At 68.1% G+C, this 57,671-nt stretch carries 49 protein-coding genes and 5 pseudogenes (2 of these 54 only partly in view); 35 read left to right on the top strand and 19 right to left on the bottom strand.

The genetic code is table 11. The features are described from left to right. From rsmG to K1X59_RS20415, 14 genes and pseudogenes are all read left to right on the top strand, one after another. A pseudogene (gene rsmG, locus K1X59_RS20475) lies at positions 1-457 on the top strand (16S rRNA (guanine(527)-N(7))-methyltransferase RsmG); it begins 247 nt to the left of the window's first position. A 1,634-nt stretch (positions 458-2,091) separates the two neighbouring features. Continuing rightward, on the top strand, positions 2,092-3,018 hold the full coding sequence (locus K1X59_RS20470) for a ParA family protein (RefSeq protein ID WP_244632268.1): 927 nt from the start codon (positions 2,092-2,094) through the stop codon (positions 3,016-3,018). Continuing rightward, positions 3,018-3,989 carry a ParB/RepB/Spo0J family partition protein gene (locus K1X59_RS20465; RefSeq protein WP_183151379.1) on the top strand — a complete coding sequence of 324 codons (972 nt, stop codon included), beginning with the start codon at positions 3,018-3,020 and terminating at the stop codon, positions 3,987-3,989. The genes K1X59_RS20470 and K1X59_RS20465 overlap by 1 nt, the downstream gene beginning before the upstream one ends. A 59-nt stretch (positions 3,990-4,048) precedes the next feature. Next, a complete protein-coding gene (locus tag K1X59_RS20460) occupies positions 4,049-5,497 on the top strand; it encodes a sugar porter family MFS transporter (protein WP_202045453.1) in 1,449 nt (482 codons plus the stop codon). Between the two features lie 9 nt (positions 5,498-5,506). Then, positions 5,507-5,842, top strand: coding sequence for a tryptophan synthase subunit alpha (locus K1X59_RS20455; RefSeq protein ID WP_183151378.1), 336 nt, complete (start codon positions 5,507-5,509; stop codon positions 5,840-5,842). 151 nt (positions 5,843-5,993) lie between these two features. Further along, the gene (locus tag K1X59_RS20450; RefSeq protein ID WP_183151377.1) at positions 5,994-7,181 is read left to right on the top strand and encodes an exo-beta-N-acetylmuramidase NamZ domain-containing protein; all 1,188 of its coding nucleotides are present in this window, start codon (positions 5,994-5,996) and stop codon (positions 7,179-7,181) included. Between the two features lie 111 nt (positions 7,182-7,292). Further along, positions 7,293-8,249: a GNAT family N-acetyltransferase gene (locus K1X59_RS20445; protein ID WP_183151376.1), complete on the top strand. Its 957-nt coding sequence runs from the start codon at positions 7,293-7,295 to the stop codon at positions 8,247-8,249. 25 nt (positions 8,250-8,274) lie between these two features. Further along, positions 8,275-9,576, top strand: coding sequence for an ABC transporter substrate-binding protein (locus tag K1X59_RS20440; RefSeq protein WP_202045451.1), 1,302 nt, complete (start codon positions 8,275-8,277; stop codon positions 9,574-9,576). Between the two features lie 67 nt (positions 9,577-9,643). After that, positions 9,644-10,618 (top strand): carbohydrate ABC transporter permease, encoded by a 975-nt coding sequence (locus K1X59_RS20435; protein ID WP_202045441.1) that lies wholly within the window; start codon positions 9,644-9,646, stop codon positions 10,616-10,618. Beyond that, complete coding sequence (locus K1X59_RS20430; RefSeq protein ID WP_183151375.1) at positions 10,618-11,505, top strand: carbohydrate ABC transporter permease; 888 nt, start codon at positions 10,618-10,620, stop codon at positions 11,503-11,505. Before K1X59_RS20435 ends, K1X59_RS20430 begins: the two co-directional genes overlap by 1 nt. A gap of 36 nt (positions 11,506-11,541) precedes the next feature. Continuing rightward, on the top strand, positions 11,542-12,228 hold the full coding sequence (locus K1X59_RS20425; RefSeq protein WP_183151374.1) for a PIG-L deacetylase family protein: 687 nt from the start codon (positions 11,542-11,544) through the stop codon (positions 12,226-12,228). Next, positions 12,225-12,695 carry a hypothetical protein gene (locus K1X59_RS20420; RefSeq protein WP_258566974.1) on the top strand — a complete coding sequence of 157 codons (471 nt, stop codon included), beginning with the start codon at positions 12,225-12,227 and terminating at the stop codon, positions 12,693-12,695. Before K1X59_RS20425 ends, K1X59_RS20420 begins: the two co-directional genes overlap by 4 nt. After that, positions 12,611-12,865, top strand: a complete 255-nt coding sequence (locus K1X59_RS22245) for an N-acetyltransferase (RefSeq protein ID WP_244632267.1) — start codon at positions 12,611-12,613, stop codon at positions 12,863-12,865. Before K1X59_RS20420 ends, K1X59_RS22245 begins: the two co-directional genes overlap by 85 nt. A gap of 61 nt (positions 12,866-12,926) precedes the next feature. After that, positions 12,927-13,196 carry a hypothetical protein gene (locus tag K1X59_RS20415; protein ID WP_183151373.1) on the top strand — a complete coding sequence of 90 codons (270 nt, stop codon included), beginning with the start codon at positions 12,927-12,929 and terminating at the stop codon, positions 13,194-13,196. Between the two features lie 430 nt (positions 13,197-13,626). On the opposite strand, the gene trxA is transcribed toward K1X59_RS20415, so the two are convergent. The 4 genes from trxA to K1X59_RS20395 all read right to left on the bottom strand — a co-directional run bounded on the left by trxA (position 13,627) and on the right by K1X59_RS20395 (position 18,904). Further along, the gene (gene trxA / locus K1X59_RS20410; RefSeq protein WP_046014687.1) at positions 13,627-13,950 is read right to left on the bottom strand and encodes a thioredoxin; all 324 of its coding nucleotides are present in this window, start codon (positions 13,948-13,950) and stop codon (positions 13,627-13,629) included. A gap of 68 nt (positions 13,951-14,018) precedes the next feature. Next, positions 14,019-14,993, bottom strand: a complete 975-nt coding sequence (gene trxB / locus K1X59_RS20405) for a thioredoxin-disulfide reductase (protein ID WP_183151372.1) — start codon at positions 14,991-14,993, stop codon at positions 14,019-14,021. A gap of 181 nt (positions 14,994-15,174) precedes the next feature. After that, positions 15,175-16,746 (bottom strand): murein biosynthesis integral membrane protein MurJ, encoded by a 1,572-nt coding sequence (gene murJ, locus K1X59_RS20400; protein ID WP_258566973.1) that lies wholly within the window; start codon positions 16,744-16,746, stop codon positions 15,175-15,177. Further along, positions 16,739-18,904 (bottom strand): DUF6049 family protein, encoded by a 2,166-nt coding sequence (locus K1X59_RS20395; protein WP_220173804.1) that lies wholly within the window; start codon positions 18,902-18,904, stop codon positions 16,739-16,741. Before K1X59_RS20395 ends, murJ begins: the two co-directional genes overlap by 8 nt. A 97-nt stretch (positions 18,905-19,001) precedes the next feature. On the opposite strand from K1X59_RS20395, the pseudogene K1X59_RS23010 reads away from it, so the two are divergent. The 5 genes and pseudogenes from K1X59_RS23010 to K1X59_RS20370 form a co-directional block, all read left to right on the top strand. Continuing rightward, positions 19,002-20,509 (top strand): annotated as a pseudogene (locus tag K1X59_RS23010) (class I SAM-dependent methyltransferase). Positions 20,510-20,537: 28 nt separating this feature from the next. Continuing rightward, positions 20,538-21,593 (top strand): LLM class flavin-dependent oxidoreductase, encoded by a 1,056-nt coding sequence (locus K1X59_RS20385; RefSeq protein ID WP_183151371.1) that lies wholly within the window; start codon positions 20,538-20,540, stop codon positions 21,591-21,593. 84 nt (positions 21,594-21,677) lie between these two features. Continuing rightward, positions 21,678-22,328: a dihydrofolate reductase family protein gene (locus tag K1X59_RS20380; protein ID WP_183151370.1), complete on the top strand. Its 651-nt coding sequence runs from the start codon at positions 21,678-21,680 to the stop codon at positions 22,326-22,328. 66 nt (positions 22,329-22,394) lie between these two features. Further along, a complete protein-coding gene (locus tag K1X59_RS20375) occupies positions 22,395-23,789 on the top strand; it encodes a carboxypeptidase-like regulatory domain-containing protein (RefSeq protein WP_220173803.1) in 1,395 nt (464 codons plus the stop codon). Continuing rightward, positions 23,774-24,274 (top strand): annotated as a pseudogene (locus K1X59_RS20370) (carboxypeptidase regulatory-like domain-containing protein); the annotation flags it as partial. The gene K1X59_RS20375 and the pseudogene K1X59_RS20370, both read left to right, overlap by 16 nt. Positions 24,275-24,416: 142 nt before the next feature. On the opposite strand, the gene K1X59_RS20365 reads toward K1X59_RS20370, so the two are convergent. The 10 genes from K1X59_RS20365 to K1X59_RS20320 form a co-directional block, all read right to left on the bottom strand. Beyond that, positions 24,417-26,174: an alkaline phosphatase family protein gene (locus K1X59_RS20365; protein WP_183151366.1), complete on the bottom strand. Its 1,758-nt coding sequence runs from the start codon at positions 26,172-26,174 to the stop codon at positions 24,417-24,419. 99 nt (positions 26,175-26,273) lie between these two features. Beyond that, positions 26,274-27,317 (bottom strand): ABC transporter ATP-binding protein, encoded by a 1,044-nt coding sequence (locus tag K1X59_RS20360; protein WP_183151365.1) that lies wholly within the window; start codon positions 27,315-27,317, stop codon positions 26,274-26,276. Next, a complete protein-coding gene (locus tag K1X59_RS20355; RefSeq protein ID WP_258566972.1) occupies positions 27,317-28,117 on the bottom strand; it encodes an ABC transporter permease in 801 nt (266 codons plus the stop codon). Before K1X59_RS20355 ends, K1X59_RS20360 begins: the two co-directional genes overlap by 1 nt. 2 nt (positions 28,118-28,119) lie before the next feature. Next, positions 28,120-28,947 (bottom strand): ABC transporter permease, encoded by an 828-nt coding sequence (locus K1X59_RS20350; protein ID WP_183151364.1) that lies wholly within the window; start codon positions 28,945-28,947, stop codon positions 28,120-28,122. Then, positions 28,944-30,023, bottom strand: coding sequence for a polyamine ABC transporter substrate-binding protein (locus K1X59_RS20345; protein WP_183151363.1), 1,080 nt, complete (start codon positions 30,021-30,023; stop codon positions 28,944-28,946). Before K1X59_RS20345 ends, K1X59_RS20350 begins: the two co-directional genes overlap by 4 nt. A gap of 41 nt (positions 30,024-30,064) precedes the next feature. Then, positions 30,065-30,535 (bottom strand): DUF3830 family protein, encoded by a 471-nt coding sequence (locus K1X59_RS20340; protein WP_183151362.1) that lies wholly within the window; start codon positions 30,533-30,535, stop codon positions 30,065-30,067. Next, positions 30,532-31,290 carry a gamma-glutamyl-gamma-aminobutyrate hydrolase family protein gene (locus K1X59_RS20335; protein ID WP_183151361.1) on the bottom strand — a complete coding sequence of 253 codons (759 nt, stop codon included), beginning with the start codon at positions 31,288-31,290 and terminating at the stop codon, positions 30,532-30,534. The genes K1X59_RS20340 and K1X59_RS20335 overlap by 4 nt, the downstream gene beginning before the upstream one ends. Beyond that, positions 31,287-32,777 carry an aldehyde dehydrogenase family protein gene (locus K1X59_RS20330; protein WP_183151360.1) on the bottom strand — a complete coding sequence of 497 codons (1,491 nt, stop codon included), beginning with the start codon at positions 32,775-32,777 and terminating at the stop codon, positions 31,287-31,289. The genes K1X59_RS20335 and K1X59_RS20330 overlap by 4 nt, the downstream gene beginning before the upstream one ends. Positions 32,778-32,892: 115 nt before the next feature. Further along, the gene (locus tag K1X59_RS20325; protein ID WP_183151359.1) at positions 32,893-33,918 is read right to left on the bottom strand and encodes an Lrp/AsnC family transcriptional regulator; all 1,026 of its coding nucleotides are present in this window, start codon (positions 33,916-33,918) and stop codon (positions 32,893-32,895) included. 145 nt (positions 33,919-34,063) lie between these two features. Beyond that, a complete protein-coding gene (locus K1X59_RS20320) occupies positions 34,064-36,622 on the bottom strand; it encodes a metallophosphoesterase family protein (RefSeq protein ID WP_183151358.1) in 2,559 nt (852 codons plus the stop codon). Between the two features lie 316 nt (positions 36,623-36,938). On the opposite strand from K1X59_RS20320, the gene K1X59_RS20315 reads away from it, so the two are divergent. From K1X59_RS20315 to K1X59_RS20295, 5 genes and pseudogenes are all read left to right on the top strand, one after another. After that, positions 36,939-38,234, top strand: coding sequence for a hypothetical protein (locus K1X59_RS20315; protein WP_220173800.1), 1,296 nt, complete (start codon positions 36,939-36,941; stop codon positions 38,232-38,234). Between the two features lie 48 nt (positions 38,235-38,282). Beyond that, positions 38,283-39,709: pseudogene (locus K1X59_RS20310) on the top strand (CCA tRNA nucleotidyltransferase). Positions 39,710-39,901: 192 nt separating this feature from the next. Then, positions 39,902-41,230 carry a GAF domain-containing protein gene (locus K1X59_RS20305; protein ID WP_220173799.1) on the top strand — a complete coding sequence of 443 codons (1,329 nt, stop codon included), beginning with the start codon at positions 39,902-39,904 and terminating at the stop codon, positions 41,228-41,230. A 109-nt stretch (positions 41,231-41,339) separates the two neighbouring features. Then, positions 41,340-42,890, top strand: a complete 1,551-nt coding sequence (locus tag K1X59_RS20300; RefSeq protein ID WP_183151356.1) for an aldehyde dehydrogenase family protein — start codon at positions 41,340-41,342, stop codon at positions 42,888-42,890. A 59-nt stretch (positions 42,891-42,949) separates the two neighbouring features. After that, a complete protein-coding gene (locus K1X59_RS20295; RefSeq protein ID WP_183151355.1) occupies positions 42,950-43,342 on the top strand; it encodes a DUF779 domain-containing protein in 393 nt (130 codons plus the stop codon). Positions 43,343-43,363: 21 nt separating this feature from the next. On the opposite strand, the gene K1X59_RS20290 is transcribed toward K1X59_RS20295, so the two are convergent. Then, the gene (locus tag K1X59_RS20290; RefSeq protein WP_183151354.1) at positions 43,364-44,278 is read right to left on the bottom strand and encodes a LysR family transcriptional regulator; all 915 of its coding nucleotides are present in this window, start codon (positions 44,276-44,278) and stop codon (positions 43,364-43,366) included. A 103-nt stretch (positions 44,279-44,381) separates the two neighbouring features. On the opposite strand from K1X59_RS20290, the gene K1X59_RS20285 reads away from it, so the two are divergent. Both K1X59_RS20285 and K1X59_RS20280 read left to right on the top strand, forming a co-directional pair. After that, positions 44,382-45,743, top strand: coding sequence for an MFS transporter (locus K1X59_RS20285; RefSeq protein ID WP_183151353.1), 1,362 nt, complete (start codon positions 44,382-44,384; stop codon positions 45,741-45,743). 20 nt (positions 45,744-45,763) lie between these two features. Then, complete coding sequence (locus tag K1X59_RS20280) at positions 45,764-46,510, top strand: 3-hydroxybutyrate dehydrogenase (protein ID WP_183151352.1); 747 nt, start codon at positions 45,764-45,766, stop codon at positions 46,508-46,510. Positions 46,511-47,077: 567 nt separating this feature from the next. Here the strand turns inward: K1X59_RS20280 and K1X59_RS22240 are convergent. Continuing rightward, positions 47,078-47,203: pseudogene (locus tag K1X59_RS22240) on the bottom strand (TetR family transcriptional regulator); the annotation flags it as partial. Positions 47,204-47,267: 64 nt separating this feature from the next. On the opposite strand from K1X59_RS22240, the gene K1X59_RS22235 reads away from it, so the two are divergent. Continuing rightward, the gene (locus tag K1X59_RS22235; protein WP_258566971.1) at positions 47,268-47,966 is read left to right on the top strand and encodes a hypothetical protein; all 699 of its coding nucleotides are present in this window, start codon (positions 47,268-47,270) and stop codon (positions 47,964-47,966) included. Continuing rightward, positions 47,876-48,580, top strand: coding sequence for a glycosyltransferase (locus K1X59_RS22230; RefSeq protein ID WP_258566970.1), 705 nt, complete (start codon positions 47,876-47,878; stop codon positions 48,578-48,580). Before K1X59_RS22235 ends, K1X59_RS22230 begins: the two co-directional genes overlap by 91 nt. Positions 48,581-48,802: 222 nt before the next feature. Here the strand turns inward: K1X59_RS22230 and K1X59_RS20265 are convergent, their stop codons facing one another. Together K1X59_RS20265 and K1X59_RS22225 are read right to left on the bottom strand one after the other, a co-directional pair. After that, positions 48,803-49,906 (bottom strand): hypothetical protein, encoded by a 1,104-nt coding sequence (locus K1X59_RS20265; RefSeq protein ID WP_183151351.1) that lies wholly within the window; start codon positions 49,904-49,906, stop codon positions 48,803-48,805. Next, positions 49,903-50,475 (bottom strand): hypothetical protein, encoded by a 573-nt coding sequence (locus tag K1X59_RS22225; protein WP_258566969.1) that lies wholly within the window; start codon positions 50,473-50,475, stop codon positions 49,903-49,905. Before K1X59_RS22225 ends, K1X59_RS20265 begins: the two co-directional genes overlap by 4 nt. Before the next feature lie 487 nt (positions 50,476-50,962). On the opposite strand from K1X59_RS22225, the gene K1X59_RS20255 reads away from it, so the two are divergent. From K1X59_RS20255 to K1X59_RS20245, 3 genes are read left to right on the top strand one after another with little or no spacing between them, the layout of a single operon-like run. Next, the gene (locus K1X59_RS20255; RefSeq protein WP_220173798.1) at positions 50,963-51,106 is read left to right on the top strand and encodes a hypothetical protein; all 144 of its coding nucleotides are present in this window, start codon (positions 50,963-50,965) and stop codon (positions 51,104-51,106) included. Next, entirely contained in the window at positions 51,103-51,972 is an 870-nt protein-coding gene (locus tag K1X59_RS20250) for a hypothetical protein (protein WP_220173797.1), read from the top strand. The genes K1X59_RS20255 and K1X59_RS20250 overlap by 4 nt, the downstream gene beginning before the upstream one ends. Beyond that, positions 51,969-52,958 carry a GNAT family N-acetyltransferase gene (locus K1X59_RS20245; RefSeq protein ID WP_220173796.1) on the top strand — a complete coding sequence of 330 codons (990 nt, stop codon included), beginning with the start codon at positions 51,969-51,971 and terminating at the stop codon, positions 52,956-52,958. The genes K1X59_RS20250 and K1X59_RS20245 overlap by 4 nt, the downstream gene beginning before the upstream one ends. A gap of 7 nt (positions 52,959-52,965) precedes the next feature. Here the strand turns inward: K1X59_RS20245 and K1X59_RS20240 are convergent, their stop codons facing one another. After that, positions 52,966-53,553 carry an Lrp/AsnC family transcriptional regulator gene (locus K1X59_RS20240; RefSeq protein ID WP_244632256.1) on the bottom strand — a complete coding sequence of 196 codons (588 nt, stop codon included), beginning with the start codon at positions 53,551-53,553 and terminating at the stop codon, positions 52,966-52,968. 150 nt (positions 53,554-53,703) lie between these two features. Between K1X59_RS20240 and K1X59_RS20235 the strand changes: the two genes are divergently transcribed. From K1X59_RS20235 to K1X59_RS20220, 4 genes are all read left to right on the top strand, one after another. Next, positions 53,704-55,065 carry an ABC transporter substrate-binding protein gene (locus K1X59_RS20235; RefSeq protein WP_258566968.1) on the top strand — a complete coding sequence of 454 codons (1,362 nt, stop codon included), beginning with the start codon at positions 53,704-53,706 and terminating at the stop codon, positions 55,063-55,065. A 237-nt stretch (positions 55,066-55,302) separates the two neighbouring features. After that, positions 55,303-56,364 (top strand): ABC transporter permease, encoded by a 1,062-nt coding sequence (locus tag K1X59_RS20230; RefSeq protein ID WP_220173795.1) that lies wholly within the window; start codon positions 55,303-55,305, stop codon positions 56,362-56,364. 105 nt (positions 56,365-56,469) lie between these two features. Further along, positions 56,470-57,273 (top strand): ABC transporter permease, encoded by an 804-nt coding sequence (locus tag K1X59_RS20225; RefSeq protein ID WP_244632252.1) that lies wholly within the window; start codon positions 56,470-56,472, stop codon positions 57,271-57,273. Continuing rightward, positions 57,270-57,671: the 5' end (the start) of an ABC transporter ATP-binding protein gene (locus K1X59_RS20220; protein ID WP_220173794.1), read on the top strand. It continues 417 nt past the right edge of the window; the window shows 402 of its 819 coding nt (coding positions 1-402); it begins with the start codon at positions 57,270-57,272; the stop codon falls past the right edge of the window. The genes K1X59_RS20225 and K1X59_RS20220 overlap by 4 nt, the downstream gene beginning before the upstream one ends.

The following is a 57,671-nucleotide window of genomic DNA, read 5'->3' as shown; positions in this document are numbered from 1 at the left end:
GATCGCGGCACCGCTCTTTGATGGTTCTGTGGCGGACATCGGATCCGGAGCCGGCTTGCCGGGTCTCGTTCTTGCGATCGCGCGACCGGACGTGACGTGGACATTGATCGAGCCGATGGAACGTCGTATCACCTGGCTCAATGAGCAGGTCGAGGCGCTAGGACTGAAGAACGTGACGGTGCTTCGTGCCCGCGCGGAGGAGGTCCGTCCGGTAGACGGATTCGATGTCGTGACGGCTCGCGCCGTGAGCGCGTTGCGCACCCTGATTCCTCTGACCGCACCGTTGGTTAGAGATGGAGGGGAGTTGACTCTCCTCAAGGGAATGAACGCGGGCAACGAGATCGAAGCGGCGCAGAAGCAGATTAGGAAGTTCCGTGTCTCGGACGTGCGCGTCGAAGTGCTGGGCGAGGGCGTTCTTCCGGAGATCACGAGAGTGGTTCGCGCACGCGTTCGGTAGCGTCGTCAGCGTGACCAGCGGGGTGTTTCACGTGAAACACCCCGCCTTTTCGTTGGAGTGCGGTGGGGGGGCTCATGTAGTGAGTGCCGTGCCATGTGATGGTGTCGTGGGACAGGGGCCTCGACACGTGCGTGTGGTGAGAATCCGTTTCGGGTGCACGTCGTTGACGCGCGATACGCAGGATGCACACGGTCATGCTCTCGATGTTTCACGTGAAACAACGGAGCCGGTCGACCAATATACGGCTCCGGTCGTGGTGCCGGGCGGATGACATGCGTTGTCGTCGTGAGTGCAAGAGGAGGCGACGACACCTGTCGCGAGCGCAGTGTCTCCACTGGTCGTACCGGCCCTTCTTGAGTTCGTCGGTTTCTACGCGTCTTGAGTCAGCGTCGGGCTGATCTGGCGTCGTGTAGGCCGCAGTCCGTGGGTGGGCGGCTGGCGCACGGATATCGCAGGGAGGATCTGTGTCTGTGTTTCACGTGAAACGGGGGACTGGTGTGTGCCGACTTCTCGCATCACGGTGGATCAGGTGCTCGAGGGGAACCTCCTCGGACTGATACGCGAATCTCGCACCCGTAGGGGCGGCGCCGTGATTGACGTAGCGGTGGGTGCGCTCCGGGGCGCGGCGTCCAGAAGTCGCAATATCGAGCATCGGGATGAGATCGGTGTTTCCGGCGGCGAGTGTGAAGGTGCGCGGGATAGGGCTGACGGATACCTACAGGGCGTGATGGTCGCGTGCGAGGGGGCGATCGGTGTTCCTGGCGTGGAGCGAAGGTGTGTGCAGGGAGGAGCTCGCGGGTACACACAAGGGGTGGCGCTCGTGCGTGAGGATGCGCTCGGGTAGAGCTCGTCGATACCCACAAGGCGGGATGCTCGCCCGTGAGGTGCGCGCGGGTAGAGCACTTCGGTACCCACAGCCCGGGATGCTCGCGTGGGTGGTGGCGAGATGGAGCGTGGGTGTCGGTATGGTGCAGGTGCAGGTGCAGGTGCAGGTGCAGGTGCAGGTGCAGGTGCAGGTGCAGTTGCAGGTGCAGGCGCAGGCGCAGGCGCGATGTGCGGTGCGCGATGTGCGGTGTGCGGTGTGCGCTAATGCGGTGTGCAATGGCGCGGTAGCGCGACGGGACGGAACCCGGTGGCAGCGGGGCGGGGGCGTGGCTGGTGTCGCCCGTCGGTGTCGCAGGTCGGTTGGTGCCGCTTGTGGTGAGTGGTGCCGTGTCACGGCCGACGTCGGGTGTTTCCCCGGTAGTGGGGATCGGGCCTCGAGAGGGAGGAATCGAGACCTTTGTCGTCGACAGGCTGAGGAGATGGAGGGTGTCGTCGTGGGTCGACGTGATCTCGTCGCATCGCGGCGTCGTCGACACGTGGCTGGCTGTACTCTCGCGAGGGGTTGGGCGCTGCCGGTGGTCTCAGTGAGGAAGGGTGACGGGGGAGTCCGCTGGGCTGTGTTCGTCGGACGAGCGAATGTTTCACGTGAAACAGCGGATGTCCCCCGGGTGGAGTGGACATGGAGCGCTGAGGGAGCCATACACATCATCCTTCGCGTGCCGGCCGCTCGCGGTGCTCCGGGAAGCGTTGTCCCGTAAGGCAACGTCGCTGCCAGCGATTAGAGTGGAACGCGGCCCCGAAAGGAGTGGATGTTTCACGTGAAACAGCCCGAGAAGACATCGACGAACGAATCGTTCGGGATGGATACGCCGCTTGCGCGGGAGCTTGCCGATCTTTCCGCGCGACGACGCGTGCTCGAAACCGCGAAAGTGGAGTTCTCCGGAGAGACCCGAGTTTTGACGGTCTCCAACCAGAAGGGCGGCGTCGGGAAGACCACGACGGCCGTGAACATCGCCTCAGCCCTCGCCGGTCTGGGCGCGAAGGTGCTGGTCATCGACCTCGACCCGCAAGGCAATGCCTCCACGGCACTGGGTGTTCCCCATAGTGCGGACGTCCCCAGCGTGTACGACGTTCTGATTGAGGAGTTCCCCCTCGCTGACATCGTGCAGCCGAGTCCGGAAGATCCTAATCTCTTCTGCGCACCGAGCACGATCCACCTTGCGGGAGCAGAGATCGAACTGGTCGCCCAGGTCGCTCGGGAGCACCGTCTCCGTCGCGCACTCGAGGACTACCTCGCCCAGACGCCGATGGATTTCGTGATCATCGATTGCCCACCTTCGCTCGGCCTTCTGACGATCAACGCCTTCACCGCGGCGTCCGAGGTCTTCATCCCGATCCAGTGCGAGTACTACGCGCTCGAGGGACTGAGCCAGCTCCTCGGAAGCATCCAGATGATCCAGAAGCACCTGAATCCCGCGTTGCATCTCTCGACCATCCTGCTGACCATGTTCGACGGCCGAACGCGACTCGCTCAGCAGGTGGCCGAAGAGGTACGAACGCACTTCCCGACCCAGGTGCTGGACACGGTGATCCCGCGCTCCGTCCGCGTGTCGGAGGCCCCGAGTTTCGGACAGACCGTGATCGCCTACGATGGGCAATCCGCCGGCGCGATCGCCTATCGCGAGGCTGCCGTCGAGATCGCGTCGCGGACAGCGACGCAGAGCAAGGAGAAATGATGGCAAAGCGCACTGGACTGGGTCGCGGCATCGGGGCCCTGATCCCCACCGCCGATCAGACGGAGCGTCCCGTCGATGTCTTCTTCCCGGGGGCGAGTCTGAGTAAAGCGGCTGCCGAGGCGGCGGCCGAAGCGCCGGTCGAGGAACCCGACCTGGAGCAAGTCCCGGGAATCCACCTGATTCAAGTGGACCCGAACGCGATCGTGGCGAACCCTCGGCAGCCACGTACGCATTTCGACCCCGATGACCTCGCCGAGTTGGTGCACAGCGTGCGGGAGTTCGGAGTCCTGCAGCCCGTCGTCGTGCGCAAGAACGCCGACGACGAGTACGAACTCATCATGGGGGAGCGGCGCACACGCGCCGCACGCGAAGCGGGCCTCGACGTCATCCCCGCGATCGTCCGCGATACCGCCGACGAGGATCTGCTGCGCGACGCCCTCCTCGAAAACCTCCATCGCTCCGAGCTCAACCCGCTGGAGGAGGCCTCGGCCTATCAGCAGCTCCTCGAGGATTTCGGGATCACGCAGGAGGAACTCGCCACCCGCATCGGACGCTCGCGTCCGCAGATCAGCAACACCATCCGGTTGCTCAAACTCCCGGTGCCGGTGCAGCAGCGCGTCGCGGCCGGCGTGCTCACGGCCGGCCATGCTCGCGCGATCCTCAGCCTCGAGAACCCCGAATCGATGCAGCGCCTCGCCGACAAGGTCGTCAACGAAGACCTCTCGGTGCGCGCCACGGAGCAGGCGGCGAAGTCGCAGCCCTCGGCCTCCACGTCTGCCAAAGCGACGCCCGGTGCACGTCGCGCCTATCTGGATGAAGTCGCGGGGAAGCTCGGCGACCGGTTGAACACGCGCGTGAAGATCAGTCTCGGCGCGCGCAAAGGCCAGGTCACAATCGATTTCGCATCCATTCAGGACCTCAACCGCATCCTGGAAGAGCTCGGCGAAGGCGGCTACGGTTCGACAAGATGAACCGCCGCGGGAAGAACCGGTCGCCTAGACTCGCGACATCTCGACGTTGAGGGGGAATCATGTCACGAGCAGCGGGTCCAGCTGCCATCAAGCGCCGCGTGATCGCAGTGAGCATCGCCGCGGCACTGGGTGGCTTCCTCTTCGGGTTCGACACCGCGGTGATCAACGGGGCCGTCGATGCACTCGCCGGTGACGTCTCGGGGTTCGACCTCGGGACGGCGCTGAAGGGCTTCGCCGTCTCGTCGGCTCTGATCGGATGCGCGGTGGGCGCGTGGTTCGCAGGCCCGGTGTCGAACAAATACGGTCGTATCCCCGTCATGGTCGTCGCGGCGGCGATGTTCTTCGTCTCGGCCATCGGGTCAGGGCTGGCCTTCAGCGTGGTCGACCTGATCATCTGGCGAGTGATCGGCGGACTCGGAGTCGGCGCCGCATCCGTCATCGCTCCCGCATACATCGCCGAGGTATCTCCCGCGGCTATCCGAGGACGTCTCGGTTCTCTGCAGCAACTCGCGATCGTCACCGGTATCTTCGCCGCACTGCTCTCGGACGCGCTCCTGGCCAACATCGCCGGCGCCGCGGATCAGCCGCTGTGGGGTCTCACGGCGTGGCGGTGGATGTTCATGGTCGCGGCGATCCCCGCCCTGGTGTACGGGCTCATGTCGCTGCGGCTCCCGGAGTCGCCGCGATACCTGGTGCGCAAGGGCGAGCTGAAACGGGCTGCCGATGTGCTCGAGACCGTGACCGGGACGATCGACGTCGAAGGGAAGATCAAGGAGATCACGGGGACGATCAACACGGAGCGCTCGGAGTCGTTGCGCGATCTGCGCGGCAACCGTCTCGGGCTCAAGCCGATCGTGTGGATCGGCATCCTGCTGTCGGTCTTCCAGCAGTTCGTCGGCATCAACGTGATCTTCTACTACTCCACGACGCTGTGGCAGTCGGTCGGCTTCGATGAATCCAGTGCGCTCCTGACCTCGGTGATCACCTCGGTGACGAACATCGTCGTGACCATCGTCGCGATCCTGCTGGTCGACAAGATCGGGCGGCGGATCATGCTGCTGGTGGGCTCGGTGGGCATGACCGTGACGCTCGGACTCATGGCTGTCGCGTTCTCGTTCGGAACCCTCGACGCGGAGGGTACCGCGACGCTCCCCGACCCGTGGGCGACCATCGCCTTGATCTGCGCGAACGGGTTCGTGGTGTTCTTCGGCGCGAGCTGGGGGCCGCTCGTCTGGGTGCTTCTCGGCGAGATCTTCCCGAACTCGATCCGCGCGGGTGCACTCGCCGTGGCGGCGGCAGCGCAGTGGGTCGCGAACTTCTTCATCTCGACGACGTTCCCGGCGTTCGCCGAGATCGGCCTCACGTTCGCCTACGGTTTCTACGCTTTCTTCGCCCTCCTGTCGTTCTTCTTCGTCTTCTTCAAAGTCCCGGAGACGAAGGGGAAAGAGCTCGAGGAGATGAGCGAGAACATGACCGTGGAGCGACGGAGAGGCCCCCAGCCGACGTAGGCTTGAAGCATGAGCGAGTCCGTGCAGCGCCGAGCCAGCCTGGAAGTGCTGCGCGCCGAGGCCGCAGACGAACTCGCCGTCCTCATTCAGGAGCGCCTGCTCGGGGGCGAGGACCCGTGGGAGTTCATGGAGGAGCTTCCGAGCGTCGATGAGTTGGTCGTCTACCTCCTGCGCGCGGACAACATCACCGCAAACGACGGCGTGCGCCCCAACGCGGCACGGCACTACCGCGTGCTGCGGCAGATCGCCCTGGAGTACCCCGAGCTGACCCCTGCGGTCTGGGGCCTGCTGGACGAGAAGCAGCGTCACCGCCGCTGGGATCCCACGGTCGCAGACGCCTCCTGATCGGACGACCGCAGAGTCGTGGCCGTCTCGTGCGCCCCTCGGTGAACATGATTTTCATAAATCATGGAACACTGGTAAAAAGGTGACAGCAACGCGGCTGGTGGACTCGAGGTAGAGACCCTCCCGCGTTCACGACACAAGGGAGTTCGTCATGGCACCACGTACCCGCACCGGAGTGGAATGCGCAGCCGCGCGTCCGGACCTCCTGGTGGGTGAGCGCATCGGCCTGCTGACCAACTTCACCGGCACGATGCCCGATCTGTCGAGGAACATCGATGCCCTGGTGTCGGCGGGCGTTCCGCTGCACCATCTCTTCGGACCCGAGCACGGGCTGGATGGTGCGGTCCAGGCGGGCGAGAGCACCTCGATGGACCGCGACGAGCGCTCCGGCCTGCCCTTCAGCGACACCTATCTGACCGAAGGTGCGCTCCTCGACGAGATGATCGAAGCATCCGGGGTCGATGCGCTCGCCTTCGACATGCAGGACATCGGAGTCCGCTTCTACACATATATCTGGACGATGTACGACGCCATGCGCAGCGCGGCACGGCTGGGTCTGCCCTTCACCGTCTTCGACCGCCCGAACCCGCTCGGCGGCGCCGTGCTCAGTGGACCGGGCGTCAGCGAGAGCCGATTCACGAGCTTCGTGGGGCGCAGCGACATCTCGCAGCGTCACGGGCTGACCGCGGGAGAGCTGGCACGGCTGTTCGCCGCACGCGACCTGACGAACGAGGGGCTGAGCCTCGACCTGCACGTCGTCACGATGGAGGGCTGGGATGCCGCGAACGACTGGTCGTCGACCGGTCTCGCCTGGGTGCCGCCGTCTCCGAACATCCCGACCCTCGACTCCGTGTATGCCTTCGCCGGCACCGGGTTGGTCGAAGGAACGACCCTCAGTGAAGGGCGCGGCACCACACGGCCCTTCGAGATGATCGGCGCCCCGTTCCTCCCTGTGGAGTTCGCGGAGACTCTTCGCGGACGCGACCTTCCGGGGGTGCTCGTGAGAGAGATCGCGTTCCAACCGACGTTCCACAAGCATGCGGGGGAGACCGCCAGAGGCGTGCAGCTGCACATCGTCGACCACCGGGCGTTCGACCCCGTCGGCACGGCGCTGGCGATCCTCGAGACCGCGCGGGATCAGGCTCCGGATGACGTTCGCAGCCTGAACGCGGGCGAGCGACTGGATCCGGGGGACACCGGATACGCCCTGGATCGTCTGTGGGGATCCACATCGCTCCGCGAGGCCATCAACGGCACCGGAGAGTTCGCACCGCTGTACCGCGCACCACAGCGTGTCGGCGACGTGTACGACGACACAGTCCTGCTGTACCCGCGCTGAAAAATATTTCCAGAGTGTTAAAGATATTCAAAACTTATTGACATCCCGGCGCCGGTGAATGTAATTTCAATCCATCGTGCCGACGCCGACACCCACCCCCAGGAGCACCCAATGAAGAGCAACATCAGGACCTTCCGTGCCGGCGACGGCCCGGAGATCGCGCAGGCCTGGACCGAGGCGGCGCCCGGAGACGGAATCAGCTACGACCGCTTCCGCGACCTGATCCTGCTCGACCGCAACTTCGACGCGAACGGACTGTTCCTGGCGGAGGAGGACGGATCGATCCTCGGAGCGGTGTACGCCGTCCGCCGCAGGATCGCGGTCGACGCCGACGACCTCGAACCCGAGTCCGGCTGGATCCCCTTCTTCTTCGTCGTCCCGTCCGCCCGCCGCGCCGGGATTGCGACGGCGCTCATGACCGCCGCCAAGAAGTGGCTGCGCAGCCACGGCGTCGAGAAGGTCTACTTCTCGTCGTACACCCCGAACTACTTCCTGCCGGGCCTGGATGCGGAGCGCTACCCCGAAGCCGACGCCTTCCTGCGGTCCATGGGCTTCGAGACGCAGTACACCTCGGTCGCGATGGACCGCACGCTCAACGACTACTCGATGCCGGACGACATCCGTGCGCGTATCGCCGAGCTGCGCGCCCAGGGCTGGACCTTCTTCTCGCCGACCGGCGATGACCTGGTCGATCTCATCGAGGTCGCCGGGACGTTCAACGCCGACTGGTCACGCGGGATCCGCGAGGGGGTGCTCGGGGGACAGTCGCTCGAGCGGATCATGGCGTGCCGCAACCCCGACGGCGTCATGCTCGGCTGGGCCATGCACGGAACCTACGAGAACGTGCTCGAGCGCTTCGGCCCGTTCGGTGTGCTGCCGGAGAGCCGGGGCACGGGCCTCGGAAAGATCCTGCTCCATCTCACGCTCGAACGCATGCGGGCACTCGGCGCCCACAGCGCATGGTTCCTCTGGACCGAGGAGACCTCCGCCGCCGGGCACCTCTACCTCAACACCGGGTTCGAGATCACACGGACCTTCACGATCATGCACGCCCCCACCGCCGCCTAGCGCGGACACACCCGAGAGGAATCACATGAAGTCTGCAGCACAGCGTCGTAGCCGACGCATGGTGACCGCGATCGCGCTCAGCAGCGTGGCCGCGCTCGCACTGGCCGGATGCACGACCGGCGAAGGCGGAGGGGAGGACGGCGTCGTCGAACTCACCTTCCTCAGCCACTACGGCAGCGACCCCTTCAAGACCGGCGTCGGTGCACTGATCGACCAGTGGAACGAGGAGAACCCGGACATCCAGGTCACCTCTCAGGCCGTCAACTTCGACGAGCTGCTCACCACACTCAACGTTCGACAGACCGGTGGGCGCGGCGCGGACATCGTCAGCTCCTACTCGCTGTGGGGCGGACAGCTGCAGGCCAACGGCGTGCTCTCCGCACCGCCGGAGGACGTCGCGAAGGACATCACCGAGAACTACAGCCAGGCCGCGTTGGACTCGGTGACCACCGGTGAGGGAGATCTGCTCGGATACCCGACGGAGTTCAACACGTACGCGCTCTTCTACAACAAGCAGATCCTCGCCGACGCCGGCTACGACGGTCCGCCGAAGACCTGGGATGAGCTGACGGAGATCGCCAACGCGACGACGAAGAAGGACGGCTCGGGCAACACCATCGTCCAGGGCATCTCACTGATCCAGGATGGCGACAACCACACGGTGCACCCGTTCCTGTCGCTGCTGGACTCGGCAGGCGGAGAGTTCCTCGCGCCGGACGGGAAGTCGGCGATGGACGACACCGCCGAAGACGTCATGCAGCTCGAGGCCGATCTCGCCGAGACCGGTGCGACGTCGACGTCGATCATGCCCACCAAGGCGTTCCCGACCGGCGGGGTGGCCATGGCCGTCCAGGCCGGATGGTGGATCGGCAGCCTCAAGGCCTCGATGGGCGACGACTACGCGAACGTCGGTGTCGCGCCCGTGCCGGGGCCGAAGGACGGCGACGTGGGCTCGCTCGCCTACACGTTCTTCACGGGTGTGAACTCCGGCAGCCAGCACCAGGAGGAGGCGTGGAAGTTCCTCAGCTGGTTGAACTCCCACGAGAACGAGGACGGCGTGACCGCGCTCGGTGACTTCCTCGCGACGCAGGGCCTGATCCCGCCGCGCACCACCGACGCGGAGATCCTCGGTCCGAAGTACCTCGCCGAAGAGCCGAACCTCGAGCCGATCTACGCCGCGGCGGAGTACGCCATGGCGGAGTCGAACGCCTCCAACGCCTACGAGGCGAAGACGTCGACGAACACGGCGCTGAACGACATCATCGTCAACGGCGCCGACGTGAAGACCACCTTCTCGAAGCTGGTCAAGGAGATCGACGCCCAGTAGCACCACCGGAGGGCGGGGACACCCGAGTCCCCGCCCTCCGCCAAGACCACTCACTCTCGGAGGGCCGATGGCCAATCCCACACTCATGACGGCGGCGCAAGAAGCCGCCGAGGACACGATGGCGGTCACCGTCGGCACGACGAAGACCAAGCCGAGGGCCCGCAGATTCCGCCGCGAGGCGCGCGCCGGGTACCTGTTCCTGGCGCCCTCCCTGCTGTTCTTCACCGTGTTCCTCATCCTCCCCACGTTCTTCGCGATCTTCCTGTCGCTGTCGACCTGGGGCGGATTCGATCTCACGAAGATCGAGTTCACCGGCTTCCAGAACTACGCCGAGATCCTGCAGCTGGACAGCACGTTCGTCTCGCCGATCCTGGTGAACACGTTCCTGTTCGCGATCATCGCCGTGATCCTGGCGGTGGGCGGATCGGTCGTGGTCGCCCAGCTGATCGAACGGCTGAAGTTCCAGGGGTTCTGGCGATTCCTGTACTTCCTTCCCGTGGTCGCGACCGTGGTCGCCATCGGCAACGTCTGGAAGATGCTCTACCAGCCCGCTGGGCTCATCAACGCTGTGCTGAACGCGGTCGGTGTGAACTCGATCGGATTCCTCTCCGACCCGAATCTCGCACTGCCCTCTGTTGCCGTGGTGCAGGCGTGGGCTTCCATCGGCGCCGCCGTGCTCATCCTCACCGCCGGCATCAAGGGCATCGACAAGACCATGTACGAGGCAGCGGAGATCGACGGCGCGGGGCCGTGGCGCACGTTCTGGAGCATCACGCTGCCGCTGCTGCGCCCGTCGCTCGTGTTCGTCTTCATCACCCAGTGCATCGCGGGGCTCCAGTCCTTCGCGCTGATCATCGTGATGACGAAGGACGGCGGGCCTGCGAACGCCACGAACGTCGCGGCGTTCGAGATGTACCAGCAGGCGTTCAAGTTCGGCGCCTGGGGCACGGCGAGCGCCATGGCGATGGTGCTGTTCCTCATCATCTTCATCATCACGCTGCTCCAGCTGTGGATCAGCCGTCGCACCGGAGGAGACGACTGATGGGCGTCCGCAAGAGCAAGCGTCACCCGTTCCCCTGGATCTCCTACCTCGTGGTCGCGATCGGCGGGGTCATGATGATCGTGCCGTTCTTCGACACGGTATTCAGCTCCCTCAAGGGACCCGGCGAGTACGGCATCTTCCCCTACCGCTTCTTCCCCGAGACGTGGACGTGGGATAACTACACCGCCGCGTTCGAGCAGCTGCAGCTCGACAAGCTGTTCTTCAACAGCGTCGTGGTGACCCTGGTCGTGACGGCATCCGTGCTGATCACCTCGGCCATGGCCGGCTATGCGCTGGCGAAGCTGCGATTCCGAGGGCGGGACGTCATCTTCCGCTTCGTTCTCGCGACCATGATGCTGCCGCCGTTCCTGCTGCTGATCCCCGACTTCCTGATCATGCTGAACTGGCCGCTGGTCGGCGGGAACAACATCCTCGGTCAGGGCGGCTTCGGCGGCATGACGAACAACATCGTCTCGTTGATGCTCCCGTTCCTCGTGAGCGGCTTCGGCATCTTCCTGATGCGGCAGTTCATGGTCGGCGTTCCCGACGAGATGCTCGAGGCCGCCCGCATCGACGGTGCGGGCGAATGGCGACTGTTCTTCAACATCGTGCTCCCGCAGGCGACGCCCGTCGCGATCACGCTGGGTGTCATCACCTTCGTCGGTCAGTGGAACGAGTACATCTGGTCGTCGCTGATCGCCTCGGCCAACCCCGATCTGATGACCCTGCCGGTCGGCATCCAGATGCTGCAGAGCTTCATCGACCCGAACCGCACGATGCCGATCGTGATGGCCGGCATCGTGATCAGCACGCTCCCCGTCCTGATCATCTTCCTCTTCCTGCAGAAGTACTACGTCCGCGGCGTGATGCTCAGCGGGATGAAGTGACCTCGCAGTCCGACGCACCACGAATGGAGCAACACAATGGGTAGGACAGTCCTCGCCATCGGCGGGCACATCGGCGACATGGACCTGACCGCGGGTCCCACTCTCGCCAAGATGGTGCAGGAGGGCGATCGCGCGATCATCCTCGCCTGCACGTACGGGGAGCGCGGACACCCCACGATCAGCCCGGAGGAGTACCGCGTGCAGAAGGTCGCCGAGGGCGAGGCTTTCGCGGCTGCCATCGGCGCGGAGTTCCGTGTGCTCGACTACTCCGACGGCTTCCTGCCCGACGATGATTCGGCGGCGGAGCAGATCGCCGACATCATCCGTCAGGAGAAGCCCGAGATCCTCATCACGCACTGGACCAAGAGCATCCATCGCGACCACGAACGTGCGGCGATCCTCGCCGAGCGCGGCCGCTTCCTCGCGTCGCTCCCGGTGGGCAGCCCGTACGGTCGCCACGGGATCACGCAGTTCCTGCACGCGGACAACTGGGAGGACGCCGAGGGCTTCGCACCCGACATGTACGTCGAGATCCCGGATGCCGCGTATGAGACGTGGCGTGCGGCGATCCAGGGTCAGGCGTTCGCGCGGGGCGAGACCTACGGCTTCCGCTACATCGACTACTACAGCGCCAACATGCTGGCGAAGGGCTGCCTGGCAGGGACCACCCGTGCCTGCGGTTTCGTGGTCGCGGACAAGGGCGCCAAGCTCGCAGGACCGTGAGCTCGATCGCGTCTGCGGAAGGGCCGGAGGGGCGAGCGCTCCTCCGGCCCTTCCGGCGCGGAGACGAGGCGGACCTCGCCGACATCTGCCTGCGCACGGGTGACGGCGGTGCCGACGCCACCGGGCTCTATCGATCCTCGGGGCTTCTCGCCGACATCTTCGTGCTGCCCTACGTCGCGAAGCACCCGGACGCCGCCTTCGTGATCGACGACGGACAGCGCGTCGTCGGCTACGTCGTGTGCGCGCCCGACACGGCAGCGTTCGAACGCTGGTTCCGCTACGAGTGGTGGCCGCCGCGCGAGGAGGGGCACCGCCGCGCGGCGGGAGACTCCGCGAAGGACGCCGCGATGCTCCGATACGCCGCGGCGATCGGGGGCGGCCGGTGCCGTTCGTCGACGAGCATCCCGCGCATCTGCACATCGACCTGCTGCCCGAAGCGCAGGGGAGCGGGTGGGGGCGCGCTCTGATCGACGCCCTCGTCCAGGATCTCGGCCGGCGCGGCATTCCGGGGCTGCAACTGACGGCCGGCGGGACGAACACCGGGGCGATCGCCTTCTACCGCCGTATCGGATTCACAGAACTGCGCAGGACACCGGGGGGCGTGACGTTCGGGAGGCCGATCGCCGCTGTGCGCTGAGACCGGGGACGGCAGCAACGTATAATGTTACACCCATGCTATCTCCAGTGGGTACCCAAGGATGACACCGGGGGAGGCGTCTACGCCGTCGAAGCTGGACAGAGGGCGCGATATCGGCGTCGCCGCGCTGATCCTGGTCGGAATGCTGACCATCTTCCTGGCTCCGCCGATCGGATGGACACTCGTCCTGATCGCCGCCGTCTTCGCGGTCGTCGGTCCGTTCGGGCTGAGTCGCACGAATCGTGCCGCCCTGGTGGTGTTCTCCGGTACCGGCATCCTCGAGATCGCGCTCCTGGCGCTGTTCCTTCTGCCCGCAGGCGTCAGGCCGTAGCGGCATGAAGCGATCTCTCGTCGAGCGGACGAAGAGGGCGACATCGTCGACCTCTTAGAGAAGATCACTCTGGAGCGGTCAGCGCTTCTCTGACCCCAACCCCTTATCCCTTCTCCGATTCACGCCCCCACGAAGCGCACGAAGGTCTGCGTAGACGTTGTCTCGAAATCGCACCACGATGACGAGGAGCAGTACAAGGAGGATCGCTGGGCAAGCGACGAGGAGAACCCCCATGAGGACGAGAAGTGTATTCATCGCATTTTCCTGCCTGTTACCGATTGAACCCGGGCAAATTCAACAACGCTCCAGAGGTGATAGAAGGTAACACTATACAACAGGAGGAAGGTCGCGCTCAGTGCTAGTCTCCCCTGCACCGGGACGCAGAAGGGCCGCACCTCCCCGGGAGGTGCGGCCCTTGCGAGTCGGAGGATCAGCCGATGAAGGCGGCGAGGTCCTTCTCGAGCGCGAACTTGGGCTTGGCGCCGATGATGGTCGTCTTGACCTCACCGCCGTCGAAGACCTTCATCGCCGGGATCGACGTGATCTGGTACTTCATCGCGAGTTCAGGGTTCTCGTCGACGTTCAGCTTGAGGATCGTGATCTTGTCGGGGTTGTCGGCCTGGATCTCGTCCAGAACCGGCGCGACCATACGACACGGACCACACCACTCGGCCCAGAAGTCCACCAGCACGGGACCGTCGGCCTGCAGAACGTCCTGCTCCCAGGTCGCCTGGCTCGTAGCCTTTGCACTCATCAGAGTTCTCCTTGATTCGAGGTTCGTCTGCTACAACAGCCGACGAGGGAAAAGTGTTCCCGCCGTGTTCAGGCGGTGAGGATCTCCGCCGCCTCCGCAGCCGGGACCTCCACGGAGGCGTCCTCAAAATCCGCGAGGAAGTGCTCCGCGTCGAGAGCGGCGACGGTGCCTGTGCCGGCAGCCGTGATGGCCTGACGGTACGTCGGGTCGATGACGTCGCCCGCGGCGAACACGCCAGGCACCGAGGTCTTCGACGAGCGGCCGTCGACCCAGATGGTGCCCTCCGGCGTCAGCTCGAGCTTGTCGTGCACGAGGTGCGTGCGGGGGTCGTTGCCGATCGCGATGAACAGACCGTCGAGCGGAAGATCGCTCAGCGTGCCGTCGACCGTGGAGCGCAGCTGCACGCCCGTCACCGAGTCGCCACCGAGGACCTCGGCGACCTCGCTGTTCCACACGAACTCGATCTTCTCGTTCGCGAACGCGCGCTCCTGCATGATCTTCGACGCCCGCAGGGAGTCCTTGCGGTGGATGACGTAGACCTTGTCGGCGAAGCGCGTGAGGAAGGTGGCCTCTTCCATCGCCGAGTCGCCGCCGCCGACGACCGCGATCGTCTTCTGACGGAAGAAGAACCCGTCGCACGTCGCGCACCACGAGACGCCGTAGCCGGACAGACGCTCTTCGCCCTCGATGCCGAGCTTGCGATATGCGGATCCGGTCGCATAGATGAGCGACTGGGTCTCGTGCTCGGCACCGCTGCCGAGGACGACCTTCTTGACCGGGCCGTCGAGCTGCAGCTCGGTGACGTCGTCGTAGACGACCTCGGTGCCGAACTTCTCAGCCTGCTCCTGGAACTTCGCCATCAGCTCAGGACCCTGGATGCCCTCGGGGAAGCCGGGGTAGTTCTCGACCTCGGTGGTGTTCATCAGCTCGCCGCCGACCTCCACCGAGCTCGCGATGAGCAGCGGCTTGAGGTTCGCCCTGGCCGCATAGATGGCAGCCGTGAATCCGGCAGGGCCGGAGCCGATGATGATGACCTGACGCATGTGCTCTCCGTCGTAGAAACTGCGGTCGAATGACCTTCGACTGCTTCAACCCATGGTAACCGCGGGGCATTCCCTCGACAGTGTGCGCCACCGGCCTGGGAGACGGCTCCGTGCGCGGATCAGCGACCGGGGAGGAACCGGCGGACCAGGGCCCCGCCGGCCTTGAGCTCGGGAGCCCGCATCAGGGCGAGGATGGCGACGTACACCACGACCACGACGAAGCCGATGACCGCGGTGGCGAGGGCTCCGAACACCGGGCTTGCCACCATCCATCCCTCGGCACCCCCTGCGAGCACGAAGACCCCCACCCGGCGAGACCCGCGGGCACGGCCGCCACGGCGAAGCGACCCACGGCGGCCATCCAGGAGCCGATCTGCAACCCGCCGATCTTGCGATGCAGCAGCCACGTGGCCAGCAGGGTCTGCAGGACGCTCGCGATCGACTGCCCGAGTGCCACGGCGGCCGCCAGCGAGGTGAGCGGGATCACATCGGCCTCGTACAGGGCCCACGCCGCGAGCGTGGTGACGACGATGAGCACGCACTGGACGATCGTGAACCAGAACGGGGTGCGGGTGTCGTCATACGCGTAGAAGGTGCGCTGGACGATGAAGAGGATCGTGAGCGGGATGAGGCTGACGAGATAGCAGAGCAGCACGACCGCTGCCGACTGCGCCGCGCTCGCGGCCGTGACGCCCTCCGCGTCCTTCGTGAAGACGCGGGAGGCGGGCACCGCTGCGGCGGCGACGGCGGCCACGGCGGCCAGGATGAAGAAGAGGAGGGTGCGGATGCTGCGCGAGATGTCGGCACGGACCTCGTCGTGGCGCCCCGCAGCGGCATGCTCGCTGATCTGCGTGAAATAGGGAGTGCCGATCGAGAGCACGATCACCGAGTAGGGCAGCATGAAGATCAGCCAGGCGTTGGCCGTGACCGTCACCGACGCACCGGCGCCGGCAGCCTCGCTGATGATGAATCCCTGCAGCATTCCTGCGGCGAGGCTCGCGAACGCCATGAGGAAGGTCCACCCCGCCAGGCGTCCCACCGCCCCGAGGCCCACGCCGCGCCACCGGAAGTCGGGTTTCAGCGCCAGACCGGTGCGCCGCCAGAACACCAGCAGCACCACGGCCTGCAGAGCGATGCCCAGCGTGGCGGTGCCGCCGAGCGTGTTGATCATGGCCGGGGTCCAGTCGGCGGCATCGGTCGAGACCGGAGCGAACACCGCGCCGAGGATCAGGAACCCGATGATCGAGATGACGTTGTTGACCACCGGGGCCCAGGTGAACGGGCCGAAGATGCGGCGGGCGTTGAGGGCCTCGCCGAGCAGCGCATACAGGCCGTAGAGCAGGATCTGGGGCAGACACCAGTAGGCGAGAGCGGTGGCCAGAGCCAGGATGTCGGGGGTCGCCCGGCCGGCCACCAGATGAACGAGCCAGGGGGCGGCTGCCGTCGCGATGCCGGTGATCACGACCAGGACGACGGTTCCGAGCGTGAACAGCTTGGAGATGAAGGCGTTGCCGCCGTCGACATCTGCGGTCGCCTTCACGATCTGCGGCACGATGACCGCCGTGAGGATGCCCACCGAGATCAGGGAGAAGACGCTGTTCGGAAGCTGGTTCGCGAACGTGAAGGCGTCTGCCGGTCCGGACTTGTACGACCCGATGACCCCGACGAGCACGATGCTCCGCAGCAGTCCCGTCAGACGGGAGACCATGGTGCCCGCTCCGATGATGGCGCTCGCGCGTCCGAGACTATTCACGCCGCTCCTCGGGCTCGGTCGGCTGGGCGGCCGTCTCATCCAGTGCGTCGATCTGCGCCTCGACGGCCGACTCCTCGGCCGCCTCCCGGCGCTTGCGGCGGATGGTGCGGATCACGCCGAGCGCGATCAGCAGCACGGCCAGACCCCCGAAGATGACCAGCCCGATGGTCTCCCACTCCGCACGGACAGCGACCCGGATGGACTGGTCCCCCTGGATCTGCACGCCGGTGGGACTGTACAGGCTCAGGCGGAGGTCGACCTCGCCGCTGCCCACCCGCGCGGACACGGGAACCTTGACCCGTGTCGTGGAGTTCGCCTGCACGACCGTCTCGGTCATGGGCTTGACGTCGAGTCGCGGATCGGTGGGCGACACGAACAGCTGCACCGTCACGGGCCACGGCAGGTCGTTGCGCACCGCGATCGGCAGATCGGCGTTCGCGGTGAGGAGCTGGATCGTGCTGGACGGCGGAATGTTCACGGCGGCGAGAGTCGCCCTGGTGCGTTCCTGATGGGCCGCGACCTTCTCTGTGAACACCGCGGCCGACGTCCCGACCGCCAGCGTGCGAAGGATGCGGATCCGCTCCGGGCTCAACAGCACCTGCGGGTCGGCGAGGATCGACGAGAAAGCCGTGAGAGTGGTCTCGTCGGCCAGGAGGGCACCCACGGCACCCGCTCTCGCAGCATCAGGCGCGTCGGTCACCGTCGCGGCCACCGGAGCGACCGCGCGGAGGGCGGACAGCTCGAACCCGATCGAGTCGGCCGAGGAGATCGCATCGCGCAGCGCATCGGACGTGCGGTCCTCGTCGCGCTCCAACCCGATGAGGAGCGGGGCGCCCGGCGTCGCTCCCTTCGTCAGCTGGAGTCGGGCCGCCGCTTCGGCGAGCAGACGCTGGCGGTCCACCGGGTCCGGCTCGGCCGCGACCTTCGACAGGACGGCGGACGCGGCGGCATCCGTGACGAGGAGGTCCTGGCCGCCCGCCGTGGCGTGAGCGGCGCTGCCCCCGCCGACCGCCGTCGATGACACGATCGTCGTGGTGTCCCCCTCGAGGTATCCCGCGAATGCGGTGAGGTCCTTCTGCGTGAGCGCATCCTGCGGCCACAGGATTCGCGGCAGAGCCCCCTCGATCGCCATGAGCTCTTCGTCGGTGGGGAGAGCGGGGGACTCGGTGGCGCCAGGTGTCGGATCCGCTGTCGCACCCGGATCGGCCGTCGGCGCGACCGTCGCGGGAGTCTGCGGGAAGTTCGCCACATCGAGGAACGGGGCCAGTGTCGTCGGCTGCAACAGCGACGGCAGGCCGGCTTGCGCCTGAGCCGCCGCGTCCGCATCGCCGAACTGCAACGCGAATCGGGCGTTCGGCAGTCCATCGAGCCGCACGAGCCACTCCCGCGCGCTCTCCGGGGCCGCGGAGCCGAGCACGCGGATCGCCGCGGGGATCGAGGGGTCGATCGCGAGCACAGCCGTGGTCCCCGCGACGCCGTCGAGCTGCGCGGTCAGGGTGCCCTCAGGGCCTGTCAGGGTGGTGAGTTCCTCGGCCGTGAGCAGAGCACCAGCCTCGGGCGTCGCCGTGATCGGCACGATGACGCCGACCTGGCTGGTCTGTGCCGCGGCCACGACCAGAACGCTCGTCGCACTCGCCTCGATCGGGACCGCGTCGTCGCCGGTCCCTCCGGTCGTCGCGTCGGTGAGTTCGGCACGCAGCGGATACACGCCGGGGCCGAGGCCTTCGAGGGTCGCCTCGGAGAGGAAGACCGTGGCCGTGGCCGACGCGCCGGCATCCACCGCCTCGGTCGCCTCGGTTCCGACGGACGCGAAATCACCCGGGGCCTCGCCGTCGTCGAGCCAGCTCGACACCGCCTCCCCATCGGTCAACGGAGTGCGACTGAGCTCGACCTCGACCTGCCCGGCGGACAGTGTCGCGTCTTCGCCGTTGTCGACCGTGAGGATCGCCGATGTCGACGAACCGGGGGCGATGACCCCGCGAAGGCCGGCGGAGACGTGCAGCTCGACGCTCGGCTCGTCGTCCGACTGCTCGGCGGCGGTGGCCGCGCTCGGCACGACGAGAGCACAACCGCCCAATGCGATCGCCAGAACAGCGGTCCTGCCTGCGAGCCGTCGTAGGCGCGCACGGAGGCCGGTGTCGGGGGTGATCGCGGTCATGAAGGTCTTCCTCGAACGCCCGGTGAGGGGCTGCTCGTGAGTACTGACCTAGTGATTCTAGGAGGCCGCACGAAGGAGAACCCTGAAGACGCGTAGAGTGACGGCCGTGTCCGACACCCCGAACCGGTCCCCGACCCGCTCCGCACCGCCGCGCTCGCCGCCGACCTCGACGCCGCCGACCTCCGCTCCGAGCCCCTGCGGCGCCTGTGGGGCGAAGAGGCCGACGACGCCCTCGGACGGGGGATGCGCGAGCCGATCCTCCGCGCGATCGAGGGCGACAGCGGGCCTCTCGCCACTCTCGGCCGCCTGCTGGTGCTGGGGATGCCGCAACCGAAGGCCTCGGTGGCCGCGGCGTTGCCACAGCTCGGAGTGGAGGGGCTCGTGGCTCTCGGACTCGCCAGGGCCGAGAGCGAGACGGTGACGCCGACCGCCCTGCTGCGGCCGCAGTCGTTCGTCGATGCGGACGGCGTGGGGAGTGGTGGATCGCCAGCGACCTCGACGAAGTGGCCCTCGACGGCGCCCTCCCCGCCGATCACGTGCTCGGAGTCGGCGGCGCCTCGCGCACCCTGGCAGAGACCATCGTCCCTATCGAGGTGGATCGTGCGCTCGACCTCGGCACGGGGTGCGGCATCCAGGCGCTCCTGGTCGCGCGTCGCGCACGCACGGTCGTGGCGACGGACATCTCCTCCCGCGCGCTCGCGTTCGCCGAACTCAACGCCCGCCTGAACGGCGTCTCGAACATCGAGTTCCGCCACGGCAGCATGTTCGAACCCGTGGCAGGAGAGGCGTTCGATCTGATCGTCTCCAATCCGCCGTTCGTGATCACGCCGCGGGTCGAGGGCGTCCCCGCATACGAGTACCGCGACGGCGGGCTGGTGGGCGATGCCCTTGTCGAGCAGTTCGTACGCAGCGCCCCGAGGTTCCTGACGCAGAACGGCATCGCGCAGCTGCTCGGCAACTGGGAGTCCGACGCCGCCGTCGCCGGCCTCGCCCGGCTGGAGGCCTGGGTTCCGGCCGACCTCGACCTCTGGGTGATCCAGCGCGAAGAGCTCTCCCCTCGCGTATGCCGAGCTGTGGATCCGCGACGGCGGCACCACACCGCGCGATCCCTCCTTCACCCCGCTGCTCACCGCCTGGCTCGACGACTTCGCGGCGCGCGGAGTGACCTCGATCGGGTTCGGATACGTCCTGATGCGTCGGGGCACCGCGGGGGAGCCGCTCCGACGGACGGAGCGCCTCGCCCAGCACGTGTCGAACGTCGGCGCCGCCCTGGCCGCGGGCCTCGCCGCCCACGATGTGCTCGTGGAGGGAGTGCCGCCGACGCTCGTGGTCGCCGCGGATGTCACCGAGGCACGCCATCTGATGCCGGGCAACGACGATCCGAGTGTGATCGAGCTGCGTCAGGGCGGCGGGTTCGGCCGGACGATCGCCGTCGATCCCGCGCTCGCCGGATTCGTCGGTGCGTGCGACGGCGACCTCACGGTGGCGCAGATAGCGGCTGCGCTCGCCGACCTCTTCGAGGTGCCGCTCGCCGACCTGTGGGCGGAGCTCGAGCCGCGCCTGCGTTCGCTCATGCTCGACGGCATCCTGCTGCCGGGGGAATAGAGGACCGATCCATGCGTTGGAATAGATCATGAAGGCTTTCGGATTCCTCTCCTTCGGGCACTATGCAGATGTGCCCGGCTCGGCGACCCGCACCGCGGGTGACATGCTGAAGCAGACGATCGAGATCGCGGAGGGGGCGGACGAGATCGGCGTCAACGGCGCCTCGGTCCGCGTGCACCACTGGGCTCGCCAGGCCGCATCGCCCATGCCGCTGCTGTCGGCGATGGCGGCGCGCACGAAGCGCATCGAAGTCGGCACCGGCGTGATCGACATGCGCTACGAGAACCCTTTCCAGTTCGCCGAAGAGGCGGCCGCGCTCGACCTGATCGCCGACGGGCGGATCGCGCTCGGTGTGAGCCGTGGCTCACCCGAGACCGCCTTGCGCGGCTACGAGACGTTCGGTTACGTCGACGAGGAGGATCCGGAGCGCGGCAGCGTGCTGGCGCGGGAGAAGTTCGACCTCTTCCTGCGTGCGATCGACGGCGAAGGCATCGCCCCCGGTGACCCGCGGATGGTGGGTGCCGGTCGCTACCTCGCGATCGAGCCGCAGTCGCCGACCCTCCGCGACCACATCTGGTGGGGCTCGGGTTCGCGGGCGACCGCAGAGGAGACCGGGCGCAAGGGACTCAACATGATGAGCTCGACGCTCGTGACCGAGGCGACCGGCCAGCCGTTCCACGAGCTGCAGCGCGAGCAGATCGAACTGTTCCGCTCCGCGTACAAGGAGGCAGGACACACGGGCCGCCCTCGCGTCTCCGTGAGCCGCAGCGTCTTCCCCCTGGTCTCCGACATGGACAGGGCGTACTTCGGACTGCGCAGCGAGGAGAACGCCGACCAGATCGGCGTCATCGACGGATTCCGCTCCACCTTCGGCAAGACGTACGCCGCAGAGCCGGACGTGCTGATCGCGCAGCTGAAGCAGGACGAGGCCGTGATGGCCGCCGACACGCTGCTGCTCACGATCCCGAACCAGCTCGGACCGGAGTACAACCTGCATGTGCTCGAGGCGTTCGCGACCCATGTCGCCCCGGCGCTCGGGTGGAAGCCCAACACCGAGGGGCCCGTGCAGGGCGACGCCATCTGAGTGTCTTGACAACGGACGGCTGAACCTCGACGCTGAGGCTGGCGCATCGAACGGTGCGTCAGCCCGACAGTGCCGGAGGCCTCGATGACCCGTGTCCGCGTCGATCTCAACATCTCGCTCGACGGCTTCGCCACGACGACGGATCAGACCCCCGAGAACCCGTTCGGCGAGGACTGGGGTCGGCTCACCGCCGCCTACACGGCGACGCGGACGTTCCACGAGCGGGTGTTCCTCGACACCAGCGGAGCGGGGACCACCGGGGTCGACGAGAAGTACGCGGCGCACTACTTCGAGAACATCGGCGCCGAGATCATGGGCGCGGGCATGTTCGGACTCCACGACAACGCGGCTGACCCGGACTGGCGCGGCTGGTGGGGCGAGGAGCCGCCGTTCCGGGTGCCCGTCTTCGTGCTCACGCGCTCTCCGCGTCCGACGATCGAGTTCGCGAACGGCACGAGCTTCCACTTCCTCTCGGTCTCTCCGGACGAGGCCCTGCGTCTCGCCGTCGACGCCGCAGCCGGAGGTGATGTGCGCGCGGGCGGAGGAGCGACCACCGTGCGGGACTTCCTGAAGGCGGGACTCGTCGACGATCTGCACGTCGGCATCACGCCGATCCTGCTCGGCAGCGGGATCCGGCTGTGGGATGACCTCCGTGGGTTCGAGAACGGATATCGTGCGACCTCCGAGGTGGCCGAGTCGGGTGTCATCCACGTGACCTACTCCCGCGAGGGGTGAATCGCGCGCCGCGGTCGTCGCCCGTCCGCCCTTCCCGCGGAGCCGGCATATCAGTACGCTGACCTCATGCGTCTGCGCCGCACGGGGATCATCGCCGGAAGTCTCGCTCTCGTGGCCGTGCTGGTGGGGACGATCCCCGCGGCAGCGGCGACGACCACGGCGTGGGCGACGTGGCAGCCTGTGACCGGTACCGGCGGCGCCTACACGACGACGGTCCAGATCGCGGCTCAGCCGGCGCTCACGGCGACGATGGCGAGCGACTCCCGCGCCGGACAGATCGGCGTGATCTCGGGTGCGTCGACGTGGTTGTCGGAGGGCACGCCCATCGGCGCCAAGTACGGCTCCAGCCGCGACCAGGCCTACCTGAACCTGCGGCCCAAGGCCGACAACGCGACGAGCCCGTCCACGACGACATACTCTTTCGCGACGCCGACCCCGACCTCGGGGTGGGCCTTCGCGGTGGGCGACATCGACGCGGACGCGGTGCGCATCCGTGCCACGGCCCCCGACGGACACGTGCTCACCGCGGCGGAACTCGGACTGCAAGACCTCTTCAACTACTGCGCCCCCGGTGTGGTCGGCAAGCCCTCCTGCACGGGGGCGGCCGATGACGTCCCGACCTGGGACGAGACGACCCTCACGCTCACCGGCAACGCGGCCGCGGCCGACACCAGCGGCTCCGCGGCGTGGTTCGAGCCGAACGCTGCGATCAGTTCCCTGAGTCTCATCTTCACCCGCCGTTCGGGGCTGCCGGTCTACCAGACGTGGTTCGCATCGATCGCCCAGGACATCACGGGAACCGTGACCGACACCGGTGCTCCGGCGTCGGGCGTCGCTCTCACGCTGACCGACGCGAACGGCACCGTCGTGGGCACCACGACCACCGCCGCGGATGGCACATACTCGTTCCCCGGATTCATCGCCGCCGACGGCTACACCGTGCGCGTGACACCCCCGGCCGGGAAGATCCCGACCGGACCCACCACCATCGCGGCGAATCTGAGCGCCGGCGATGCGGTGGCCGATTTCGGACTCCGTGACATCGTTCCCGTCGCCGTGTCCGGACGCGTCACCGACACCGCGGGGACGCCGGTCGCCGGGGTGGCTGTGACGATCGACGGTCAGACCACCACCACCGACGCAGACGGGAGCTACCTGTTCGACCAGGTGTCGGTCGGCACGCACCCCGCCACGATCACTGCTCCCTCCGGCTACACGGTCGACCTCGCACCAGCACCCGTCGTCGTGCCACGGGGCAGCGAAGTGCCGATCGAGAACGTCGACTTCCGGATCGCCGAGAACCCCGACCTGCGCGGAACCGTCCGCTCGAACGGCGCCGGCGTCGCCGGCGTGACCGTGACCGCGGTCGGCCCCGGGGTGCGACCCTCACGCGCGTCACCGACGCGTCAGGGGCGTACACCTTCCCCCGCCTCGCCGCGGGCGACTACGCGATCACCATGACGACGCCCGCCGGCTTCGTCGCGACGTCGCCGGTCACGCGCGACCAGCAGGTGGCCGCCGCAGATGTCGAGGATGTCGACTTCGAACTCGCGCGACTCGGCGCTGTCGACGGCACGGTGCGCGACGACGACGGCAATCCCCTTGCCGACGTGGTCGTGACCGTGACCGGACCCGGTACCCCGCAACAGGTCACCTCGGGCGCCGACGGCACGTTCGGCCTCGGCGAGCTCCCGCCCGGCACCTACATCCTCACGGTGGTGCCGCCGACAGGGACGAGCGTCGTCGGCTCCGCCACCCGCACGGTCGTGATCACCGCCGCCGGTGAAGCCGTCGAGGAGCAGGACTTCACGCTCGCGGCCGACGCCGTGGTCGTCCCGCCGGACCCGACCGACCCCCGAGCACCGGAGGAGGCAACGGCGCGCTCCCCGCGACCGGACTCGGCCCGGAGACACTGGCCTGGGCGGTCGGGGGCGGGGCCGTGCTGATCCTCGGCGTCGTGCTGCTGGTCGTCGCGCGCCGTCGCTCGCGCGGCTGACCCTCCCCACCTCGAGCGCGTCGAGCCCGGCGACGCGGAGTGATCCGGACGGCTGAGGTCGCGCCGGAGACGGCATCGGCCGACCCCCGCGGTCAGCTCCCGTTCGGCGGGCCGAACAGCTCCTCGCCGTGCTCGTGCAGGACCTTGTACGCGTCGGCGAAGGTCTCCGGCTCCTTCTCGCCCGGTCTGCCGTAGCGGGCGAGGAGGAGGCCGAGCAGACCGCGGGCAGGCGGAGTCAGCGGCTTGAGGTGCTTCTCGAGGTCGGGCTGAGGGATGGCCTCTTCCGGGTTCGGCGGAGTGTACGAGGGCTTCGTGACGGGCCAGTCGGCCGGGTGCCGCGGCTGCTCCAGGTTCACGACGTTGAACAGCGTGTTCGCCGAGGCATCGCGGTCGTTGAGGGGCTTCAGACCGTGCAGCCGGGAGAGCGTCGCGGTGACCGAGCCGTGGTGCATCTCGTCATGGATGATGGTGTTCCGCTTCGTGTACGCCGAGACGGCGATCGCCGGGACACGGCATCCGAGCCGATCGAACGTGAAGCCCATCTCGCCGGCCGTCGTGTCCTTCGTCGGTTTCGTGGCCGCGGGCGGCGGCACGTGGTCGTAGCATCCGCCGTGCTCGTCGAACGTGATGAGTAGCAGGGTGTTGACCGCGTTCGATCCCTTCGGCGATGCACTCGTGCGCACAGCCTCGTAGATGTCGTGGATGAGCAGGTCTCCCGCGCGCACGTCGGAGATCGCACTGTCGAACACCTCCTCGCCCGCCACGGTGCTCTCGCGGGGCGAGCCGAACGGCGGGTGGAAGTCGTTGTGGTCGTAGACCATCCGCGGCTCGATGAACGCGTAGGCGGGGAGCGTGCCGTCCTTCGCATCGGTGTAGAAGTCGTCCATCGTGCCGAAGTGCTCCGTGCGCCAGTACTTCTCGAGCACGGGCGCGTGCAGCATGCCGGTGAAGGAGACGAGCTGCAGCTTGTCGATGTAGATCTTCCAGTCGAGCTTCTTCTCCTCGAGCCGGTTGAACACGGTCGGGGCCGCCGGGGCGTCGATCCACTTGTCGTAGCCGCCGCCCGCCTGATTGGTGACGAATCCGTGCGAGGTGGACGCGTGGAAGAACGATCGGTTGCAGAAGGTCTGCGACGGAACCGCGGCGTACCAGTTGTCGAACACGGCGAACTCGGCCGCGAGCGTCGACAGCACGGGGAGCATCGCGGGAGAGAACGAGCCCATGATGTGCCTGGCTTCGTCGACGCTCGGCTCCGTGCCCTTGCGCAGCCGACGGAAGTTGATGATGTAGTCCTGGAGGAAGCCCGACATCGTCGCCCTCTCCCCGTGCGTCGGGGCGTTGAAGGGCGACTCCATCTGGTCGACGAAGAGGTCGGCGTTGGTCTTCGGATCGACCGTCCCGAAGATCTGCGTGTTGACGTGCGGGTACTCCTCGCCGGGGTCCGGGTCGGGATGGCTCATGATGCGGTCGGTCTCGCCCTGGTAGATGTGGGCATCGACCACGGTGCCGTCGGACGCCGTGTTGCTGTGCGTCCCGAAACCCAGGCCCTCGAACGTCTCGCCCTGGGGAAGGTTCTCCTTCGAGTACAGGTAGCCGAGGAGGTTGTCGAACGACCGGTTCTCGCCCATCACCACGACGACATGATCGAAGCCCGGTTCGCTGCGGGGCGTCAGTGCGGCGAAGGGGACGGGGTCGTCTGCGAAGCCGTCTCTCGCGTTGCCGGCGACGGAGGCGCCGATGGCCGCTCCGCCTGCTCCGCCCACGACCGCACCCGCGAGCGCCGCGCCGCCGATCTTGAAGAAGCCTCGGCGGGAGGTATCGGGAACGGAAGGGGAGTCGTCGTCGGCCACGAGGCGATCCTATGGCCGCTGCGTCTCAGGGTTCGCGGGATGCCGCGGAAGTACCCCTGGTGAGGATGGCCCGGGGTTCGCGATCGAGCGCCCGGGTCTTCAGGCCGCGGCGATCCAGAGCACGGCACCCTCGCGCCAGCCGAGGCCGGCGGTGCCTTCGGAGATCGGCTCCTCGTGTCGCGGGCGGACCACGCGCATCCGGGTGCCCGCCAGCTCGACGATGTAGACGATGTCGGCGCCCCGGTAGACATGCGCGACGACCTCGACGGTCACCGGAGCGTCCGGGCCGACCACGGGCGAGAGGCGCAGGTCCTCCTGACGCAGCACGACCTCTCCACTGCCATCCGGGCCGGCTCCCGTCAGCGGCACCTGGACGGTTGTGCCGTCGAGCGTCGCGACCGCCCCGGAGCGGGTCGCCGGGAGCAGGTTCGCCGCGCCGATGAAGTCCGCAGCGAACGGGGTGCGCGGTGCGCCGTACAGTTCTGCGGGCGCACCCTCCTGCTCGATCACCCCCGCGTTCATGAGGACGATGCGGTCGGAGAGGCTCATCGCCTCCTCCTGGTCATGCGTGACGAACACGGTGGTGAGGCCGAGGGTGCGGTGCAGCTCCTTCAGTTCGACCTGCATGTCTTCTCGCAGACGAGCGTCGAGGTTCGACAGCGGCTCGTCGAGCAGCAGCACCCGGGGCTCGAAGGCGATGGCCCTGGCGAGGGCGACGCGCTGCTGCTGGCCGCCCGACAGCTGCGCCGGCATCCGATCGGCGAGGTGGCCCATCTGCACGCGTTCGAGGGCACGCACGGCCAGCTCCTTCTGCTCGGCCTTGGACTTCTCGCCCGACATCCGCAGACCGAAGCGCACGTTCTCGACCACGCTCATGTGGGGGAACAGCGCGTAGCTCTGGAACATCATCCCGAGGTGGCGCTTCTCGGGCGGGAGCTTGGTCACATCCTGACCTGCGATCTCGATCGTGCCGGCACTCGGCGACTCCAACCCCGCGATGCAGCGCAGCAGCGTGGTCTTGCCGCAGCCGGAGGGGCCGAGGAGGGAGACGAACTCCCCGGACTGCATCGAGAGATCGATGCCCTTGAGCACTGGGGTGCCCTTGAAGTCCTTGGTGAGCGAGTTGATGGTGAGCGTTGTCATCAGACGAACAACCTTCCCAGACCGATGATGCGTTCGAGGACGATCATGAGGACGACGGTGAGCAGGACCATGAGAGTCGAGACGGCCGCCACGGTGGGCGACGTGCTGAACTCCAGCTGGCCGTAGATGGCGATGGGGAGCGTCTCCAGCTGCGGCGTGCGCAGGAAGAGAGCGATGACCGCATCGTCGAACGAGATGTTGAAGGCGAAGAACGCCCCGGCGGCGATACCCGGCCGGGCGATCGGCAGCACGACGAGCCGGTAGCGGTTCCAGGTGCTGGCGCCCAGGGTGCGTGCCGCTTCCTCGGTGAAGTGGTCGGCTCTGGTCATCACGCCCGTGACGGTGCGCATGACGTAGGGGATGGCGATCACGACGTGGATCGCGATGAGCACGCCCACGTTGGGGGAGCCGATCGTGAGCGAGGCGATGGAGAGCGCGCCGATCGCGAGGATGATCGTCGGGATGGTCAGCGGCGACATCAGCAGCGCCTGGATGGCGGCGCCCCCGGGCACCTGGAAGCGCGTGAGTGCCAAGGCGGCGGCGGTGCCGATCGCTGCGGCGAGGATCGCGACCGTGATGCCGACCAGCAGGCTGAGGCGGAACGGCTCGAGGTAGGTGTCGGAGGTGAGCGCCTCGACGTACCAGTCGAGCGTGAAGCCCTGGCCGGGGAAGGTCAGGAAGCGGTTCTCGCCGACGGAGGCGCCGGCGACCACCATGAGCGGCACGAGCATGTACAGCGTCACGATGACACCGAGGACGATGGCGAGGATCCTGCCGAGGAGGGGAACGGAACGGACCATGGTCACACCTTCTGCTTCCCGAGCCGCGACGTCGCCGCGAGCACGAGCATGACGCCCGCGAACAGCAGCACGGCCTGTGCGGCCGCGAACGACCAGTCGAGGTTGGTGGTCGCGTCGACGTAGATGGTCTGCGCGAACACGGGGATCTGCGCGCCGCCGATGAACCGCGGGGTGATGAACGAGCTCACCGACAGCACGAAGACGAGCGAGGCGCCCGCGACGATGCCGGGGACCGCGAGGGGGAGCACCACGTGACGCAGCGTGCGCCAGAATCCGGCGCCGAGCGTGCGGGACGCCTCCTCGAGCTGCGGCGTGATCCCCGAGATCACACCGAGGATGCTGAGCACGGCGAACGGCAGGAGCACCTGGACCATGGCGATCACGACACCGGTCTCGGTGCCGAGGAAGCCTTGCGTGCCGCCGACGAGGAACTCCGCGCCGGGGATCTGCATCATCAGGCCGGACGGCCCCATCAGGACCACCCAGCCGAAGGTGCGGACCACGACGCTGGTCATGAGCGGGAGGATCACGACGATGAGGAGGAACGAGCGCACCTTCGAGCCGGCGCGGGCCATCACGTAGGAGAGGGGGATGGCCAGGACGAGAGTGATGACGGTCTGGATCACCCCCAGGCGGAGCGAGCGCAGCGCCGCCTGGAGGTGATACTCACTCGTGAACAACCGGGTGAAGTTGTCGAGGGTGAACCCGCCTGCCGACGACTGCACGCTCATGAGGAGCATGCCGGCCACCGGGGTGATGAAGGCGAGCGCGAGCAGCACGATCGCCGGCAGGAGCAGGAGCCAGGGCTCCCTACGGGTTCGGACGCTCATTTGGTGATCAGCGCATTCCACTCATCGGTCCAGGACTGACGCGAAGCCGCGATGTCACCCGGAGCGTAGACGACGACCGTCTCCAGCTCGTCGCCGGTGAGCACGGCGTCCGCGGCATCGCCGGAGAGCTCGGCCTTGGTGTTGACCGGCGAGTACCGCATGTTCTCCGCGAAGACGGTCTGCGCTTCGGGGCGCAGTTCGAAATCGATGAAGAGCTTCGCCAGGTCGGGGTTGTCCCGGCCCTCGACCACGTTCGCCGTGATGAGGGAGGCGGTGGCGCCCTCCTCCGGGACGATGAACTCTACCGGAAGACCCGCGTCCTGCAGCGTGCCCGCGTAGTCCATCGCGTACGGTGCCAGCCAGGTGTCGCGCTGGGCGAATGCCGTCTGCAGGTCGGGCGAGGTCGGGACCACGATCGCGTCGCCAGACGAGGCCAGCTCGCCGAGGTCTGTGATCGCCTGCGACGGGTCGTCGATGCCGCCGCCGAGCGCGTCGGCCACGCGGAGCATCGAGAGCACGCCGTACGTGTTCGAGAAGTCCGTGAGCGCGACGTGACCCGCGTAGGCCTCGTCGAACAAGTCGAGCCACGAGGTGGGTGCCGGAGCGTCCGCCTCGGTGTTGTAGACGAGCCCGATCGGCGCGAGCTGGATGACCGGGCCTTCGCCGCGCTCGAGACCGGCGGTGGCGAGTTCGACCAGGTCACCGGACTCGGAGAGCTCGTCCGCCGCGATCGGCGCGATGAGCCCCTGCTCCGCAGCGGTGAACTCCTGCCCGCCGGAGAAGTGCACGACGTCGATCTGCGGGCTCGCCTTCTGGGCGGTGACCTGCGCGAGGGCGTCGGCGCTGTACAGCGTGATCAGCTCGACCTTCGCCCCGGTCTCCTCTTCGAACGGGTCGACGACGGCCTCGATGAAGGCCTTCTCCCAGTCGCCGCCGAACGAGGTGACGACGATGGTCTCGCCGGCGAACTCCTTGTCGTCGGAGGAAGCCGTGTCGTCACCGGTCGAGCAACCGGCGAGGACGAGGGCGCCGGTGGCGACGAGCGCCCCGGTGGTGAGGATTCTTCGGGTATTCATGCACTGCTCCTTCGGGATGGGTCCAGCACTGAGTGAACGCCTTAGACCAGGCGTCCGATGGTGAGCTGCTTCGCTCCGTCGATGCGGATCGCCGCGCTCTCCTTGGCGAACTCCGCGAGTCCTTCGGTGATGCCGCCCCAGATGTTGACGGGTGTCCATCCGAGCGGGCCGAGAGTACGGGCACCACGATCGTAGAAGACGCCGATCTCGTACCACTCGAACGGCAACCCGCCCATCTGCATCGGACGCTGCCAGTACCACTGCAGGTCACCCGGCGCAGGGACGACCTGCTGGTTCTCGAACGGAACCGTCTCCGGGTCGAAGTTCTGCGCCTCTTCCGGGAGGCCGACCATGACCTCGGGTCCGGCGTACATCGCATGCATCGCCTGCATGGTGACCCGCTTCTCGAGCGCACCCCACATGGCCTCGCAGGTGCGAGGGGCGAGGTCCTCGAACAGGGTGGCGACGGCGCGGACGCCGTTCTCGTATTCGAGGAAGACCTTCTTGGTCATCGTGTTCCTTTCTCTGCAGCGGGGTGTTCCGCTGCGCGTTCACGGGCGGCCGAGACGAACGCCGCGAACAGCGGCATCTCCTCTGTGGCCTCATCGGGGGCGATCATCTTCTCGGGGTGCCACTGCACCGCCCAGAAGGGCCAGTCGCCGTCGGCCTCGACGGCTTCGACGATTCCGTCCGGCGCCCAGGCGACGGCGTGGAGGCCGGGGGCCGGGGTGTCGATCGACTGGTGGTGGATGGTGTTCACGATTCGCCGTGTGGTGCCGTACAGGGCGGCGAGGCGGCTGCCGTCTGCGAGGGTGATCGGATGCCGCGCCGCGAGTTGCTGGTCGGCTCCGCGCACCGGCTCGTGGTGCGCGGTGGCGGGGATGTCGACGATCAGGGATCCGCCGAACGCGACGTTGCTCACCTGGAGACCGCGGCAGATCGCGAGGACCGGGATGCCGCGTCGGCGCGCGCCGAGGGCGAGCGCGATCTCGAACCCGTCACGCGAGGGGTCGTAGGTCTTGGCCTCCTGAGGCTCCGCGCCGTAGCGCGAGGGGTGCACGTCTTCTCCGCCGGACAGGACGAGTCCGTCGAGGCGGTCGAGCACCTCGTCGACGCCCGCGGTCGGCGGCAGCAGCACGACGGCTCCACCGGCGGCCTCGACGGGCGCGGCGTACTCCGTGCCCAGGCTGTGGGCCGGGCGACCGGTGCCGAGGTCGGTGTCGATGAAGCGGCGCCAGGTGGTGATGCCGATGAACGGGCGGGTCACGACAGCTCGATCCAGGTGGTCTTGAGGTCGGTGAACTTCTCCATCGCGTGCAGGCTCTTGTCGCGACCGAAGCCCGAGCCCTTGACGCCGCCGAACGGGATGGTCATGTCGCCCTCCTCGAAGCAGTTGACCCACACGACCCCGGCGCGGAGTCGGCGCGACAGGGTGTGCACCGCGTTGAGGTCGGTGCTCCACAGGGCGGCGGCGAGACCGAACTCGGTGCCGTTCGCGATCGCGAGGGCGTCCTCCACGTCGTCGTAGGCGATGACCGAGAGCACGGGGCCGAAGACCTCGCGCTGCGCGACCTCGTGCGCAGGGGTGACGCCGAGCACGACCGGGGCGAAGTAGCTGCCTCCGTCGACGGCGCGGAAGCGCTCGGCGCTCCCCGCTGCGAGCTCGGCGCCCTCGGCCTGCGCGCGCTCGACGAAACCGGCGATGCCCGCGAGCTGCTTCTCGCTGACGATCGCGCCCATAGAGGTGCCGACGTCGAAGGGGTCGGCGGGCAGGCTCGTGCGTGCGACCTCGGCGGCGATCTCCAGGGCCCGGTCGCGCTGCGCACGGGGCACGAGAAGGCGGGAGGACGCGGTGCACATCTGCCCCTGGTTGTAGAAGCAGCCGTCTGCGGTGGCGCGGACTGCGCGTTCGAGGTCGGCATCCGGCAGCACCAGGCTCGCGGTCTTGCCGCCGAGTTCGGGCCAGACGCGCTTGCCGTTGGAGGCGGCCGCGTAGCCGAGGAACTTCCGGCCCACCTCGGGCGAGCCGGTGAAGGTGACGACGTCGACGTCGGAGTGCTCGCCGAGCGCGCGGCCGGCGATGTGTCCTGCACCCGGCGTGACGTTGAGGACGCCGGCCGGGATGCCCGCTTCGAACGCGAGCTCGGCGAGGCGCAGAGCCGAGAAGGTGGTGTGCTCGGCCGGCTTGAGCACGACGCTGTTGCCGACCGCGAGGGCGGGGGCGAGCTTCCATGCCGTCATGGTCAGCGGGAAGTTCCACGGAACGACGGCGGCGACTACTCCGGCCGGCTCTCGGGTCACGAGGGCGAGGCTGTTCGGAGCGGTGACCGGCATCTCGTCGAGGACCTTGTCGGCGGCCTCGCCGTACCAGCGGAAGCAGTTCACGACGGCGCGCAGCTCGGTCTGCAGCGCCTCGCGGATCGGCTTGCCCATCTCGAGGGAGATGATGAGGGCGAGCTCTTCGGCGTTGTCGTGGATCCGCTGGGCGAAGGCGATCAGAAGCTGCCCGCGTTCCCGAGGCGCGATCCGCGACCACACGCCGGCGTCGAACGCGGCGCGGGCGGAGCGGACGGCGCGGTCCACGTCGGCGGCCGAGGCGGCGGTGATCTGCGGCAGTGCACGGCCGTCGCGCGGACTCACGGGAGCCAGCGGTTCGGCCGACCCCTCCACCCACGCGCCCTCGATGAACATGCGCGCGTGCAGAGACAGCGACGCTGCGCGATCCGCCCAGTCGTCTCCCGTTGCCGTGAACATGGTCGTCCTCTCCAGGGGTGATGGCCCTGGAGAGGATACTCGCTCTATTTCGCCACTAGGTCAAGCTGTAGCGAACGATCTCGCCAATTCTTTACATTCCTGTAACAGGATCGGCCTACAGGCGGATGGCTCCCGTCGGTATGTCATTCGCCAGCGCCGCCGGGGCCTCGTCGACGATCAGGGAACCGCGCAACACCGGTGTGATCACCACGAGCGACTCCACGACCTCCAGCCCGTCATGCCCCGCGACGGCGGGTCCGGTGAGGAACTCGTAGAACGCGTCCGCGTCGGGGACCAGCACGTTCGCGAGGAGTTGCGAGGTGCCGGTCGTCGCGACGATGAACTTCACCTCGGGGGCCGCCGCGAGCGCGGTACCGACCTTCTCGAGCCGCGCCATCGGCACCCGCAGCCACACCAGCGCCTCGAGTCCGAGTCCGAAAAGGCTCGGCACGACCTCGGTGCGCGGATGCATCAGGCCGCGACGGCTCAGCGACTCCATCCGTCGACGGGTGGTCGTCACGTTCAGCCCCAGTGCCCGTGCGAGCTGGGCGACCGGCATCCGGCCGTCCTTCAGCAGAAGCCGGATCAGCGCCTCCTCGTCGTCGCTCAGCGAATCGGCCGGGTCGACTTCGGAGCCGGAGGACTCATCGAGCATCCGGGCCTGCTCGTCGGTGAGCACGCCCGCGCGCCAGTCGTGGCCCGACCGGAAGAACTTCAGCACCGTCGTGACGTTGATCGAGTCGATGCCCTCGAGCTCGGGGAAGTCGGTGAAGAGCAGTTCGCGGATCGAGGCGTCGTCATGGGGGAGCAGCATCCCGGCGATGTCGCTGCTGCCCTCGAGCACCGAGACCGACGAGGCGTCAGCGCGCCGTGCGAGTGTGCGAGCGACGTGCCACAGCGCATGCGGCTCTGTCGTGATGCGGAAGAGCACCGCACGGGCATGCAGCACCCGCGCGGGGTCGACGTACGTGGACACCCGCACCAGTCCGCGATCGAGCAGCCGCTGGCCGCGGCGGGCGACCGTGCGCTCTGGGAGGTCGACCACACGGGCGATCTCTCCCCACGACGCGCGGCCGTTCACCTGCAGGGCCGCGGCGACGATCCGATCGGTCTCGTCGGCCATCACATCGTTCGCGGGCACGGGCTCTCCTTCAGCGGGACGGACTCGGTGGAAGGTTATCCCAGTCCGGCGTACCGCCCGTCCCCGATCACTCGCGAGACGGAGAGCGAAGAAGGGCGCCGCCCGGGCTGAACCCCGGGTGACGCCCTCCAGCGGTTGCGATGGACTACTCCGCCTCGGCCGCCTCCACGGTCGCGAGCTGCCGGCGGCGACGCAGCGCGAACAGGCCGAGACCTGCCGTGAGGAGCACGACGGCCGCGACGATGTACGGCACGCTGTCGGCACCCGTGGTGGCGAGGTCGCCGTCCGCGCCACCGGAACCGCCCGAGCCGTCGCCCGGAGTGACCGCTCCGCCGCCCGACACCGCCGTGACCGTGACGGAAGCCGTGACCTCGGTGCCGTCCGGCAGGATCGCGGCGAGGGTGTGCGCGCCGGCAGGGGTGTTCGCCGGGATCGTCACCGTGCGCTGGAAAGTGCCGTCGGCGCCGGCCGTGACCGTGCCCAGCTGCACCGGGTCGGAGCGCAGCTCGAGTCGCAGCTCGGCACCCTCCGCGAAGCCGCTGCCCGACACCGTGAGTGCGCCGCCGGCCTCGACGGTTGCCGCGCCCAGCTCGATCTCGGCCGGAACCTCGGGCTCGGGGGTGACCGGAGGCGTGATGCCCTCTTCGGTGACCCACTTCTCGCCGGCATCCGACTTCGTCACGGTGAAGGTGTCGTACACGGCGCCGACGGGAAGATCGGTCGTCGCGCCCGGCTGCTTCTCGGCGAGGTAGGAGCGGTAGACGAGCTGGTTCTTCGACACGTCGATCACCTGGTAGGTGGTGACGCCCTGGCCGCGCAGCACCTGGGTGGCGCCGTTGTTGGTCCAGACGTTCTTCTCCGGCGTCTCGAGCTCGTAGTGCTTGGCGCCCGAGTTCGACACCACGTAGACCGGCCCGGTCGTGATGCCGGGGGTCTCGGTCGCGTCCGTGTTCACGTAGCCGCGGGCGTACGTGTGGTCGTGGCCCATGAGCACCAGGTCGATGTCGTTGCGTTGGAACACAGGCACCCAGTCGGCGCGGAGCTTCGGCTCGTCGCGACCCTCGGACGCCGAGAACACCGGCTGGTGGAAGGTGACGACGTTCCACTTCGAGGGGCTGTTCTGCAGGAGCAGGTCGAGCCAGGCGCCCTGGAAGCGGATCCACAGCTCCTCACCCTGAGCGAGAGGGCAGTCCGCACCCGTGCATGAGGGCAGCGCCGGCGGAGTGAGGAAGGTCGCGTCACGGGTCGCGTTCAGCGTGATGAACCGCACGCCCTGGTAGTCGGTGTAATACGCCGTCTCGGCGGCGAACGCACTCCAGTGCTCGAACAGCGACCGGTACTGCTGCGCGGCTTCGGAGTCGCCCTTGGCGAGGTCGGCCAGCTCGCCGATCGAACTCAGCGACGGGTTGTTACGCGGATACTCGAAGGCGGCCTTCCATGCGGTGAGCAGCTTGTCGCCCGAGTACTCGTGGTTGCCGGGTGCGGCCATCACGTTCGTACGGACGGCGGAGTCCTCCATGCCCTTGAACCAGTTCAGCCACTCGTTCTCGTTGCTGGACGTGTTGATCAGGTCGCCCGCATGCACGGAGCCGATCGAGCGCGGAGCGCTGGCCTCGGCCTGCTTCACGACGCTCGGCCACGTGGTGTCGAGGCCGATCTGCGCGTCGCCGTAGTAGATGAACTGGAAGTCCGTGGCGCTGGGGTCGGCCGTGCGGAACTCGTACCAGTCGCTCCAGCTGCCGGGGAGGCCGACCCGATAGCGGTACTCGGTGGCCGCGGTGAGGCCGGTGACCGTCGCGGAGAAGTGCTTGTTCGGGTTGCCGTTCACGACGCCGGCGTCGTAGGCGTCGACGGTGCGGACCTCGCCGCCGGCTGCGGGCGCGATCTCGACCTGACCGACCGTGTGCGACGCATCGCCTGCGAGCCACGAGAACGACTGGGAGATCGCCGGCTGCTCGGTCGGGGTGAGGATGACGCGCGTCGGCGGGGCGATCACGGGGGTGCCGGGATCGGACGCCTCGACGAGGGTCAGCGACGACATGTCGAAGTAGATGTCGGAGCTGGTCTCGCGGTCCTGGAACAGCGAGACGGCGATCGTGTTCGTGCCGTCGTGCAGCAGCGTGCCCTCGGCGCTGAACGTGCTGGTGAGCGGGTCGCCGTTCGAGTCGCCGGCGTACTCGACGTTCGTCGTGTCGGTGATGCGGCCGTCGACGTAGCGGGCGACTTCCTCGCCGTTGATCCAGACGATGATCGCGTCGTCGTAGGTGATGGTGCTCTGCAGTGCGGCGACCTGCTCAGCGACACCCGACTCGAGTTCGAACGTCGTGCGGAAGAAGTAGGTGGGCACGGTCGGGGCCTTGGTGCCGTCGAGGTAGTGGTTCAGGAGCGTCTTCGGCGTCTGGGGCCCGACGGCTCCGAGCTTGCCGTTCTTCGCGCCGAACGAGCCGGGTGCGGTCTTCCACGTGCTGTCGTCGTACGCGGGCAGTGTCCAGTCGCGCAGCGCTGCCGGAGCCGGGGACGGGTCGGACCCGTCGTCGAGGTAGTTCCACGCGGTGGCGTCGGTGATCAGCGACCCGATGGGAACCTCGGGGTCGGGTGCGGCGAGGGCCGCTGGGGCGACGACGGCGCCGCCGAGCAGGGCGAGGAGCGCGACGGATGTCAGTCCGTGACGCCGCCACCGCACCGCAGGGGTGAGGGAGGTCATGTCAGTCCTTCGTGGGGGTGGGGTTCCGTGCTCAGTCGCACGGGGCACCTCCACCCCATCGAAGACGGGTGACCTGGGGTTGACATCGAAGAGGCGGGGAGGTGAACGGCATCGTGGTTCGAATCCGATATCTTGCCGTGCGAGCGCCGTGAGCCGGGGGACCCGTGTCCGCTCGCCCGTGTACCGTCCGTCGCAGAACCGCGCACCAGGAAGGTACGTCGACATGAACCGTCAGTCTCCCAGGAGCATCGTCCGTCGGATCGGCGATCTGTTCGCAGGACACGGAGCCCCGCCCACGCCGTCCATACCCCCGGAGGTGACGGATCCGGGACACGGGGATGCCGTCGTCGCCGCGGAGACGCGCTACGCCGGGTCCCTTCGGCGGGCCGTCGGTGTGGCGGCTTTGGTCGCCGTGCTGCTGGTGGGCATCCAGATCCTGCTCGCGTGGTTGACGGCCACGGGCGGGGCAGCCGCAGGGCAGCGGAGTCCGATGATCTCTCCGGCCACCCTCACCGTGGAACAGGGCGGGACGGCGCTCGTGCTGCTCCTGCCGGCATCGATCGCACTGCAGGTGCTGCTGCGGATGCCCCGTGACCCCGAGAGCACGGGTTTCGAGGACTCCGTCGCCCACCGACAGTTCTGGGGCAGGGTGGCCGTCGTGGTCGCGATGGCGTCGGCGTTCGTGGCGCTGTCGTCGTTCCTCGGGGCGATGGCCGTCAACTTCGGGGCCGGAACGCTCGACGTCGTGCAGATCTTCGGCATCCCGGTCGGCGCGGCGTTGACACTGCTGATCGCCGCGGATGCCGCGGTCCTGGCCGATCTCGAGGCGGAGCGGCTCAGTCTGGCGTCGAGCCGGGCGAACGACGCGGTGGTCAAGATCGAGGACGCGATCACCCGCATCCCCGGGACGGCCGACCCTCATCCCAAACGCTCCCTCGTCGTGCAGGGACTCGTCGTCGGGATCCTGGTGATCGGTGCAGCGACGGCCGGGGTGTTCCTCCTCGTCCGGAACCCGGGGCTGACGGCGGCATTCGCGTTCTTCGCCACGGCGCTGTCGCTGTTCGCTCTGGGAACTGCGACCCAGATCGTCCCCTCACTGCTCCAGGCGAAGATCCTCGATGCGCTGCTGGTCCTCGTGCCTCCGGCTCTCGTCACGCTGGTGGTCGTGCTCGAGGGCTCCACCTCGGCGATGCCGCTCATCGCGGGGACGGACGAGCAGCGCTATCTGCAGGGGCTGGCGTACGGGTTGCTGATCACGGTTCCGCCGGCGCTGATCGTCACCTTCCTGCTCGTCCCTCGAGGCCGCGAGCGGGTGTCGTCTCCCTTGTTCGCGGTGGCCCGAGCCGCGTTGGAGGCTCAGATCGGCCGGCTGCGGAACCAGCAGGAGCGCGCAGCGGCCGCCCCCTGGCGTGTCCTGAGCACGCTGTCGATCATCACGAGCCTCCTGCCTCCGGTGTCCCTGGTGCTCGTGGTCGCTGCGACCTGGCTTCGGAAGCAGAGCGACGATCGACGTGTGGCGCTGCTTGTCGTCGCCTGGGTGTTCACGGTGGTCGTGGCGGTGATGGAGATCGCCGCGCTCGTGATGCTTCCCCTGTGGTGGTCTGCGCTCTAGGAACGGAAGACGCGGATCCGTCACACTCGCCCCGGTACGCTGGAACCCATGCTCAACATGGCCGACGGCCTCGTCCGCCTCGGTGCGCTCGCCGAGAATCCGGTCGTCCGCACCCTCGCGACGGCGTTCGAGAAGGTCGGCTTCGATCTCGCGGTCGTCGGCGGGCCGGTGCGTGACGCGCTGCTGGGCCGAATGACGCACGACCTCGACTTCACGACGAACGCGTCGCCCGACGACATCCTGGCGATCGTCACACCGATCTCGACGGCCCAATGGGACATCGGCCGTGCGTTCGGCACCATCGGCGCGCGTGTGCAGGGCGAGCAGGTCGAGATCACGACGTATCGCGCCGACAGCTACGACGGTGTGACCCGCAAGCCCACGGTCGAGTTCGGCGACACGATCGACGGCGACCTCGTGCGCCGTGACTTCACCGTCAACTCCATGGCCCTGCAGGTGCCCGGCGTGAAGCTGATCGATCCGACCGGCGGCGTGGAAGACCTCGTCTCGGGCGTTCTGCGCACACCGGCCGATCCCCGCGTGTCCTTCGGCGACGATCCGCTACGGATGCTGCGCGCGGCACGATTCAGCGCTCAACTCGGGTTCCGCGTCGATGACGCCACAGCGGAGGCGATCGCGGAGCTCCGCGAGACCCTGAGGATCGTGAGCCCGGAGCGCATCCAGTCCGAGCTCGTGCGCCTCATGCAGACCGACGACCCGGTGCGGGGCATCCGCGTGCTGGTCGACACGGGCCTGATCGACGAGTTCCTGCCCGAGGTCACCGAACTGCGCCTCGAGGTCGACGAACATCACCACCACAAGGACGTCTACGAGCATTCGCTGACCGTGCTCAGTCAGGCGATCGAGCTCGAACACGTGCGTCATCCCGGCGCGGCGCCCGATGTGCCGCTGCGCATCGCCGCACTGCTGCACGACATCGGCAAGCCGCGCACCCGCAAGCTCGAGCCGGGGGAGTGGTCACGTTCCACCACCACGACGTGGTGGGCTCGCGGATGGCGCGCAAGCGGCTGCAGGCACTGCGCTTCGACACCGACACCACGAATGCCGTCGCCACGCTCATCGAACTGCATCTGCGCTTCTTCGGGTATGCGGAGGGAGCGTGGACCGATGCCGCGGTTCGCCGCTATGTCCGCGACGCCGGCGATCTGCTGGAGCGCCTCCACATCCTCACCCGTGCCGACGTGACCACGCGGAACAGGCGCAAGGCCGGTCGTCTGTCGAGCGCCTACGACGACATCGAGTCGCGCATCGCCGCGCTGCGCGAACAGGAGGAGCTCGACTCGATCCGTCCCGAGCTCGACGGCAACCGCATCCAGCAGGTCCTCGGCATCGCGCCGGGGCGGGAGGTCGGAGAGGCGTACAAGTTCCTGCTCGATCTGCGTCTGGACGAGGGAGTCCTCGGCGACGAGGTCGCGGAGCAGCGCCTGCGCGAGTGGTGGGCCGCCCGCGGCTGACGCCCCGTCCCGGTGCACCTGTCGGGAGGATGTGCACCTGTCGGGAGGTCTTGCGGCGATTCGTCCGGCAGGGGTCCGCGCTCCCGACAGATGGGACGCGGCGGACCGGGGTGCCGCCAGAGCGGGCTATTCCGCCCGTGGCCTCGCGCTCGTACACTGAAGCAACGCACGTGCTCGAGATCGGAGACCGCTGTGTCTGCGCCGTGGCAGGTATCCCGCGAGTCGCTCCCCGCGACGTCACGACTGCTCGTCGAGCGTGCGCATGAGGAACTGGTCGCCGGCAACCTCCACGACCGGCGGCTGCAGGAGGTGCGTCCACTCGTCCGCGAATCGTGGGAGCGATCCTGGCGACGTCGCGTCGGCCCGGAGGGTGCTCCGCCGATCGACCTGGTGAGCGAGGAGCTCGAGGCGTATCGTCTCGCGCACCCGCTGGCATCGGCGATGGACATGATCCGTGCGCTGCTGCTGCCGGGAGAAGCGGCGGACACCGGTGTGATCATCGCCGTGGGTGACCAGGCGGGGCGACTGCTGTGGATCGAGGGGGACCGTCAGCTGCGTTCGCTCACCGACGACATGGGTTTCGTCGCCGGAGCGAACTGGTCGGAGGATGCCGTCGGCACGAGTGCACCAGGGACCGCTCTCGCCCTCGGCCGCTCGGTGCAGATCAGGGGAGCGGAGCACTACAACCGGCTGGTGCATCCGTGGTCGTGCACGGCCGCACCGGTGCGCGACCCCGAGACGAAGCGCGTGCTCGGAGTGATCGACATCACCGGCGGCCCCGACGTGGTCTCGCCCCAGGCGCGGCTGCTGGTCGATGCGACCGCGCGTGCCGTGGAGTCCGAGCTGATGGTCGCGCGGCTGCAGGCGCGGAGCGAGACGCCTCGCACGAAGTCCCCGTCGAAGGCGCGCACCCCGGTGACGTCCCGTGCGACTCTGCACGTGCTCGGGCGTGACAGGGCACGGTTGGAGACCGAGTCGGCGCACGGCGAGTCGATGGTCGAACTCAGTGCACGGCACGCCGCGATCCTGTTGATGCTCGCCGTGCACCGCCAAGGCCTCTCGGCAGAGCGCCTGTGCGAACTCGTGTACGGGCCGGAGGTATCGCCGGACACTCTGCGGCCGGAGATGGTGCGGCTGCGCAAGGTGCTCGAGCGCACAGCGCCGGACCTCGTGCCCGAGTCGCGCCCGTATCGCCTGCCCGTCGCCCTCGACACCGATGCGCAAGACGTGCTGTCGCTCCTCGACCGCGGGGCGCACCGCGTGGCACTGACCGCCTATCGAGGACCGGTGCTTCCCGAGTCGACGTCGCCGGGGGTGGAGGAGTTCCGCGAGAGCGTGCGTGCGGCGCTGCGAGAGGCGATGCTGTCGGAGGCGAGCCTCGACGTGCTGCTCTCGTACGCCGAGATCCCCGAGGGCCAGGCCGACGCCGAAGCGCTCCGGCTCGCCCTGGAGATGCTCCCCGCGCGCTCGCCGAAACGCGCCGGACTCGTCGCGCGGATCGAACGCCTCACGGCCGACTGACCTCGAGACCGCAACCAGGTGCAACGTTGCGCATCGGGGTGCAACGTCGCGCGACCTACCTTCGGAGAAAGCCGCACACCGAAGCGCGGCCCCGTCGAAGGAGACCCCCATGAGCATCGTCGAAGAAGACGTGTCCCTCGCCTATGCGGCCCCCGGCCAGCCGGGCGCCCTCGCGAACTATCGCCCCCGGTACGGTCACTACATCGGCGGCGAGTTCGTCGATCCCGTCAAGGGCCAGTACTTCGAGAACGTCAGCCCCGTCAACGGCAAGCCCTTCACCGAGGTCGGGCGCGGCACGAGCGAAGACATCGATCGTGCGGTCGACGTGGCCTGGAGCGCGTTCGCGACCTGGGGCAAGACCAGCCCCGCCGAGCGTTCGGTGATCCTCAACCGCATCGCCGACCGCATCGAACAGCACCTCGAGGAGATCGCGGTCGCCGAGACCTGGGAGAACGGCAAGCCCGTGCGCGAGACCCTCGCCGCCGACATCCCGCTCGCCGTCGATCACTTCCGCTACTTCGCCGGTGTGCTGCGTGCTCAAGAGGGCGGCATCAGCCAGCTCGACGAGAACACCGTCGCGTACCACTTCCACGAGCCGCTGGGTGTGGTCGGGCAGATCATCCCCTGGAACTTCCCGATCCTGATGGCCGTGTGGAAACTCGCGCCGGCGCTCGCCGCGGGCAACTGCGTCGTCATCAAGCCGGCCGAGCAGACTCCGGCCTCCCTGCTGTTCCTGTTCGACATCATCGGCGACCTGCTGCCAGCCGGTGTCGTGAACATCGTCAACGGATTCGGCATCGAGGCGGGGGCTCCGCTCGCGCAGCACAAGCGGATCCGCAAGGTCGCCTTCACCGGAGAGACCACGACCGGGCGGCTGATCATGCAGTACGCGTCGCAGAATCTGATCCCCGTGACGCTGGAACTCGGGGGCAAGAGCCCGAACGTGTTCTTCGAAGACGTCGCGCGCTCGACCAGCGATCCCTTCTACGACAAGGCGCTCGAGGGCTTCACGATGTTCGCGCTGAATCAGGGCGAGGTGTGCACGTGCCCGTCGCGCGCTCTCATCCAGCGTTCGATCTACGACGGATTCCTCGCCGACGGTCTGGAGCGGGTCGGGAAGGTCGTGCAGGGTAACCCGCTGGATCCGGCGACCATGATCGGCGCCCAGGCGTCGAACGATCAGCTCGAGAAGATCCTCAGCTACATCGACATCGGAAAGCAGGGCGGCGCGCGGCTGCTCACCGGCGGAGAGCGCGTCGACCTCGGTGGCGATCTGAGCGAGGGCTTCTACGTCGCTCCGACCGTGTTCGAGGGCACGAACGACATGCGCATCTTCCAGGAGGAGATCTTCGGTCCCGTGTTGTCGGTCACGTCGTTCGACGGCTTCGACGACGCGATCTCGATCGCCAACGACACGCTCTACGGACTCGGCGCCGGGGTGTGGAGCCGCAGCGGCGACACCGCGTATCGGGCGGGCCGTGCGATCGAGGCCGGTCGGGTGTGGACGAATACGTATCACCAGTACCCGGCGCACGCGGCCTTCGGCGGGTACAAGCAGTCGGGCGTGGGCCGCGAGAACCACAAGATGATGCTCGACCACTACCAGCAGACGAAGAACCTCCTCGTCTCGTACGCGGAAGGGCCGATGGGCTTCTTCTGAGCTCGCTTCCGGGCGGGCGTTGCGGCGTCCGCCCGGATCCATCCTCGAAGGGCGGAACCATGGTCAGCATCGGCACCTACCAGCGGGTCGACGTGACGGATGCTGCGGCGTCACTCGTCCGCGACCTGACCGCGCAGCACGGTCCCCTCATGTTCCATCAGTCGGGCGGGTGCTGCGACGGCTCTGCGCCCATGTGCTACCCCGTCGGCATGTTCCTGACCGGAGCGTCGGACGTGCTCCTCGGGCGTCTCGACGTCGGACTCCCGGATCCGGTCGAGGTGTTCATGTCGGAGTCGCAGTTCGGGTACTGGAAGTACACGCACCTCACGATCGACATCGTGCCGGGGCGCGGTGCCGGCTTCAGCGTCGAGGGGCCGACCGGGATGCGCTTCCTGATCCGGTCCCGGATGCTGAACGACGCGGAACTGGAGTACTTCGGGCTGACCGCCTAGTCCGCTTTGCGCGGGCGACGCTCACCCGGTGACGCCGTCGAGCAGCGCCTTCGATGCGCGGGTGCGCGCATGCAGAGCCTCGGCGAGGGCCGCGACGGCGGGGAGGCGCAGCGACTCGGGGCGCGCGACCAGATAGTACGGGAGCTTCTCGGCGAAGACCGACGGCAGCAGCCGCACGAGGTCGTCGTGCCGGTCGGCTGCGAAACAGGGGAGGAGTCCGATCCCCGCACCCGCCCTCGTGGCCTCGACGTGCACGAACACGTTCGTCGAGGTGAGGCCGTCCTGCATGTGCGGAACGAGACGGCGAGGCAGATCGAGGGCGTCGACCTGCAGCATCGAGTCGACGAAGTACACCAGTCGGTGCTGCTCCAACTCTTCCCGGGTCGCAGGCGTTCCGGTGCGCTCCAGATAGTCTCGCGCCGCGTACATGCCGAGCGTGTAGGTGCCGAGCTTCACGGCCTGCGCCCGACTGGTCTGCGGAGCGCCGACCACCACCTCGAGGTCGAGGCCGGCGCGGTGCTCGGCTGCGCGTCGTGTCGCAGCGACGATCTCGACCGTGAGTCGCGGATGCGTGAGACGCAGCTCGGCGACGGCCGGCGCGGCGATGTAGGCGCTGAAGCCGTCGGTGGCCGACATGCGGATCACACCGGAGATCGGGTCGGGGGCGTCGGCATCGCTTCCGTCGAGCTGCGAGAGCGCGGCCTCGATGCGTCCGGCACTCTCCGCGGCCGACCGGCCGAGATCGGTGAGCTCCCAGCCCGCAGGGGATTGCGCGAGCACGCGCCCGCCCAGCGCTCCTTCGAGTGCGGCGATGCGGCGGGCCACCGTCGTGTGGTCGAGCCCCAGGTGCACGGCGGCGCTGGTGTAGCGTCCGGTGCGCGCCACGGCGAGGAGCACGAGCAGATCGTCGGCGCGAGGGCGCAGGGCGGGATTCATTCTGCAATTATGCACATGGGATGTGCAGCACTGGGCGTTGATGCAGATGGCCGGATCGCGAACACTTGACCGTGGTGTCACCGTCGACACCCGAAGGAGAGACATGACATCTTCCGTGAGTGCGGCGTCGACCACGCCGCCCGTATCCACCTCCAAGCTCAAGCGCGTCGTCGCCGCCTCCATGGCCGGAACGGTCGTCGAGTGGTACGAGTTCTTCCTCTACGCCACGGCCGCGAGCCTCGTGTTCGGCACCTACTTCTTCCCCGCCACGGGGTCTCCGCTCGACGGCATCATCGCGGCGTTCGTCACCTACGCGGTCGGTTTCATCGCGAGACCGCTGGGCGGCATCGTCTTCGGTCAGATCGGTGACCGGTTCGGCCGCAAGCCCACGCTGCAGGCGACGATCGTCATCGTCGGGGCGGCGACCTTCCTGATGGGATGCCTGCCCGGGTTCCAGAGCATCGGCTACTGGGCGCCTGCCCTGCTCGTCGCCCTGCGGTTCCTGCAGGGCTTCGCCGTCGGCGGCGAATGGGGTGGCGCGGTGCTGCTGGTCGCGGAGCAGAGTCCCGATCGCTCCCGCTCGTTCTGGTCGAGCTGGCCTCAAGCGGCGGTGCCGGTCGGGAACCTGCTGGCCACGCTCGTGCTCCTCGTGAGCTCCTGGGTCATGAGCCCGGCCGCCTTCCTCGAGTGGGGGTGGCGCATCGCGTTCTGGCTCTCGGCCGTGATCGTCCTGGTCGGCTTCTACATCCGTCGGCACGTCGAGGAGGCGCCGATCTTCCTGGAGGCCAAGGCGCAGGTCGAGGCCGAGAAGGCGACTTCGTACGGGGTGGTCGAGGTGCTCCGCCGTTACCCGAAGGGCATCCTGCAGGCGATGGGGCTCCGCTTCGCCGAGAACATCGTGTACTACATCGTCGTCAGCTTCACGATCGTGTATCTGAAGACGGTGCACGAGTACGACACGAGCCAGCTGCTGCTCGCCCTCCTCATCGCCCACGTCGTGCACTTCGCGATCATCCCGCAGCTCGGCCGTCTCGCCGACCGTTGGGGACGCACGCCCGTCTACCTGACCGGGGCGATCCTCAGCGCCACATGGGCCTTCTTCGCGTTTCCGATGTTCGACACGCTCAACCCCGTGCTGATCGTGCTCGCCGTGACCATCGGACTCTGCTTCCACGCGTTCATGTACGCGCCGCAGCCGGCCGTGATGTCGGAGCTCTTCCCGACCAGAATGCGGTACTCCGGGGTCTCGCTCGGATCCCAGGTCACCGCGATCCTCGCCGGGTCGCTCGCTCCGATCCTCGCGATCCAGTGGCTGCGCGACTTCGGATCCTGGTTGCCGATCGCGATCTACATCGTCGCCGCCTGCGTGGTGACCGCGATCGCCGTGTTGTCGCTGCGAGAGACCAGGGGCATCTCGCTGCAGTCGATCGACGACGCCGACGCGGCCCGCGCCGCTGCGGTCTGACGTCACGAGGGGACTGACCCATGACCGATCTTCGAGGACGCACGGCTCTCATCACGGGGGGAGCGAGCGGCATCGGCGCGGCATGCGTCCGCGCGTTCGCGGGGGCAGGTGCCCGTGTGATCGTGGCCGACATCGACGGCGATGCGGCGCATGCGCTCGCGGCGGAGGTCGGCGGCGAGGCCTGGCAGGTCGACCTGTCCGACTCCGCCGCGCTCGCCACCCTGCACCTCGAGGTCGACATCCTCGTGAACAACGCGGGAGTCCAGCACGTGAGTCCGATCGAGGAGTTCGAACCTGAGCGCTTCTCGTTCATCCTGCGCCTCATGCTCGAAGCGCCGTTCCTCCTCATCCGCGCCGCGCTGCCGGGGATGTACGAGCGGGGCTTCGGCAGGGTCATCAACGTCTCGAGCGTGCACGGCCTCCGCGCTTCGGCCTACAAGTCGGCCTATGTCTCCGCGAAGCACGGGCTGGAAGGGTTGTCGAAGGTGACCGCGCTGGAGGGGGGACCGCGCGGCGTGACGAGCAACTGCATCGATCCCGGGTACGTCCGCACGCCGCTCGTCGAGAAGCAGATCGCCGATCAGGCCCGGCTCCACGGAATCCCCGAGAGCGAGGTCCTCGAGAACGTGATGCTGACCGAGTCGGCGATCAAACGGCTCGTCGAACCCGCCGAGGTCGCCTCGCTCGCGCTCTGGCTCGCGGGCGACACCGCGGGCATGGTGACCGGCGCCGGCTACACCATGGACGGCGGCTGGTCCGCGCGTTGATGCCGACGGCGGCGCACCGGGTTTCTGCATCGGCGCGGGTCGCTCGACACCGTCAGGGGTGCGCTCGATCTCGGCGATCACCGCGGCGCGCAGCCATGCCGCGTACCGCTCGGCGCCCCAGCCCGACTGCACGACGAGCTGCTGGTAGCTCTCGGGCGAGAGCAGGAACGACAGCGCATCGGCGGTCGAGGCCTCGTCGGCGCGAGGAGAAGCGATGTGGCGACGCACGAGCTCGGACACGAGCAGGCGGTAGTCGGCGCGGCGATGCTCGAGGATGCGGTTCAGGGCGTCGTCGACGACCGGGTCGGACAGCGCGGCGCCGAGCAGCACCGTCCACAGGCCGTGACCGCGTGCATTCGCCGTCGTGATCGTGGTCAGCACCGCATCGAGGAAGATGTCGTCCGGGAGATCGGTGACGCCGGCGGCGACCTCCGTGTCGGCGAGCGTCTCAGCGGCTTCGGAGCCGGAGAATGTCACCTCGAAGGCGGCGATCAGCAATTCCGCCTTGACTGCCGTGGTCTTCACGGTCTCCGCCGAGACACCGGCCTCGCGCGCGATCGCGGCGATCGTGGTGGCCTGATAGCCCTGGGTGGCGAACAAGCGTGCGGCTGCGATGACGATACGCGTGCGGGTCTCCTGCGCCTGACGGGCGCGCAGGGCGGACTTGTAGGCGCGGGGAGCAGCCTCGACCATTGACTTTCCTTACGGGGTGATGAATACTTCGACGGTACATTCAATCTTAGGGAAAGAACCCGCCATGTCCAGTTACCTCATCACGTGCACGCCCGCGCACGGCCACGTCGTGCCGCTGCTGCAGATCGCCCGCCACCTCCTGGCCCAGGGCCACGACGTCGGCTTCCTCACGAGCAGTCGCTATGCCGAGCGGGTCGAAGCCGCGGGCGCGCGCTTCCTTCCGCTCCCCGCCGAAGCCGATGTCGACCTCGACGACGCCGACGGCGCCTTCCCGGAGCGCGTCGGTCTCACAGGCCCCGCGGCGCTGCGCTTCGACATGAGCACGCTCTTCGTGCGCCCCGGAGCCGCGCAGCTCGCCGCCGTCCGTGCCGAACTCGATGCGCGACCGGTCGACGCCGTCCTCACCGAACCACTCTTCGTCGGGGGTGCGCTCCTGCAACTGCTCCCGGCCTCCGAGAGGCCCCCGGTCGTCGTGCTCGGCATCTTCCCGCTCGGGGCGCGCAGCAAGGACACGGCGCCGTTCGGTCTCGGCGTCACTCCGATGCCGGGGCCGTTCGGCCGACTCCGCAATGCCGCCCTGCGCACGGTCGCCGAGCGGGCGATCTTCGGGGGCGTCCAGAAGGAGGCCGACGAGATGGCGCGGCGAGAGGTGGGGCGCGACCTCGGGGTTTCGTGCTCGACTGGGCCGGGCGCGCCGACGCCTACGTGCAGTTCACGGTGCCGGAGTTCGAGTACCCGCGTCCCGATCTCCCGGCGGGCGTGACCTTCGCGGGGCCGTTGCCGTCGCTGGCTTCCGACAGCACGGCGCCGGACTGGTGGGCCGACCTCGACGGTTCGCGTCCGATCGTCCATGTCACGCAGGGCACCATCGCGAACTCCGACTTCGGGCAGCTCGTCCTGCCGACGATCGCGGCGCTCGCGGCCTCCGACGCCCTCGTGGTGGTGTCGACGGGCGGACGTCCGGTCGACGCGCTGACCGGACGGCTGCCCGACAACGTTCGGGTGGCGGAGTACCTCCCCTACGACAGGCTTCTGCCGCTCGTCGATGTGCTGGTCACGAACGGCGGATACGGCGGGGTGCAGCAGGCTCTCGCGCACGGGATCCCGCTCGTGGTCGCCGGTCAGACCGAAGACAAGGTCGAGGTGTGCGCGCGCGTGGGGTGGTCGGGGGCCGGCGTGAATCTGCGCACGAGCACCGCGACTCCGGCGAAGGTCGCGAGCGCCGTCGAGCGGGTGCTGACCGATCCCTCGTTCCGCGCGAACGCCGAGCGGATCGGCGCGTCCATGGCGTCCGCGGACGCCTGGCGGTCACTGGACGGCGCACTGGACGACATCGTCGGACGGTGGCTCATCTTCCGCGGCGGCGCCCGTCGCTGACCCGCGGATGAAAGCGCATTCCCGCGCATGGATGCAACGCGTTGCAACCCCGTCCGGTATACCATTCTCCTATACGCCCAGCAGTGTCAGTCCCCAGCTGACGATGGGCGGGGCGGCTCAGCCGCCATGCGGAGGGAGAGTCGATCTTCTTTCGATCCCGAGGGGGGATGGGGTGGGAGTTCGGTCCCCAGCCGGCACCCACCCCCACACTCGGACTCCGCCTCAGTTCATGCGGCTCAGGAGCCAGAACGCGGCGAACGCGATCACCACGACGATGGGCACCCACGTCCCGGTGCGCTTCAGTCGGCGGCCCTGTGACGCCACGCCGGGGGGCGGCGTCAGCAGCCCTGCAGGTGCCGCGAAGGGGAGGGCATCCGCCGAGGCCGCAGCGCTCGCCGCGGACGGAGGGTTCTCGGCGATGAGACGTTCGTCACGCCACCGCGCCCACTGGTCAAGCTTCGTCAGGAGTGCTCCGACCGCACCGAACAGCCACGCCCAGGTCGCCGGGTCCAGGGTCGACACCTTGCGCTGCGTGTACAGGAACAGCCAGTCGTCGACGATCTCCACGTCGAGCTGAGCCGCGTTGTCGATGAACCGCGCCATGATGTCGGGTGTGAACAGGTAGAGCGCGTCGCGTTCGTACCCGGCAGGACAGTACAGCGTGAAGTGCTGATCGAAGTCGCCCTCGAGCGAGAGACGCTGCGCACGCTGGAACGACGCCGGGAGGTTCGAGCCGAAGCCGTTGTTGCCTTTCGCATCGAGCACGATGTTGGGCAGGGGCACGTCGAGCTTCACCGCCACGTAGCCCCAGCGGTAGGTCGTGGAGTTCTTCCCCGACTGCACCGTGTACTGGTAGTTGCCGAACTCCACGAAGCGCGGCCTCGTGCCGCGGATCAGGTCGGTCGACTGCCGCGAGCGGCCGAGGCTGAAGACCATCCCGGGGAGCGGAGGATCGACGACCTTCGGCTCGTACGACATGCCGTTCGCCTGGGCGAAGCGATGCAGCCGATACCGCGTGGTCTGCGCGTTGCGCACGCCCATCCAGATCAGGACGCCGACCGCGGCGAGCAGGAGGACGATCAGCAGCAGCGGGATCGCCAGGGCCGACGGGCTTCCGCCGAGCGAAGCGATGCTCACGATCACCCCGACCATGACCGGGATCATCACGACGGCCGCGACAGACACGGCGACGATCCCGACGACGGTCGACGCCGACATCCGCGACGACGGGCGTGATCGCAGTTCCGCGGCGAAGGCGCGCACGGCGGCAGCGTCGACCGGCTCGGTGAGCGGCCGCGCGTCGAAGGACGCCTGTGCAGATGTCACCGGTTCACCGTGTCGGCATCCCAGGTGAGGTCGGCGCCCTCCGGAATCGCGAAGGCCTCGAGTCGCTGATCTGCGCAGATCGCGTCGATCAGGGCGGCAGAGCCCGCCACGATCGTCGAGTCGAAGTCGACCTCGCTCACCATCACCCAGGTGTGGTCCTCGGGCCACAGCAGGCTCGGGCTCTGGGGTGGCCGGGGGAACCCGCGTTCCTCGGCGATCCGGTCGCGCCACGGAACCTGCCGAGCCCACTCCGGGTCGGCGAAGGCGCGGGGTGGTGCCGAGAACAGCACGTGGTCGCGCATCGGGAGCCGGAGGCGCGGACCCTCGGAGATCTCGCGCGAGAGGATGCCCTCCTGCCAGGTGGCTTTGCGGAAGACGTTGTTGAACGGATCGTGCGTGCTGCGAGCGAGCATCGCCTGATGGTGTGGGTCGTCGGTGAAGGTCGGGGAACCGCCGGATGGAGTGATGCCGTAGTAGCCGAACAGATCGCCGCGGCCCTCCCAGAGCGCGACGAAGCCGGCATCCGGGGTGTGCGTGTTCTCCACGAGGTGCGTCGCGATGGCTGCCATGTGCGCGGGGGCGAGTTCGCCCTCCAGGGGGCGGAGAATTCGCGACCGTCCGGAGCGATCCGCGTGCGCCAGTCGCCGTCCGGCGGGGTCCGCACGATCCGGTGCCACTGCGCCAGCGGGTGCAGGACCGTGCCGAAGGCGGCGGCTGTCTGCGCCCAGGTCGCGGGCTCATCGACGAACTGCTCGAGGAGCACATGCTGCTCCCCTTCGGGCAGTCGATCCCACTCTCCGGAAGACGGCACCGGGCGGTCCGGCAGCGACCGGACGATCGCCGGATGGAGGATCCGTGCATAGGAGGGGAAGCCGCGCGGAACCACCCCGTGCATGGTCTCGTAACCCGCATCGAGCCGCTCGCGCAGCCATGCCCCCGCCGAGGGATCAGACATCCACTCCATGCGACAAAGCTACCGGGGATCACTGTCGCCGATACGACCGCCGCCACTACGGTGGGAGTCGGCCACGCAGGCCGACCGTCTGGGGGAGATCAATGCTGAATCAGGCCGAAGCCGTGCCCCGAGAGCGGATCTTCCGCCGCCATCCCGTCCGCTCCGCCGTCGGGGCGATCGTGCTCTCCGCCGTCCTCTCTGCGGCGACGCTGTTCCTGCTCCCGACGTTCCTCCCCCGGGGATGAACATCGCCACGCGCGGTCTGGTCGTGCTGATCGTCGCGGTCGCGCTGACGGTCGCCGTGTTCGCCGGGTTCTTCTGGTTCCGCAACATCCGCATCGTCGTGCGGCCCGACGCGGTCGAGATCGGGAAGGCGGGCGGTCGCGAGACGTTCTCGCGAGCGACCACCGTCTTCCGCTCGAAGATCACCGAACACCGCACCAACGGGCTGCCCAGCGGCACCACCCGCGCCCTGATCGTGCACAGCGGCGGACGGGAGATCACGTTCGAGCTCCCCGGCTACACGAGGTCCCTGTTCAACGAGCTGATGGCGACGCTGAACCCGATCGCGCAGCCGCTGTTCGACGACCCGGTCGAGGCAGCCCGCGCCGCTGCGCACCTGCCGACGCAGTTCACGATCGACGCGGCGGGAGAGCGGCGGGTCGCCGCGCGGATCACGATCGCCGCTGTCGTGTTCCTGGTGATCGCCGTCGCCGTCGGGCTCCTCGCACTGATCCCGGGCTTCCTCGAGGGGCTCTCGGCCCTCATCCTGCTCGCGCCGTTCGCCGTGCTCGCCGCCGTCGGATTCGGGATCGGCGCCCTGCAACGCCGTCGCCTCGTCCGCTCGATCCCGGCGCAGCTGTCGGTCGACTCGCAGGGCATCCGCGTCGACGGCGTCGACATCCCCTATGCGCAGGTCGACCGCCTCTGGCTCACGCCGCCCGCGTATCCCGTCAAGCGCATCCGGTTCGAGCGCGCGGCGGCGAGGGCCACCACGTATCTCGTGTCTTCGCCTCGTGTGCAGATCACGCCGGACTATGACGATCTGCTCGCCGCGGTCCGCGCCAGAACCGCGCATCGGCCCGGCATCGTCTCGCTGGACCTCGAATGACGGAGGAGTCCGGGTCTCCGCGGTCGGCCTACGCGCCGGAGTACCCGATCCGCACCGAGCGACTGCTCCTGCGACCCATCGCCCCCACGGATGCCGCCGCGATGCACGCGTACAAGTCGGATCCGGACTCCGTGCGCTACGTGCCGTATGCGCCGCTCGACCTCGCCGCGGTCGAGCAGCGGATCGCCACGACCTGGGCGAACACCCGCTTCACCCAGGAGGGCGATGCCGTCTGCCTCGCGGTCGAACACCGTGCGAGCGGCGAGCTGGTGGGCGACGTGGTGCTGTTCTGGCGCAGCGAGTCGGATCGTACTGGTGAGGTCGGCTACATCTTCGACCCGCGCTTCGCCGGGCAGGGATTCGCGGGCGAGGCCGTCGCCGCACTGCTCGCGCTCGGCTTCGACGGACTCGGCCTGCATCGCATCGTCGCGCGCGGATCGACGAACGGAACATCGGGTCTGCGCGGGTCGTCGAACGGCTCGGGTTCCGGCGCGAAGCCCGGCTCGTGGAGAGCGAGTGGTTCAAGGGCGAGTGGGCGACGCTCCTCGTGTACGCCCTCCTCGAGAGGGAATGGCGAGAGCGCCCCGCGGGGCCTGGCCCGTGACGGCATCCCCCATAATCGAGGAGTGACTGCGACAGCAACCCTTCCTTCCCTCGACGGCCGCCGCTTCCGGATGGTCTCCTCCACGACCTCCGCGGTCGACCCCGAATCGCCGAGCATCTTCGAGTACTTCGAGCGCGACGGCGCGATCTGGGGCGGTTACGAGGGCGACACCGTCACGTTCGGGAAGTTCGTCGGCACGCGCACCGGGGACACGATCTGGGTGTCGTTCGTGCACGTGCTCAAGGCGGACGGCTCGGTGGTCACCGGCGACGGCGAGAGCGAGCTGGAACTCATCGACGGTGGCGGTATCCGCCTCGTGGAGCACTACGAGATGCACGGCCTCCCGCAGTTGAGCGTGTGCGAGGAGATCCCGGTGCGCTGAGGGGTCCTCAGCGCGGCGGCAGGGCGTCCCGACCTGGTGACGCGGGCGTCCAGCGCGTCATGCCGAGCGGGATCTCGGTGTCGCGCTCCGGCAGGTCGGCCGGCAGCAGGTAGGGGCGGCGGATCACCTCGTCGAGCACGACCACGCTGACGACCGTGCGGACCTCGGGCAGCTGGGCGATCACGCCGGTCGAGAACTCGTGCACGCCGCTGACGTCCACGGCGCGGATCAACAGCATCGCGTCGTGCTCGCCCGTCGTGATCGCGCACCACTCCACGTCGGGCATCTCGAGCACGCGTTCCCGGAACGACGCCCACGCCTGGGGCATCACGGTGACGAAGACGAGCGCGCCGATCGAGAGTCCTGCCTTCGCCTGGTCGACCCTGGCGCTGAAACCCGTGATGACCCCGTCGTGCACCAGAGACTCGACGCGCGTGTACGCATTCGCGCGGGAGATCCCGACCGTGTCGGCGAGGGCCGCGATCGAGACGCGACCGTTATCACGCAGCACATCGAGGATTCTGTACGCGGTCGCGTCCAAAGGGGCGGCACTTCGTCCAGAATGCTTCGACTGATCCGCATCCTTGCTGGACATATTGCTCCTGACATCCGAGGTTCTGGACAGAGCGTGTCGGTGGGGACCGCACTCGCTGGACACATCGTCGCATATGATGCGAATCTGATCCCCGGTCGTCCACATCGGTGGCGACTCACCCGAATGTACTCCTCGCCCTTGGAGGCCCTCATGTCGTCACGCCGCATCACGCCGGTCCTCGCGTTCGGAGCCGTCGCGCTCTTCGCGCTCGCAGGTTGCTCGGGAGGGAACTCCGCGAACACGAGCGAGTCGTCCCAGGGCTCCGACTCCCTCGTCATCGACACCGCGTTCTCGATCGAGACCACCGACCCGGGTCACACCTACGACCCGACCGGCAACATGATCGCGAAGGCGCTGTACGAGACCCTTGTCGACTTCGAGGGCTCCGATGTCTCCACGCCGGTCCCGGGTCTCGCCTCGTGGGAGCAGAACGACGAGGCGACCGAGTTCACGTTCACGCTCGAAGGCGACCGGGTCTTCTCCGACGGCTCGCCGATCGAGGCCAAGGACGTCGTGTTCTCGCTGCAGCGCATCCAGGGCATGACCGACGCCAAGCCGAACTTCCTCCTCGGCGGCCTCACCATCACCGAGGTCGACGAGAAGACGATCCAGATCACGTCCGAGACTCCGCTGCTGCAGCTTCCCGCGATCCTGGCGAACCCGGCGCTCGGCATCGTCAACTCCGACGTGGTGATCGAGAACGGCGGCACGATCGACGGCACCGACGTCGCCCAGAAGTTCCTCGACGGGGAGTCCGCCGGCTCCGGGCCGTTCGTGCTCGACACGCTCGACCTCAGCTCGCAGGTCGTGCTGACGCCCAACGAGGCATACAACGGCGACGAGGAGACGGCCTACTCGCGCGTCGTCGTGCGCAACGTCTCGGAGAGCGCCACCCAGCTCGCCAACCTCAAGGGCGGCGACTCGATGGTCGCGATGGACCTCAACGGCGACCAGGTCGCGGGTCTCGGCGACGACATCTCGGTCGACTCCGTCCCGTCAGGCCAGACCATCTTCCTGCTGCTCAACCAGTCCGAGGCCGTCGCGGGCGACCTGGCGAACGTCAAGCTGGCCGAGGCGATCCGGTACGCGCTCGACTACGACGCACTTCTCGAGCTCGCGGGCGCCGGATCCGTGCAGGCGACCGGAGTGATCCCGCCCGGCTTCGAAGGCGCACTCGAAGACGGCGTCGACCAGGACCTCGACAAGGCAGCGGCCGCGCTCGAGGAGGCCGGCTACGACGGTCAGACGCTGAAGCTGCAGTTCCCCAACGACTACCCGGTGGGCGGCGTGGAGTTCATCCCCGCTCGCCGAGCGCGTGCAGGCGCAGCTCGAAGACGCGGGCATCACGGTGGAGCTGGCGCCCGCGCCGTTCGCGACCGAACTCGACGCCTACGTCAACGGCACCGAGGGCTTCGGCCTCTGGTTCTGGGGTCCGGACTACGCCGACTCCGCGAACTTCCTGCCCTTCGCCCCTGGTCTGAAGGTCGGCCTCCGCGCCGGCTGGGCCGCTGAGGCGAACCCGGAGATCGCCGGCATCGCGGCGGGTGCTGCCGCCGCGACCGACCCCGAGCAGCGCACGGCCGCCTTCACTGACTTCGCCGAAGCGATGCAGGCGGAGGGGCCGTTCGTGCCGCTGATCGTCCCCGGGCGCAACATCTCCTCCGCCGACAGCGTGCAGGGCGCCGTGTACAACTCCGTCTGGGAGATGGACATCGCCGAGATCACGCCCGCCGGCTGAACGGACATCCCATGACGACAGTGGCGGTGCAGAGGCAGGCGCAGCGGCGCCGCTCGCCTCTCGTCGGATACCTGCTGCGGCGGGCCGGGACCTCCCTGCTCCTGTTGGTGGGCGTGACGATCGTCACGTTCGCGCTCACCAACCTGGTGCCGGGAGACCCGGTCTCGGCCGCCCTCGGTGAGGGCGCGTCGCAGAACCCGGCGACCCGAGAAGCCTTCATCAAGGCGAACGGACTCGATCAGCCACTGTTCGTGCAGTACTTCATCTACATGGGGAACCTGCTCCGCGGGGACCTCGGCACGTCGCTGGTGACCGGACGCCCGGTCACCAGCGACCTCGCCACCGCGGTTCCCGCGACCATCGAGATCGCGATCGGCGCGATCATCGTCAGCCTCGCGGTCAGCATCGTGCTCGGCACGCTCGCCGCCTACCGCCGAGGGCTCGTCACAGACCAGGTGATCCGCGTCGTCACGCTGATCGGCCTGAGCGTGCCGACCTTCTGGCTCGCGCTGGTCAGCTTCTACGTGTTCTTCCTCGAGCTCCGCATCGCGCCGGGGTCCGGACGCATCTCGCCGTCGATCACGCCACCCCCGCGTGTGACGGGCCTCTACACGGTCGACTACCTCCTGAACGGCGACGCGGTCGGCTTCTTCGACGCCCTCGCCCACCTCGCGCTTCCGGTCATGGTGCTCTCGCTCGTGACCATCGGCCTGCTGACCCGGTTCATCCGCACCTCGGTGCTCGAGGTCCTCGGCAGCGACTACGTGCGCGCGGCCAGGGCCAAGGGGCTCCCTGCCCTGCGCGTGATCCTCGACTACGTGCTCCGCGGCGCCTCGCTGCCGATCCTCACCGTGGTGGGTGTCGCGTTCGGGGCCCTGCTGTCGGGCACGGTGCTCGTCGAGTCGGTGTTCGCCTGGCCCGGACTCGGCACCTACGCCTACAACTCCGCCGCGAACCTCGACCTGCCGGGCATCATGGGCGTCGGACTCGTGGTCGGGGTCATCTACCTCCTCATCAACTTCGTCGTCGACCTGCTCTACGGCGTGCTGGACCCGAGAGTGAGGATCGCATGAGCCGCATCGCCGCAGCCACACCGGCCGGGCGCTTCCGCTTCCGCTGGCCCCGCGCCTGGCGCACCCCCGCTCGGCATCATCGGCACCGTCGTCGCCGGGGCGTGGGTGATCGTGGCCTTCACCGCGCAGTGGTGGGTTCCCTACCCGCCGAATGCGCAGGTGCTCCCTCGTCTGCAGGCACCGGGCATCGACACGTTCCTCGGCACCGACGGCAACGGCCGCGACATCTTCTCGCGCCTGATGACGGGTGCGACGGTGAGCCTCCCGCTCGCGCTCATGCTCGTCATCGCCGCGATGATCATCGGAACGCTGATCGGGGCGCTCGCCGGATACTTCGGCGGCTGGGTCGACGAGACGCTGATGCGCATCACCGACCTGTTCATGGCGTTCCCCACCGTGATCCTGGCGATGGTGGTCGCCGCCTCGCTCGGCCCCTCGCTGTTCAACGCCGTGATCGCGGCGATCGTGGTCTCCTGGCCGCAGTACTCCCGCGTGACGCGCAGCATCGTGTTGAGCCTGCGGGGGCAGAACTACGTCATCGCCGGTCGGCTGCTCGGGCACTCGCCCGCCCGCACGCTGTTCGTCGACATCCTCCCGAACATCGCCGGCCCCGTGCTGGTGCTCGCGACTCTCGACATCGGCGCGGCGATCCTGCTCCTCTCCGGACTCTCCTTCCTCGGCCTGGGCGCGCAGCCGCCGACGGCCGAGTGGGGATCGATGATCTCCGGCGCGATGCAGAACTTCGACGCCTGGTGGCTCGGCGTCTTCCCCGGTCTCGCGATCCTGACCGTCGTGCTGGCGTTCAACTTCCTGGGCGACGCCATGCGCGATGTGCTCGACCCCACGGCCGAGATCACGCACGAGAAGGCGGCCGAGCACAAGGCGTCCGCGACGGGGGTGGCCGCATGAGCGTTCAGGGAACCTCCGTCCTCAGCATCCGGGATCTGACGATCGACATCGGGCGGCCCCTCGTGAAGGGTGTGTCGCTCGAGCTCGAGGCCGGTCGCATCCACGGCCTCGCCGGCGAATCCGGTTCGGGCAAGACGCTCACCTCGCTCGCGGTGCTCGGTCTGCTGCCGCGCCAGGCGCGCACGGGCGGCTCGATCTCCCTGGCGGGCGAAGAGCTGGTCGGGTTGAAGCGCCGCTCCCTCAACCGGGTGCGCGGCATGCGCATCGCGATGGTGTTCCAGGACCCGTCGGCCTCGTTGCACCCGCAGCTTCCCGTCGGACGTCAGCTCACCGATCACATGCGCGTGCACCTGGGGCTCAAGGGGGCTGCGGCGCGGCAGCGCGCCGTCGAACTGCTT

The sequence above is a fragment of the Microbacterium sp. Se5.02b genome (assembly GCF_019464375.1).
Classification (GTDB): Bacteria; Actinomycetota; Actinomycetes; order Actinomycetales; family Microbacteriaceae; genus Microbacterium.
This window is presented reverse-complemented; position numbering and strand designations above follow the sequence as displayed.

Coding starts and splice junctions, on each gene's coding strand:
- K1X59_RS20320 (WP_183151358.1), bottom strand. CDS start 36,622: ATGACCTCCCTCACCCCTGCGGTGCGGTGGCGGCGTCACGGACTGACA.
- K1X59_RS20450 (WP_183151377.1), top strand. CDS start 5,994: ATGGCACCACGTACCCGCACCGGAGTGGAATGCGCAGCCGCGCGTCCG.
- K1X59_RS20350 (WP_183151364.1), bottom strand. CDS start 28,947: ATGAGCGTCCGAACCCGTAGGGAGCCCTGGCTCCTGCTCCTGCCGGCG.
- K1X59_RS20290 (WP_183151354.1), bottom strand. CDS start 44,278: ATGAATCCCGCCCTGCGCCCTCGCGCCGACGATCTGCTCGTGCTCCTC.
- K1X59_RS20375 (WP_220173803.1), top strand. CDS start 22,395: ATGCGTCTGCGCCGCACGGGGATCATCGCCGGAAGTCTCGCTCTCGTG.
- K1X59_RS22235 (WP_258566971.1), top strand. CDS start 47,268: ATGTCCAGTTACCTCATCACGTGCACGCCCGCGCACGGCCACGTCGTG.
- trxB (WP_183151372.1), bottom strand. CDS start 14,993: ATGCGTCAGGTCATCATCATCGGCTCCGGCCCTGCCGGATTCACGGCT.
- K1X59_RS20230 (WP_220173795.1), top strand. CDS start 55,303: ATGACGACAGTGGCGGTGCAGAGGCAGGCGCAGCGGCGCCGCTCGCCT.
- K1X59_RS20345 (WP_183151363.1), bottom strand. CDS start 30,023: ATGAATACCCGAAGAATCCTCACCACCGGGGCGCTCGTCGCCACCGGC.
- K1X59_RS20465 (WP_183151379.1), top strand. CDS start 3,018: ATGGCAAAGCGCACTGGACTGGGTCGCGGCATCGGGGCCCTGATCCCC.
- K1X59_RS20445 (WP_183151376.1), top strand. CDS start 7,293: ATGAAGAGCAACATCAGGACCTTCCGTGCCGGCGACGGCCCGGAGATC.
- trxA (WP_046014687.1), bottom strand. CDS start 13,950: ATGAGTGCAAAGGCTACGAGCCAGGCGACCTGGGAGCAGGACGTTCTG.
- K1X59_RS20245 (WP_220173796.1), top strand. CDS start 51,969: ATGACGGAGGAGTCCGGGTCTCCGCGGTCGGCCTACGCGCCGGAGTAC.
- K1X59_RS20285 (WP_183151353.1), top strand. CDS start 44,382: ATGACATCTTCCGTGAGTGCGGCGTCGACCACGCCGCCCGTATCCACC.
- K1X59_RS20380 (WP_183151370.1), top strand. CDS start 21,678: ATGACCCGTGTCCGCGTCGATCTCAACATCTCGCTCGACGGCTTCGCC.
- K1X59_RS20250 (WP_220173797.1), top strand. CDS start 51,103: ATGAACATCGCCACGCGCGGTCTGGTCGTGCTGATCGTCGCGGTCGCG.
- K1X59_RS20435 (WP_202045441.1), top strand. CDS start 9,644: ATGGCCAATCCCACACTCATGACGGCGGCGCAAGAAGCCGCCGAGGAC.
- K1X59_RS20295 (WP_183151355.1), top strand. CDS start 42,950: ATGGTCAGCATCGGCACCTACCAGCGGGTCGACGTGACGGATGCTGCG.
- K1X59_RS20415 (WP_183151373.1), top strand. CDS start 12,927: ATGACACCGGGGGAGGCGTCTACGCCGTCGAAGCTGGACAGAGGGCGC.
- K1X59_RS22225 (WP_258566969.1), bottom strand. CDS start 50,475: ATGGCAGCCATCGCGACGCACCTCGTGGAGAACACGCACACCCCGGAT.
- K1X59_RS20300 (WP_183151356.1), top strand. CDS start 41,340: ATGAGCATCGTCGAAGAAGACGTGTCCCTCGCCTATGCGGCCCCCGGC.
- K1X59_RS20440 (WP_202045451.1), top strand. CDS start 8,275: ATGAAGTCTGCAGCACAGCGTCGTAGCCGACGCATGGTGACCGCGATC.
- K1X59_RS20385 (WP_183151371.1), top strand. CDS start 20,538: ATGAAGGCTTTCGGATTCCTCTCCTTCGGGCACTATGCAGATGTGCCC.
- K1X59_RS20340 (WP_183151362.1), bottom strand. CDS start 30,535: ATGACCAAGAAGGTCTTCCTCGAATACGAGAACGGCGTCCGCGCCGTC.
- K1X59_RS20470 (WP_244632268.1), top strand. CDS start 2,092: ATGTTTCACGTGAAACAGCCCGAGAAGACATCGACGAACGAATCGTTC.
- K1X59_RS20255 (WP_220173798.1), top strand. CDS start 50,963: ATGCTGAATCAGGCCGAAGCCGTGCCCCGAGAGCGGATCTTCCGCCGC.
- K1X59_RS20460 (WP_202045453.1), top strand. CDS start 4,049: ATGTCACGAGCAGCGGGTCCAGCTGCCATCAAGCGCCGCGTGATCGCA.
- K1X59_RS20425 (WP_183151374.1), top strand. CDS start 11,542: ATGGGTAGGACAGTCCTCGCCATCGGCGGGCACATCGGCGACATGGAC.
- K1X59_RS20395 (WP_220173804.1), bottom strand. CDS start 18,904: ATGACCGCGATCACCCCCGACACCGGCCTCCGTGCGCGCCTACGACGG.
- K1X59_RS20240 (WP_244632256.1), bottom strand. CDS start 53,553: ATGTCCAGCAAGGATGCGGATCAGTCGAAGCATTCTGGACGAAGTGCC.
- K1X59_RS20455 (WP_183151378.1), top strand. CDS start 5,507: ATGAGCGAGTCCGTGCAGCGCCGAGCCAGCCTGGAAGTGCTGCGCGCC.
- K1X59_RS20330 (WP_183151360.1), bottom strand. CDS start 32,777: ATGTTCACGGCAACGGGAGACGACTGGGCGGATCGCGCAGCGTCGCTG.
- K1X59_RS20235 (WP_258566968.1), top strand. CDS start 53,704: ATGTCGTCACGCCGCATCACGCCGGTCCTCGCGTTCGGAGCCGTCGCG.
- K1X59_RS20430 (WP_183151375.1), top strand. CDS start 10,618: ATGGGCGTCCGCAAGAGCAAGCGTCACCCGTTCCCCTGGATCTCCTAC.
- K1X59_RS20355 (WP_258566972.1), bottom strand. CDS start 28,117: ATGGTCCGTTCCGTTCCCCTCCTCGGCAGGATCCTCGCCATCGTCCTC.
- K1X59_RS20360 (WP_183151365.1), bottom strand. CDS start 27,317: ATGACAACGCTCACCATCAACTCGCTCACCAAGGACTTCAAGGGCACC.
- K1X59_RS20280 (WP_183151352.1), top strand. CDS start 45,764: ATGACCGATCTTCGAGGACGCACGGCTCTCATCACGGGGGGAGCGAGC.